General features: G+C 73.2%; 52 protein-coding genes and 3 tRNA genes (2 of these 55 cut by a window edge). 27 read left to right on the top strand and 28 right to left on the bottom strand.

Annotation, left to right across the window (positions count from 1 at the left end; genetic code table 11):
• Window positions 1–410 carry the 3' portion of an AraC family transcriptional regulator gene (locus EST54_RS03295; protein WP_129244784.1) on the top strand. Its footprint begins 337 nt before the window's first position, so only the last 410 of its 747 coding nucleotides appear in the window; its start codon lies off the left edge, out of view; it ends in the stop codon at window positions 408–410.
• A gap of 6 nt (window positions 411–416) precedes the next feature.
• Here the strand turns inward: EST54_RS03295 and EST54_RS03290 are convergent, their stop codons facing one another.
• The gene (locus EST54_RS03290; RefSeq protein WP_129244844.1) at window positions 417–1,541 is read right to left on the bottom strand and encodes a Gfo/Idh/MocA family oxidoreductase; all 1,125 of its coding nucleotides are present in this window, start codon (window positions 1,539–1,541) and stop codon (window positions 417–419) included.
• Between the two features lie 101 nt (window positions 1,542–1,642).
• Here EST54_RS03290 and EST54_RS03285 point away from each other — a divergent pair, with 101 nt between their 5' ends.
• Window positions 1,643–2,803 (top strand): ROK family transcriptional regulator, encoded by a 1,161-nt coding sequence (locus tag EST54_RS03285; protein WP_129244782.1) that lies wholly within the window; start codon window positions 1,643–1,645, stop codon window positions 2,801–2,803.
• Between the two features lie 7 nt (window positions 2,804–2,810).
• Here EST54_RS03285 and EST54_RS03280 read toward each other — a convergent pair whose 3' ends face one another.
• On the bottom strand, window positions 2,811–3,146 hold the full coding sequence (locus tag EST54_RS03280; RefSeq protein WP_129244780.1) for a hypothetical protein: 336 nt from the start codon (window positions 3,144–3,146) through the stop codon (window positions 2,811–2,813).
• Between the two features lie 223 nt (window positions 3,147–3,369).
• On the opposite strand from EST54_RS03280, the gene EST54_RS03275 reads away from it, so the two are divergent.
• From EST54_RS03275 to EST54_RS03220, 12 genes are all read left to right on the top strand, one after another.
• Window positions 3,370–3,633, top strand: coding sequence for a GntR family transcriptional regulator (locus EST54_RS03275; RefSeq protein WP_244942429.1), 264 nt, complete (start codon window positions 3,370–3,372; stop codon window positions 3,631–3,633).
• Between the two features lie 54 nt (window positions 3,634–3,687).
• Window positions 3,688–4,458 carry a GntR family transcriptional regulator gene (locus EST54_RS03270; RefSeq protein WP_129244778.1) on the top strand — a complete coding sequence of 257 codons (771 nt, stop codon included), beginning with the start codon at window positions 3,688–3,690 and terminating at the stop codon, window positions 4,456–4,458.
• 164 nt (window positions 4,459–4,622) lie between these two features.
• The gene (locus tag EST54_RS03265) at window positions 4,623–5,744 is read left to right on the top strand and encodes a TIGR03364 family FAD-dependent oxidoreductase (protein ID WP_129244776.1); all 1,122 of its coding nucleotides are present in this window, start codon (window positions 4,623–4,625) and stop codon (window positions 5,742–5,744) included.
• On the top strand, window positions 5,738–6,460 hold the full coding sequence (locus tag EST54_RS03260) for a phosphonatase-like hydrolase (RefSeq protein WP_129244774.1): 723 nt from the start codon (window positions 5,738–5,740) through the stop codon (window positions 6,458–6,460). The genes EST54_RS03265 and EST54_RS03260 overlap by 7 nt, the downstream gene beginning before the upstream one ends.
• A gap of 1 nt (window position 6,461) precedes the next feature.
• Window positions 6,462–7,622, top strand: a complete 1,161-nt coding sequence (locus EST54_RS03255; RefSeq protein ID WP_129244772.1) for an ABC transporter ATP-binding protein — start codon at window positions 6,462–6,464, stop codon at window positions 7,620–7,622.
• A 49-nt stretch (window positions 7,623–7,671) separates the two neighbouring features.
• The gene (locus tag EST54_RS03250; protein ID WP_129244840.1) at window positions 7,672–8,655 is read left to right on the top strand and encodes a 2-aminoethylphosphonate ABC transporter permease subunit; all 984 of its coding nucleotides are present in this window, start codon (window positions 7,672–7,674) and stop codon (window positions 8,653–8,655) included.
• Entirely contained in the window at window positions 8,642–9,439 is a 798-nt protein-coding gene (locus EST54_RS03245; protein ID WP_129244768.1) for an ABC transporter permease, read from the top strand. The genes EST54_RS03250 and EST54_RS03245 overlap by 14 nt, the downstream gene beginning before the upstream one ends.
• A gap of 70 nt (window positions 9,440–9,509) precedes the next feature.
• A complete protein-coding gene (locus EST54_RS03240) occupies window positions 9,510–10,589 on the top strand; it encodes a 2-aminoethylphosphonate ABC transporter substrate-binding protein (protein WP_129244766.1) in 1,080 nt (359 codons plus the stop codon).
• A gap of 254 nt (window positions 10,590–10,843) precedes the next feature.
• Window positions 10,844–11,623, top strand: a complete 780-nt coding sequence (locus EST54_RS03235; protein ID WP_129244764.1) for an HAD-IIA family hydrolase — start codon at window positions 10,844–10,846, stop codon at window positions 11,621–11,623.
• Window positions 11,624–11,764: 141 nt separating this feature from the next.
• Entirely contained in the window at window positions 11,765–12,151 is a 387-nt protein-coding gene (locus EST54_RS03230; RefSeq protein WP_129244762.1) for a hypothetical protein, read from the top strand.
• A complete protein-coding gene (locus EST54_RS03225) occupies window positions 12,141–13,055 on the top strand; it encodes a sortase domain-containing protein (RefSeq protein ID WP_239012372.1) in 915 nt (304 codons plus the stop codon). The genes EST54_RS03230 and EST54_RS03225 overlap by 11 nt, the downstream gene beginning before the upstream one ends.
• A 138-nt stretch (window positions 13,056–13,193) precedes the next feature.
• Entirely contained in the window at window positions 13,194–14,267 is a 1,074-nt protein-coding gene (locus EST54_RS03220; protein ID WP_129244760.1) for a glycoside hydrolase family 6 protein, read from the top strand.
• Between the two features lie 75 nt (window positions 14,268–14,342).
• On the opposite strand, the gene EST54_RS03215 is transcribed toward EST54_RS03220, so the two are convergent.
• From EST54_RS03215 to EST54_RS03205, 3 genes are all read right to left on the bottom strand, one after another.
• A complete protein-coding gene (locus tag EST54_RS03215; protein WP_129244758.1) occupies window positions 14,343–16,295 on the bottom strand; it encodes a radical copper oxidase GlxA in 1,953 nt (650 codons plus the stop codon).
• Complete coding sequence (locus EST54_RS03210; RefSeq protein ID WP_129244756.1) at window positions 16,292–18,274, bottom strand: glycosyltransferase family 2 protein; 1,983 nt, start codon at window positions 18,272–18,274, stop codon at window positions 16,292–16,294. The genes EST54_RS03215 and EST54_RS03210 overlap by 4 nt, the downstream gene beginning before the upstream one ends.
• 1,213 nt (window positions 18,275–19,487) lie before the next feature.
• Window positions 19,488–19,561, bottom strand: a tRNA-Lys gene (locus tag EST54_RS03205).
• Between the two features lie 462 nt (window positions 19,562–20,023).
• Here EST54_RS03205 and EST54_RS03200 point away from each other — a divergent pair.
• The 3 genes from EST54_RS03200 (at window position 20,024) to EST54_RS03190 (ending at window position 23,566) form a co-directional block, all read left to right on the top strand.
• The gene (locus tag EST54_RS03200) at window positions 20,024–20,443 is read left to right on the top strand and encodes an SsgA family sporulation/cell division regulator (protein WP_244942428.1); all 420 of its coding nucleotides are present in this window, start codon (window positions 20,024–20,026) and stop codon (window positions 20,441–20,443) included.
• Window positions 20,443–21,687: a hypothetical protein gene (locus EST54_RS03195; protein ID WP_129244754.1), complete on the top strand. Its 1,245-nt coding sequence runs from the start codon at window positions 20,443–20,445 to the stop codon at window positions 21,685–21,687. Before EST54_RS03200 ends, EST54_RS03195 begins: the two co-directional genes overlap by 1 nt.
• A 112-nt stretch (window positions 21,688–21,799) precedes the next feature.
• On the top strand, window positions 21,800–23,566 hold the full coding sequence (locus EST54_RS03190; protein WP_129244752.1) for an AMP-binding protein: 1,767 nt from the start codon (window positions 21,800–21,802) through the stop codon (window positions 23,564–23,566).
• Window positions 23,567–23,655: 89 nt separating this feature from the next.
• On the opposite strand, the gene EST54_RS03185 is transcribed toward EST54_RS03190, so the two are convergent.
• The 6 genes from EST54_RS03185 to ehuB all read right to left on the bottom strand — a co-directional run bounded on the left by EST54_RS03185 (window position 23,656) and on the right by ehuB (window position 28,045).
• Window positions 23,656–23,729 (bottom strand) — tRNA-Lys (locus tag EST54_RS03185).
• 104 nt (window positions 23,730–23,833) lie between these two features.
• Window positions 23,834–24,592, bottom strand: a complete 759-nt coding sequence (locus tag EST54_RS03180) for an IclR family transcriptional regulator (protein WP_129244750.1) — start codon at window positions 24,590–24,592, stop codon at window positions 23,834–23,836.
• A gap of 340 nt (window positions 24,593–24,932) precedes the next feature.
• Complete coding sequence (ehuA, locus tag EST54_RS03175) at window positions 24,933–25,766, bottom strand: ectoine/hydroxyectoine ABC transporter ATP-binding protein EhuA (RefSeq protein WP_372448099.1); 834 nt, start codon at window positions 25,764–25,766, stop codon at window positions 24,933–24,935.
• Window positions 25,756–26,373 carry an ectoine/hydroxyectoine ABC transporter permease subunit EhuD gene (gene ehuD / locus EST54_RS03170; RefSeq protein ID WP_239012438.1) on the bottom strand — a complete coding sequence of 206 codons (618 nt, stop codon included), beginning with the start codon at window positions 26,371–26,373 and terminating at the stop codon, window positions 25,756–25,758. Before ehuD ends, ehuA begins: the two co-directional genes overlap by 11 nt.
• A 32-nt stretch (window positions 26,374–26,405) precedes the next feature.
• Window positions 26,406–27,137 (bottom strand): ectoine/hydroxyectoine ABC transporter permease subunit EhuC, encoded by a 732-nt coding sequence (gene ehuC, locus EST54_RS03165; protein ID WP_129244746.1) that lies wholly within the window; start codon window positions 27,135–27,137, stop codon window positions 26,406–26,408.
• Window positions 27,134–28,045 (bottom strand): ectoine/hydroxyectoine ABC transporter substrate-binding protein EhuB, encoded by a 912-nt coding sequence (gene ehuB / locus EST54_RS03160; protein ID WP_239012371.1) that lies wholly within the window; start codon window positions 28,043–28,045, stop codon window positions 27,134–27,136. The genes ehuC and ehuB overlap by 4 nt, the downstream gene beginning before the upstream one ends.
• Before the next feature lie 135 nt (window positions 28,046–28,180).
• On the opposite strand from ehuB, the gene EST54_RS03155 reads away from it, so the two are divergent.
• Window positions 28,181–28,681 carry a DUF3830 family protein gene (locus tag EST54_RS03155; RefSeq protein ID WP_129244742.1) on the top strand — a complete coding sequence of 167 codons (501 nt, stop codon included), beginning with the start codon at window positions 28,181–28,183 and terminating at the stop codon, window positions 28,679–28,681.
• Here EST54_RS03155 and EST54_RS03150 read toward each other — a convergent pair.
• Both EST54_RS03150 and EST54_RS03145 read right to left on the bottom strand, forming a co-directional pair.
• Window positions 28,662–30,086, bottom strand: coding sequence for an amidase (locus EST54_RS03150; protein ID WP_129244740.1), 1,425 nt, complete (start codon window positions 30,084–30,086; stop codon window positions 28,662–28,664). The genes EST54_RS03155 and EST54_RS03150 overlap by 20 nt on opposite strands.
• 115 nt (window positions 30,087–30,201) lie before the next feature.
• On the bottom strand, window positions 30,202–31,167 hold the full coding sequence (locus EST54_RS03145; RefSeq protein WP_129244738.1) for a D-2-hydroxyacid dehydrogenase: 966 nt from the start codon (window positions 31,165–31,167) through the stop codon (window positions 30,202–30,204).
• A 208-nt stretch (window positions 31,168–31,375) separates the two neighbouring features.
• On the opposite strand from EST54_RS03145, the gene EST54_RS03140 reads away from it, so the two are divergent.
• The 3 genes from EST54_RS03140 to EST54_RS03130 all read left to right on the top strand — a co-directional run bounded on the left by EST54_RS03140 (window position 31,376) and on the right by EST54_RS03130 (window position 34,473).
• Complete coding sequence (locus EST54_RS03140; RefSeq protein ID WP_129244736.1) at window positions 31,376–32,281, top strand: maleate cis-trans isomerase family protein; 906 nt, start codon at window positions 31,376–31,378, stop codon at window positions 32,279–32,281.
• 137 nt (window positions 32,282–32,418) lie between these two features.
• Window positions 32,419–33,144, top strand: coding sequence for a maleate cis-trans isomerase family protein (locus EST54_RS03135; protein ID WP_129244734.1), 726 nt, complete (start codon window positions 32,419–32,421; stop codon window positions 33,142–33,144).
• Between the two features lie 156 nt (window positions 33,145–33,300).
• The gene (locus EST54_RS03130; protein ID WP_129244732.1) at window positions 33,301–34,473 is read left to right on the top strand and encodes an LLM class flavin-dependent oxidoreductase; all 1,173 of its coding nucleotides are present in this window, start codon (window positions 33,301–33,303) and stop codon (window positions 34,471–34,473) included.
• On the opposite strand, the gene EST54_RS03125 is transcribed toward EST54_RS03130, so the two are convergent.
• Window positions 34,470–36,284 carry a putative bifunctional diguanylate cyclase/phosphodiesterase gene (locus EST54_RS03125; RefSeq protein WP_129244730.1) on the bottom strand — a complete coding sequence of 605 codons (1,815 nt, stop codon included), beginning with the start codon at window positions 36,282–36,284 and terminating at the stop codon, window positions 34,470–34,472. The genes EST54_RS03130 and EST54_RS03125 overlap by 4 nt on opposite strands.
• Window positions 36,285–36,645: 361 nt before the next feature.
• On the opposite strand from EST54_RS03125, the gene EST54_RS03120 reads away from it, so the two are divergent.
• Entirely contained in the window at window positions 36,646–37,887 is a 1,242-nt protein-coding gene (locus EST54_RS03120) for a M6 family metalloprotease domain-containing protein (RefSeq protein ID WP_129244728.1), read from the top strand.
• Between the two features lie 71 nt (window positions 37,888–37,958).
• Here the strand turns inward: EST54_RS03120 and EST54_RS03115 are convergent.
• From EST54_RS03115 to EST54_RS03090, 6 genes are all read right to left on the bottom strand, one after another.
• Window positions 37,959–38,032: transfer RNA gene (locus tag EST54_RS03115), tRNA-Lys, on the bottom strand.
• 56 nt (window positions 38,033–38,088) lie between these two features.
• Window positions 38,089–38,709 carry a bifunctional DNA primase/polymerase gene (locus EST54_RS03110; RefSeq protein WP_129244726.1) on the bottom strand — a complete coding sequence of 207 codons (621 nt, stop codon included), beginning with the start codon at window positions 38,707–38,709 and terminating at the stop codon, window positions 38,089–38,091.
• Window positions 38,710–38,898: 189 nt separating this feature from the next.
• Entirely contained in the window at window positions 38,899–39,282 is a 384-nt protein-coding gene (locus EST54_RS03105) for a hypothetical protein (protein WP_174243922.1), read from the bottom strand.
• A gap of 124 nt (window positions 39,283–39,406) precedes the next feature.
• Window positions 39,407–40,792, bottom strand: coding sequence for an AAA family ATPase (locus tag EST54_RS03100; RefSeq protein ID WP_129244724.1), 1,386 nt, complete (start codon window positions 40,790–40,792; stop codon window positions 39,407–39,409).
• A gap of 40 nt (window positions 40,793–40,832) precedes the next feature.
• A complete protein-coding gene (locus EST54_RS03095) occupies window positions 40,833–42,383 on the bottom strand; it encodes a hypothetical protein (protein ID WP_129244722.1) in 1,551 nt (516 codons plus the stop codon).
• Window positions 42,374–43,633, bottom strand: a complete 1,260-nt coding sequence (locus EST54_RS03090) for a hypothetical protein (protein ID WP_372448098.1) — start codon at window positions 43,631–43,633, stop codon at window positions 42,374–42,376. The genes EST54_RS03095 and EST54_RS03090 overlap by 10 nt, the downstream gene beginning before the upstream one ends.
• Window positions 43,634–43,826: 193 nt before the next feature.
• On the opposite strand from EST54_RS03090, the gene EST54_RS03085 reads away from it, so the two are divergent.
• The gene (locus EST54_RS03085; protein WP_129244720.1) at window positions 43,827–44,420 is read left to right on the top strand and encodes a histidine phosphatase family protein; all 594 of its coding nucleotides are present in this window, start codon (window positions 43,827–43,829) and stop codon (window positions 44,418–44,420) included.
• 51 nt (window positions 44,421–44,471) lie between these two features.
• Here the strand turns inward: EST54_RS03085 and EST54_RS03080 are convergent, their stop codons facing one another.
• Entirely contained in the window at window positions 44,472–45,944 is a 1,473-nt protein-coding gene (locus EST54_RS03080; RefSeq protein ID WP_129244718.1) for a tetratricopeptide repeat protein, read from the bottom strand.
• 245 nt (window positions 45,945–46,189) lie between these two features.
• On the opposite strand from EST54_RS03080, the gene EST54_RS03075 reads away from it, so the two are divergent.
• Window positions 46,190–46,657, top strand: a complete 468-nt coding sequence (locus tag EST54_RS03075; RefSeq protein WP_174857381.1) for a hypothetical protein — start codon at window positions 46,190–46,192, stop codon at window positions 46,655–46,657.
• Window positions 46,658–46,758: 101 nt separating this feature from the next.
• Here EST54_RS03075 and EST54_RS03070 read toward each other — a convergent pair whose 3' ends face one another.
• The 6 genes from EST54_RS03070 to EST54_RS03050 all read right to left on the bottom strand — a co-directional run bounded on the left by EST54_RS03070 (window position 46,759) and on the right by EST54_RS03050 (window position 53,609).
• Window positions 46,759–48,012: an NAD(P)-binding domain-containing protein gene (locus EST54_RS03070; RefSeq protein WP_129244716.1), complete on the bottom strand. Its 1,254-nt coding sequence runs from the start codon at window positions 48,010–48,012 to the stop codon at window positions 46,759–46,761.
• Window positions 48,013–48,157: 145 nt separating this feature from the next.
• A complete protein-coding gene (locus EST54_RS03065) occupies window positions 48,158–49,339 on the bottom strand; it encodes an ATP-grasp domain-containing protein (RefSeq protein ID WP_129244714.1) in 1,182 nt (393 codons plus the stop codon).
• A 99-nt stretch (window positions 49,340–49,438) separates the two neighbouring features.
• Entirely contained in the window at window positions 49,439–50,713 is a 1,275-nt protein-coding gene (locus EST54_RS03060; protein ID WP_129244712.1) for a glycosyltransferase, read from the bottom strand.
• Entirely contained in the window at window positions 50,710–50,865 is a 156-nt protein-coding gene (locus EST54_RS33995; protein ID WP_154074007.1) for a hypothetical protein, read from the bottom strand. The genes EST54_RS03060 and EST54_RS33995 overlap by 4 nt, the downstream gene beginning before the upstream one ends.
• A complete protein-coding gene (locus EST54_RS03055; protein WP_129244710.1) occupies window positions 50,862–52,352 on the bottom strand; it encodes a sugar transferase in 1,491 nt (496 codons plus the stop codon). Before EST54_RS03055 ends, EST54_RS33995 begins: the two co-directional genes overlap by 4 nt.
• A 165-nt stretch (window positions 52,353–52,517) precedes the next feature.
• Window positions 52,518–53,609 (bottom strand): DUF3344 domain-containing protein, encoded by a 1,092-nt coding sequence (locus tag EST54_RS03050; protein WP_129244708.1) that lies wholly within the window; start codon window positions 53,607–53,609, stop codon window positions 52,518–52,520.
• A 245-nt stretch (window positions 53,610–53,854) separates the two neighbouring features.
• Here EST54_RS03050 and EST54_RS03045 point away from each other — a divergent pair, with 245 nt between their 5' ends.
• Window positions 53,855–54,169 carry a chaplin gene (locus EST54_RS03045; RefSeq protein ID WP_129244706.1) on the top strand — a complete coding sequence of 105 codons (315 nt, stop codon included), beginning with the start codon at window positions 53,855–53,857 and terminating at the stop codon, window positions 54,167–54,169.
• A 192-nt stretch (window positions 54,170–54,361) separates the two neighbouring features.
• Window positions 54,362–55,222, top strand: coding sequence for a spermidine synthase (locus EST54_RS03040; RefSeq protein ID WP_129244704.1), 861 nt, complete (start codon window positions 54,362–54,364; stop codon window positions 55,220–55,222).
• 51 nt (window positions 55,223–55,273) lie between these two features.
• Here the strand turns inward: EST54_RS03040 and EST54_RS03035 are convergent, their stop codons facing one another.
• On the bottom strand, window positions 55,274–55,834 hold the full coding sequence (locus tag EST54_RS03035; protein ID WP_129244702.1) for a hypothetical protein: 561 nt from the start codon (window positions 55,832–55,834) through the stop codon (window positions 55,274–55,276).
• Window positions 55,835–55,953: 119 nt separating this feature from the next.
• Between EST54_RS03035 and EST54_RS03030 the strand changes: the two genes are divergently transcribed.
• Window positions 55,954–56,525: the 5' portion of a response regulator transcription factor gene (locus tag EST54_RS03030; RefSeq protein WP_129244700.1), read on the top strand. 121 nt of this gene lie beyond the right edge of the window; the window shows 572 of its 693 coding nt (coding positions 1–572); its start codon is at window positions 55,954–55,956; its stop codon lies off the right edge, out of view.

Below are 56,525 nucleotides of genomic sequence, written 5' to 3'. Positions count from 1 at the left end.
CCGACGACGACAGCGCCGAGCGGCGACGTCTGCGCGCCGTCCTCCTCGACCAGCTACGGGCCTCCCCGCAGCAGCCCGTTCAGCTGCCGACCCCCGCCGACCCGCGGCTGCGCGCGGTTTGCGACCTCCTGTACCGCAACCCGGCCGACCCCCGCACCCTGGCCGCACTGGGGACCGAGGCGGGAGCCGGGGAACGCACCCTCAGCCGCCTCTTCCGCCGCGAACTGGGCATCACCTTCCCGCAGTGGCGCACTCAACTCCGCCTGTACCACGCCCTGCGGATGCTGGCCGACGGCGAGCAGGTCACCACCGTCGCCCACCACTGCGGCTGGGCTTCGACCAGCGCCTTCATCGACGTCTTCCGCAGGAATTTCGGCTACACGCCCGGCACCCACCACCGCCGTCCCTGACCCGGCTCATCCCTCCGCCCCGATCCGGACCGTACGGCCCTCGGCGGCGGAGAGCTTCGCGGCCTCCAGTACGCGCAGCGCGGCCGCGGCCTCCCGGGCCGTCACCGGCGGCTGCCCGCCCTCGCGCAGGGCCCGCTCGATCGCGGCGTAGTACGCGGGGTAGTCGCCCGGCAGCGTCGGTACCGGCTCGCCGCCGCCCATGCGCGGGGACGCCCCGGCGCCGAGCCGGCCCCAGCCGGACCTCGGCTCCACGCCCCACTCCACGCCCTCGTCGCCGGGGCGCCGGCCCTCGCGCAGCGCGGCCTCCTGCGGATCCAGGCCGTGCTTGGTGTAGCCGGCGCGGTTTCCCAACACCCGGAAGCGGGGGCCCAGGAGGGCGGCGGTGGCGCTCACCCACAGATGGGAGCGGACCCCGTTGGCGTGGGTGAGGGCGAGGAAGGTGTCGTCGTCGGCCTCCGCGCCCGGGCGGCGGACATCGGACTCGGCGTAGACCGAGACGACCGGGCCGAACAGGGTCAGCGCCTGGTCGGCGAGGTGGCTGCCGAGGTCGTAGAGCAGTCCGCCGATCTCCGCCGGGTCGCCGGACTCCCGCCAGCCGCCCTTGGGGGTGGGCCGCCAGCGCTCGAAGCGGGACTCGAAGCGCCAGACGTCGCCGAGCGCGCCGTCCTCGATGAGCTTGCGGACCGTGCGGAAGTCGTTGTCCCAGCGGCGGTTCTGGAAGACGGACAGCAGCAGTCCGCGGTCCTCGGCGAGCGCGGCGAGCTTCTCGGCCTCGGCGGCGGTGGCGGCCAGCGGCTTGTCGACGACCACCGGCAGACCGGCCTCCAACGCGGCGGCGGCGAGCGGCACATGGGTCTTGTTCGGCGTCGCGATCACGATCAGGTCGAGGTCCTCGGCGCGCGCGAGCACCTCCTCCGCCGTGTCGGCCGTACGCACCTGCGGATGTTCGGCGCGGGCCTGCGCCTGCCGCTCGGGGCTGGCGGTCGACACGAGGTCGAGCCGCAGGCCCTCGGTCGCCGCGATCAGCGGGGCATGGAAGACCGAGCCCGCCAGCCCGTAGCCGAGGAGCCCGACACGGAGCGGACGGTCATGGGCCGCGCCGCCCCCGCCCCTCGCACTCGTCGCGCCCATCTCTCCCATCCCACCCATCTCACCCATCTCACTCTTCGCGCTCATGGGGACCACTTAAGCAACGCTGTTGCCAAAGTGCAAGCGATGCGGACAATGGACGGGTGAGCAGCAACGATCTCTCCTTCGCCGGTTTCTCCGGCAGCCCGGGCGCCAATCTCCCCGCACTGCGCGGCCACAACACCGCCCTGGTGCTCGGGCTGTTGCGTGCGGCCGGCGAGGAGGGCGTCAGCCGGCTGGAGCTCGCCGCGCACACCGGCCTGACCCCGCAGGCCGTCAGCAAGATCACCGCCCGGCTGCGGGCCGAGGGCCTGGCCGCCGAGGCGGGCCGCCGCGCCTCCACGGGCGGCAAGCCCGCCACCGTCCTGCGGCTGGTCCCCGGCGCCCGGCACGCCGTCGGCCTGCACCTGGACCGCGACGAACTCACCGCCGTGCTCACCGATCTGGCGGGCGAGGCGGTCGCCGTACGCCGCGCGCCGCTGGACTTCGAGGCGGGCGCCGAGCAGGTACTCACCACCGCCGCCCGGGAGGTCACGGCGCTGCGCGCGGGGGCCGACGGGTCCCCGGTCCTGGGCGTCGGGGTGGCCTGCCCCGGCCCGCTGGACCACACCACCGGGGTGCTGCACCGGGTCACCGGCGCCCCCCACTGGGACGGCTTCCCCCTGCGCGACGCGCTCGCCGCCCGCCTCGGTCTGCCCGTCGTCCTCGACAAGGACACCAACGCGGCGGCCCTCGGCCTGGCCCAGGACCTGCCCCGGGCCGCCGGCTCCTTCGGCTACCTCCACCTGGGCACCGGGCTCGGCGCCGGACTCGTACTGGGCGGCAGCCTCTACCGCGGCCCCCGCACCGGCGCCGGCGAATTCGGCCACCAGACGGTGCAGTGGGACGGGCCGCGCTGCGGCTGCGGCCGGCGCGGCTGCATCGAGGCGCTGTGCCTGGCGGCGGTGGCCCGCGGCGACCTGCCGGCCGCGGCCCGCGCACTGGGCGTGGGCGCCGCCAACCTGGTCGAACTCCTCGACATCGACCGGGTGCTGCTCGGCGGCCGCACCGTACTGGACCACCCCGAGCCGTTCCTCGACGGCGTGACCGAGGCACTGACCGACCTGGCCCGCACCCGCGGCGGGACGGGGGCCGGGGGAGCGGTGCCGGTGGCACTCGCCCGGGGTGGCGCGCGGGCGGTCGCGGACGGCGCGGCCGAGTTGGTGCTGGCGCCGCTGTTCGGGGCGCGGGGGCCCGGCCCCGCGGGCGGGCCCGGCGCTTCCTGAGGCCGCGTCAGCAGAGGCCAGGCGGCTCGGGGTGCCCTTCCATTTCGTCCTCCATTTCGTCTTCCGGCACGGGAATCCGCCTGCCCCGGCTCTCGGCGACGCGTAACGCGTCCCGCAGCGCCTCGGCCAACCTGTGGACGCAGAACCGCAGTTCATCGCCCGATACCCGGTGCGCGCGGAGGAGTTCCTCGACGTGGTCGAGCAGTTCCGCCCCGGTGTCGAGCTGAAGCTCTTCCAGCCGGTCGGCGAGCCGCGAGACCGGGCCCCCGCCGGAGTCCGCCGATACGTAGCAGCGCCGGCCGTCCGGTCCTGACCAGGGGAGAAGTCGCAGGAGGTCGCTCATGAGGCGGCCTCCAGGGGGGAGGGGAGCGGTGCCCCTGACCGGGCGATGGCGTGGGCGATACGGTGAGGCATGTCGACGCTCCTTGGGCAGCGTTGGCCACGCCCCGGGGGTGTTGGCCCACCCGCCGGGGCTCTTCCTTCTCTGACTCTACTGCACCCTGGTACCCCTAGGTACCCCATGCTGCATCTCGCCTGGCACGCGACACCCTGCTTACTTTGGTCAGGTGATCGAATTTGCCCCCGACGAGCCCCGCTGGCGCCAGGTCGCCAGAATCATTCGCCAGCGCATCGACGACGGCACCTATCAGCCCGGGACCCGCGTCCCTTCGGTGGTCGAGCTGCTGGAGGAATTCGGCATCGCCACGTCCACCGGTCAGAAGGTCCATCGCGGGCTGCGCGCCGAGGGCCTGATCTACACCGAGCCCGGCCTCGGCTCCTTCGTCTCCAAGAAGCCGCCGACGCCACCCGGCGAGGACGCCGACGGTTAGTCCAACCCGCACCCGCACACCCGGCTCACTGGCCCGTAGTGCGAGGATCACCGCGTGGAGTTCCCGTACGGCCAGGATCCTGGCGCACCCATCCGGTCCGGCATCCCCGAGCACGGACGCATTCCCAAGTACTACGCGGCCAAGGTCGAAATCGCCGCACTGCTGGAGGAGTTGGGCGAGGGTGAGGTGTTGCCCGCCGAGCGTGAGCTGGCGGTGCGCTTCGCGGTGTCCCGCGAGACGCTGCGCCAGGCGCTGCGGGAGCTGATCCTGGAGGGGCGGCTGCAGCGGGCGGGGCGCGGCACGGTCGTCGCGGGCCCCAAGATGGCGCAGCCGCTGTCCCTGGCGAGCTACACCGAAGGCGTACGGGACCAGGGCCGCGAGCCCGGCCGGCGCCTCGTCTCCCTCGACCGCTTCCCCTGCCCGCCCGCGCTCGCCGCCGATCTGGGGCTGGCGGTCGGCGACGCCGTATGGCACATGGAGCGGGTGCTGCTCGCCGACGAGGAGCGGGTCGGGCTGGAGAGCACCTACGTCGCGGTCGCCCGGGTCCCGGACCTGGCCACCGACTTCAACCCGGACTCCTCCTTCTACGCCTACCTCCACCAGCGCCTCGGCATCGGCTTCGGCGACGCCGACGAGCGCCTGGAGACCGTCCTCGCCACCCCGCGCGAGGCCCTGCTGATCGGCACCCCGGGCGCCCTGCCCATGCTGCTGATCCACCGGCTGTCACGGGACGCCGAAGGCCACCCCCTGGAACGGGTCCGCTCGCTCTACCGGGGCGACCGCTTCTCCTTCACCACGCATCTGGGGACGCCGGCGGGGGGCTGACGCGGCCCGTCCGCCGCGGCGCCGTACAGCCGGCTCACTCGACCCCTCTCGACCCGTCAATGTCACGAGAAGATAACGGGTCTAGGCCAAACTTGCCGCCCCGTTCACCATCGCGTCGCCAACGGGCCACTGGCGGGCCACCCGCCGTCGCGACCGTCTGGGGCATGCGAGTCATAGTTGTCGGAGCCGGTGTGCTGGGGACCATGCATGCCTGGCAGGCGGTCGAGCGGGGTCATGACGTCCTGCACATCGAGCGGGAGGCCGAGGCCCGTGGTGCCTCGGTGCGTAACTTCGGGCAGATCTGGGTCAGCGGCCGCGCCGGGGGAGCGGAGCTGGCCACCGCGCTGCGGGCCCGCGAGTTGTGGGAGGAGATCGGTGCCCGGGTGCCCGGGCTCGGGTTCCGTGCCATCGGCTCGCTGACCGTCGTCAAGAACGCCGCCGAGCGGGCGGTCGCCGAGGCCGCCACCCGCCGCCCGGACGCCGCCGCCCGCGGGTACCGGCTGCTGGACGCCGAGCAGGCGCGGGAGATCAACCCCGCGCTGCGCGGCGGGTTCACCGGCGCGCTGTGGTGCGAGCGGGACGCCGCCGTCGAGCCGCGGATCGCCCAACGTGCCCTGAAGGAAGAGCTGTTGGGGTCCGGGCGGTACCGCTACCTCGGCGGCCGGGAGGTGCGTGAGGTGGTGGGGGAGCGTGCGGTGCGCGACGATCACGGCGAGATCCACCACGGCGACGCCGTGCTCCTGTGCACCGGCGCCTGGCTCGGCGGGCTGGTCCGGGAGCTGATCCCCGATCTGCCGGTGCGCCGCGTACGGCTGCAGATGATGCAGACCGACCCGCTCGGCGAGCCGCTGACCACCTCCGTCGCCGACGCCGACAGCTTCCGCTACTACCCGGCCTACCGCGGCGACGCCCTGGACGCGCTCCAGGCCGGCCAGGCCCAGACGCCGACCGCCGCCGCACACAAGATGCAGCTGCTGATGGTCCAGCGCGCCGACGGCGGACTGACCATCGGCGACACCCACGAGTACGAGGCGCCGTTCGCCTTCGACACCGTCGAGGAGCCCTACGAGCACCTGACCGGGGTCGTCGAGTCGATCCTCGGCCGCCCGCTGCCCCGTATCCGGCGCCGCTGGGCCGGGGTCTACGCACAGTGCACCGACACCGCCCGCGTTGTGCACCGCCAGCGGGCCCGCGACGGCGTCTGGCTGGTCACCGGGCCCGGCGGCCGCGGCATGACCTGCTCCCCGGCAATCGCCGAGACCACCGCGAACGAACTGGGATGGTGAGACCGTTGACGCACCCCGACCACACCCCGGCCCCCGACGACATCCAGCTGGTCGTCCTCGACATGGCCGGCACCACCGTTGCCGACGGCGGCCTGGTGGAGCAGGCCTTCGACGCCGCCGCCCGCAGCCTGGGCGTGGAGCCGGGCAGCGCCGAGCACGCCCGGCAACTCGCCTACGTACGGGCCACCATGGGCGAATCCAAGATCTCCGTCTTCCGTCATCTCTTCGGTGACGAGCCGGCCGCCCGGCGTGCCAACGCCGCCTTCGAGACGGCCTACGGGGAGCTGGTCGACGGCGGCCGGATCGCGCCGGTCGCCGGCGCCCGCGAGGCGATCGAGGCACTGCGGGCCGCCGGCCGCACCGTGGTGCTCTCCACCGGCTTCGCCCGGGTCACCCAGGACGCCCTGCTCGCCGCGCTCGGCTGGCAGGACCTGGCCGACCTCACCCTCTGCCCGGCCGACGCGGGCGGCCGCGGCCGCCCCTACCCCGACATGGTGCTCACCGCGCTGCTGCGCACCCGTGCCACCGACTCCGTCCGGCGGATCGCGGTGGCCGGCGACACCTCGTACGACATGCTCTCCGGGCGGCGGGCCGGCGCCGGGATCGTCGCCGGCGTGCTGACCGGGGCGCACGACCGCGCGCAGCTGGAGTCGGCCGGCGCCACCCACGTCCTCGGCTCCGTCGCCGAACTGCCCGCGCTGCTGGGAGTGGTGTGAGATGCCCGCCCCCGCCGCCACGGCACCCACCCGGAAGGAAGCCCCCGCGGCTCCGGGCCCCGCGTCGGGCATCCGCTTCGACGGCGTCCGTGTCACCTATGGCAGGCGCGGCGAGCACACCGTCCTGGACTCCCTCGACCTGACCGTCGCACCGGGCGAGGTGCTGGCGCTGCTCGGCCCGTCCGGCTCCGGCAAGACCACCGCACTGCGGACGGTCGCCGGATTCGTCCAGCCGGCCGCCGGGCGGGTGTTGATCGGCGACCGCGACGTGACCGGGCTGCCGCCGCACCGGCGCGGCATCGGCATGGTCGTCCAGCAGTACGCGCTCTTCCCGCACATGAAGGTCGCCGAGAACGTCGCCTTCGGCCTCCGGGCGCGCAGGACACCGCGCGCCGAGATCCCCGGCCGGGTCGCCGAGGCGCTGGAGATGACCGGGATGGCCGCGTACGCCGGCCGGCACCCCCGGGAGCTGTCCGGCGGCCAGCAGCAGCGGGTCGCCCTCGCGCGGGCACTCGCGATCCGCCCCGGCGTCCTGCTGCTGGACGAACCGCTGTCCGCGCTCGACGCCCAGCTGCGCTCCGGCATGCTCGCCGAACTCGCTCGGCTGCACCGCGAGTTGCCCGACGTCTCGATCCTCTACGTCACCCACGACCAGATCGAGGCCCTGACCCTGGCCGACCGGATCGCCGTCCTGGACCGGGCCCGGCTGCAGGACTGCGGGACACCGCAGGAGCTCTACCGGCGCCCGCGCACCGAGTTCACCGCCTCCTTCGTCGGCACCGCCAATCTGCTGCCGGTGACGGTGCGGGCGGACCGTGGCGGCGTCGACTTCGCCGGGCGGCAGCTGACGGTTCCGGTCGGCGACGGCCTGGCCGGGGGCGCCGCCGCCACCCTCTGCCTGCGCCCGCACCTCGTCGGCCTCGGCGAGCGCCCGCACGACGGCGGCCCCGGCAACACGCTGCGCGGCACGATCACCGAAGTGCAGTGGCGCGGCGCCACCCACCGGCTGTACGTCTCCGTCGACGGCCACCGCGTCCTGGCCGACGTACCCGAACGGCGCCGGACGCCCGCACCGGGCGAGGACATCGCCCTGCACTTCGCGCCCGAGGACGCGGTGCTCATCCCGGCGGGGCTCACGGAGGACGGTGCGCACCATGCCTAGGACGGAATCGGGCGCGGCCGGGACCGGGACGGGGGCGGCCGGGACGGAAATGGTGGCGGCGAGGACCGAATCGGCCGCGGCCAGGACCGGGACGGGGGCGGCGGTCACGGCGGCCCCGCCGGTCCGGGCCGCGGCGAGCCCCCGTACGCGTTTCGGCACCCGCTCCCGCCGCACCGGCGCCGCCGCCCTGTGGACCCTGCCCCCGATCGCCGCCCTCGGCCTGGTCTTCCTCTACCCCCTGGCCCTGGTGGTGTGGCAGTCCTTCACCCCGGAGGACGGCGGCCACTCCACCGCCCCGTACACCGCGGTCTTCGCCCAGGCCTCCTTCCGGGCGGCCCTGACGAACACCGTGCTCCTCGCGGCCGGCGCCACCGTCGGCGCACTCCTCCTCGGCCTCGCGCTCTCCCTCGTCATCGCCTTCGTCCCGTTCCCCGGCGGCAAGGTGCTCAGCCGCTTCATCGACCTCTTCCTCGCCTTTCCCTCCTTCCTGATCACCCTCGCGCTGCTGTTCCTCTACGGCACCGTCGGCATGGCCAACGGCCTCTGGACGGACGTGACCGGCGCCGCCCACGGACCGCTCGACTTCCTCCACACCCCCTGGGGCGTCCTGCTGGCCGAGGTCACCTACTTCACCCCGTTCGTGATGCGTCCACTGCTCGCCGCCTTCTCCCAGGTGGACACCGGACAGCTGGAGGCCGCCGCCTCGCTGGGCGCCCGGCCGTGGCGGATCGTACGGACGGTGATCCTGCCCGAGGCGCTGCCCTCGCTGGCGGCGGGCGGCGCACTCGTCCTGGTCCTCGGCCTCAACGAATTCGGCATCGTGCTCTTCACCGGCGCCAAGGACGTCGTCACCCTGCCGATGCTCGTCTACACCAAGGCACTTCTGGACGGCGACTACACCGGAGCCTGCGTCGTCGCCGTCGTCAACGTCGCGCTGTCCGTCGCGCTCTACGCCCTCTACCGGACGGCGATGTCCCGTACGGGCGGCAGCCCCGCCCGCCGCACCGGAGGTGCTGACCGTGCTGGTGCCTAGCAAGTCCGCCCGCCGGGCCGTCCACCTCCTCTTCTTCGCCCTCTTCGTCCCCGTCTTCGCGCTGCCCCTGCTGGTGATCGTCGCCGCCTCCTTCGCCACCGGCTGGAGCGGAGCCCTCCCCTCCGGCGCGACCCTGGCGCACTACCGGGACATCGCCCACGGCGACGCACTCGACGCGCTGCTCACCAGCGTGCTGACCGCACTCGCCGCGAGCCTCACCGCGCTCACCGCCGGCACCTGGGCCGCCCTGGCCGCCGAGAAGCGCACCCGCCGCACCCGCCGGATCATCGACGCCCTCTTCCTTCTCCCCGTCGCCGTCCCCTCCGTGGTCGTCGGCCTCTCCCTCCTCGTGGCCTTCTCCCGGCCGCCGCTCCTGCTCAACGGCACCCCGCAGATCGTGATCCTCGCCCACACCGTGCTGGTCACCGCCTTCGCCTACCAGTCCGTGACCGCCGCACTGACCCGCCTCGACCCGGCGTACGAACAGTGCGCGGCCGGCCTCGGCGCCCGCCCCGTCCACGTCCTGTGGCGGGTCAAGCTCCCCCTGCTCCTGCCGTCCCTCACCGCGGCCGCCGGCCTGTGCTTCGCGCTGTCCATGGGTGAGCTGAGCGCCACGATGATGATCTATCCCCCGGACTGGCTGCCGCTGCCGGTCCAGATCTTCGCCGCCACCGACCGCGGCTCCCTCTTCACCGGGGCCGCACTGGCCGTCGCCCTGATGGCCACCACCCTGCTGGTCCTCCTCGGCCTCTCCCGCCTCCGCACCAAGGCCTCCTACCGCTGACCCCGCCGTATCCCTTGCCCTCTCCTCCCCTCGCACGCACCCCCTTGCACTCACCAGGAGTTACCCCGCCATGTCCGTGCCCGGCATCCGCCCCTTCCGCAAGCCGCTCGCCGCCTGCTGCGCCGCCCTCGCCCTCGGCGCCCCGCTCACCGCCTGCGGCGGCGCCTCCACCGCCGACCCCGACGCCAAGGAGATCACCGTCTACAGCGCCGACGGCCTCAAGAGCGAGAAGGGCGACGGCTTCTACGACAAGGTCTTCCAGGACTTCCGGAAGAAGACCGGCATCAAGGTCAACTACGTCGAGTCCGGCTCCGGCGCGGCCGTCCAGCGCCTGGCCCGCGAGCGCGCCAACACCAAGGCGGACGTCGTCGTCACCCTCCCGCCGTTCATCCAGCAGGCCGACGGCAAGGGCCTGCTGGACACCTACCGCCCCAAGGGCGCCGATCAGGTCGCCGCCGCGGACAAGGACCCCGCCGGCAAGTGGACCTCGATCGTCAACAATTACTTCTGCTTCATCTACAACAAGAAGCAGCTGAAGCAGGCCCCCGCCACCTGGCAGGACCTGCTGGACGCGAAGTTCAGGAACAAGCTCCAGTACTCCACGCCCGGCGTCGCCGGCGACGGCACCGCCGTGCTCATCAAGGCCCTGCACGACTTCGGCGGCCAGGACCCGGCCATGGCCTTCCTCAAGAAGCTCCAGGCCAACAACGTCGGCCCGTCCTCCTCCACCGGCCAGCTCGCCCCCAAGACCGACAAGGGCGAACTCCTGGCCGCCAACGGCGATGTCCAGATGAACTACGCCAACCTGAAGTCGATGCCGAACCAGGGCATCTTCTTCCCCGCCGCCCGGCCCGGCGCCAAGCCCACCACCTTCGCCCTGCCGTACGCCGCCGGCCTGGTCAAGAACGCCCCGCACCGCGCCAACGCCCAGAAGTTCCTCGACTACCTGCTGTCCCCCGAGGTCCAGCGGCAGGTCTCCGCCGTCGGCGGCGGCTTCACCTCCCGCAAGGACATCAAGCCCACCGACGCCCACGCCACCCAGCTCGCCGCGATCATGAAGAACGTCGAGATCTTCCGGCCGGACTGGCAGGACATCGACAAGAACCTGACGTCGTACGTCGACGCGTGGCGGACGGCCACGGGGAGCTGACCCGCCGGCGAGCGATACGGCCCCCGGTGTGAACGGCCCCGAGATCAAGCGGGGGTCCACCCGGCAGATGCCTCTTCGGCAGCGGCTCCGGCCGCTGCCGAAGATCAGCCGTCTTCGCCGGGTCGGGGTCAACGCCGGCTGACTTAGGGTGGGGGCGTCGGCCGTACGTACGTCCGGGGAGCAGCCTCGCGGTCCACGGCGCGTGCGGGAGGCGGTCGGCGCCCCTGGTCCTCACGCACGTCAGGAGTCCGGCAGTGGCAGAGCGCAAGCCGATCGAGTCATGGCTCACCGATATGGATGGCGTCCTGATGCACGAGGGCATTCCGGTCCCCGGGGCGGACGCCTTCATCAAGCGGCTGCGCGAATCGGGCCGGCCCTTTCTCGTGCTGACCAACAACTCCATCTACACCCCGCGTGATCTCCACGCCCGGCTGAGCCGCATCGGGCTGGACGTGCCGTGGGAGTGCATCTGGACGTCCGCGCTGGCCACCGCCCAGTTCCTGGACGAGCAGCGGCCCGGCGGCACCGCGTACGTCATCGGCGAGGCGGGGCTGACCACCGCCCTGCACGACATCGGATACGTGCTGACCGACCATTCCCCTTCTTATGTCGTGCTCGGAGAAACGCGCACGTACAGCTTCGAGGCGCTGACCAAGGCGATCCGGCTGATCAACGAGGGCGCCCGGTTCATCGCGACCAACCCCGACGAGACCGGCCCCTCGCCGCAGGGCCCGCTGCCCGCCACCGGCTCGGTGGCCGCCCTGATCACCAAGGCCACGGGCGTCGAGCCGTACTTCGTCGGCAAGCCCAACCCGCTGATGATGCGGCACGCCCTCAACGTCATCGGCGCCCACTCCGAGACCTCCGCGATGATCGGCGACCGGATGGACACCGATGTGCTGGCCGGGCTGGAAGCGGGCATGGAAACCTTCCTGGTCCTGACGGGGCTGACCCGTCCCGAGGAGGTCGAGCGGCATCCGTTCCGCCCCTCCCGCGTGGTGGACTCGATCGCGGACCTCATCGACCTGGTCTGATCGCTGCCGCGGTAGCGGTGGCTGCCGGTGCCGCCGGCGCCGGCCCGGGGCCCCGGCCCCACCCGAACGGCGCAGCTACGGACCGCACCGGATGCGGGCGGGCTCGCTCGGGCGGACCTTCGGAGGTATCGGAGGTTCACCATGCGCTCACGGCAACTCGCTCTCTGTGCCGCGGTCGCGGCGTGCGCGGTGACGACGGCGCCCGCCTACGGCGTGGGCGCACGCGGCACCGGCGCCGGTACCGGCCGGCCCCTTGTCGCGGCGGCCCCGTACGCCACGTACGCCATGCACGCCCCGTACGTCTCGTCCGCCCCGGGCAGCGCGGCCGCCCGGCAGGTCACCGCCGCCCCGGCTTCCCCCGCCGACTCCCGGCCGGCCGCCGACGCCGGCCCGCGCCGCGAGCTGAGCAGCACCTCGGCCGTCGGCCTGGTGCTGGCCGGCGGCGCCGTCCTGGTCATCGCGGGACAGCTGCTCCGCCTCCGGCTGCGGTTGCGCCGAACGCGACGGGGCGACGTCGATGAGCACTGACGAGGAAGGGCGGACGGCCACGCTGCAGCCGCTGAAGCTGCCCGTCGCGAGCCCCGGCATCGGTACGGGAGCCGGCGTCGCGGCCCCTCCGGGAACCAGGTCCGGTGCCCGGCCCGAAAAGCCCGCGGCGGCACGTACGGCTGCCACTGCCACTGCCACTACCCATGCCACCACCACTCCATGGAATGCCTACTCCCACCGTCCGGGCCGGCTCGTCGCGGGTGTGGCCTGGGCGGTGTTGTTGCTGGGGCTGTGGTTGTGGGGGCGTGATCTGGCGGACGGGGTGGCCGCGCAGCTGGCCACGACGGGTGATGTGGCCGCGGTCGGCCGCCCGTTGGGGCGTCAGGGGCCCGCGCATGCGCATGCCCCGGTACCGGCCGCCGCGGCCGCGGACCCTGTAGGGCTCACCATCGAAGCGCTCGGTGTACGGGCGGCCGGCATCGCCGCACGCGATCTCGACGCGAACGGCCTCCTCGCCCCGCCCCCGCCCGCCTCTCCGGATGCCGTCGGCTGGTACGCCGGAGGGCCGCAACCGGGCGAGACGGGTGCGGCGCTGCTCGTGGGCCGGGCCGGTGCCGACCGCGGCTCCGGTGCCGGGCGGATCGTCTTCCGGCGTCTGACCGGGCTCAAGCCGGGCCAGCGGGTGGACGTCCGGCGGGCCGACGGCAGCACCGCGCGCTTCACCGTCGAGGACGTCCGGCTCTACGACCGCGACCGCTTGGCCCCGCACAAGGTCTACGCCCCGCACGACCCGGGCCGCTCCGAATTGCGGCTGATCGTCGATGACGGCCGCCACGGCGGTGCCTCGGCACGGCGCGAGGGGGGTCCCGCGAAGGTGGTCGTGGTCTCGGCGTACCTGACGTCGTTCCAGGCAGGGCATGCGGGGGAGAGCCGGCAACCATGACGGGCCCGCTTCGTCAAGTGCCTTAGCGAGGACGGTGCATGGCCCGTCCACAGGGCGCCCCGGGCGGGGGGCCGTGTGCCACGATGGGGGCGGCCGGTGATCTCCAGCCGGTCTGTTCCGTGCTCCGAGGGGGAGTGGATGGACGGCAATCTGCGGCGGACGGCCGGGGCCGGGCTGCCGACGGGCCGGTCCGGTGCCGGTTGGCGGCGTATCGCGCGGCCCGGTGCGGCAGCGGCGGGAGCGGTGGCTCTGCTGCTGCTCGCCGGCTGTTCCTCGTCCGACGGCGGCAAGGATGACGGTCTGCCGGCCGAGCCGGGCCAACGCCCCAAGTCCGTCACGCCGTTCTGGGTCAACCCGGACACCAAGGCAGCCCGTCAGATGTCCGCGTACCGCAAGGACGACAGAGCCGCGGACGCCCGCCTGGTCAACAAGATCGCGGCGCAGCCGGTTGCCGAATGGATAGGGGTCGACGACCCGCAGGGGGAGGCCAGCGGCTTCACCGAGGCGGCCGCCAAGGCCGGCCGTGAGGCGCTGCTGGTCCTCTACAACATCCCGCACCGCGACTGCGGCAGCTATTCCCAGGGCGGCGCCGCCGACGGCAATGCCTACCGGGCGTGGCTGGACGGTGTGCTCAAGGGCATCGGCGACCGTCCCACCACCGTCATCCTGGAGCCCGACGCGCTGCCGCACCTCGCGGACAAGTGCACCCCGCAGAAGTTCCAGGAGGAGCGGTACGCGCTGCTGACGGAGGCGGTCGGCAAGCTCAAGGCGCTGCCGCACACCAAGGTCTATCTGGACGCCGGCAACCCGCACTGGATCAAGGACCCGGGCCGGATGGTCGACCCCCTCAAGCGGGCCGGTATCGACCGGGCCGACGGCTTCGCGCTGAACATCTCCAACTACCAGACCACCGCGGAGAACACGAAGTACGGCAAGCGGCTGTCCGCCATGGTCGGCGGCAAGCGCTTCGTCATCGACACCAGCCGCAACGGCAACGGTCCGGCGCCCGGGGGCGACGACCCGGAGAACTGGTGCAACCCGCCGGGGCGTGCCCTGGGTACGCCACCGACGACCAAGACCGCCGATCCTTTGGTGGCCGATTACCTGTGGATCAAGCGCCCGGGCGAGTCGGACGGCACCTGCAAGGGCGGCCCGAAGGCAGGCGCCTGGTGGCCCGCGTACGCCTTGGGCCTGGCGCGCGGCGCGAAGTAGCGGACGGGCCGGCGGGCCTGGGCCGGGTGTGGTGCCCCGTCGCCGGCCTGGGACGGCGACGGGACACCACGACGCCTATCCCTGCGCCGCCGGCACCTTCACCCACACCGCCTTCGACGGCGTTCCCGCGCCGTCGACCGCGGTCAGCATGTACCACCCGGGCGGCACCAGGGACGGGTCCTTGGGCAGGGTGACCCGCACCCCGTTCCCGTCCTTGGTCGCCGTGAAGTCCACCGCGATCGAGCGCTGTTCGACGTTGGTGACATGGGTGAAGGACCCGGGGCGCATCAGCCGCATCTTCTTGACGGCGGAGGCGTGCGGGGCGCCGAAGGTGGCGCTGCCGCCGAGCGGGACCGTCGTGGGTCCGCGGTCCGTCAGCTCGGGACGGGAGTTCCGGTAGAGGTACGGCGGGGTGTAGAGGTCGATCTGCTGCTGGAAGACGCCCGGCTTGGTGTTGTCCTTGTCGGCGTAGAGCGAGTCGGAGCCGAAGGTCATCACCCGTCCGTCGGGCAGCAGCAGCGCACCCGAGTGGTAGTTGCGGCCCACCAGCGGGTCGGCCACCTGCCGGGCCGAGTTGGCCGCCGGGTCGTACAGCTCCGCCTTGAGGACGTTGGAGTCGCTGCGCCCGCGGTAGTCACCGGAGCCGTTGGTGGTCAGCACCGTGTCGTCCGGCATGATCACGCTGCTCGGGTAGCGGGCCTTCGCGTAGAGCGGCGGTCCGTCCTTGAAGCGAGGTGAGGGGGAGTGCAGATCCACGATCCGGGTCTTGTCGGTGGACCTCGGGTCCTCGCCGACACCGCCCCCGCCCAGCACCATGTACCGCTGCTGCTGGGCCGGCGGCAGCAGCACCGACATCGAGGTCTCCAGGATGTTCGGGTCGCTCATCCCGGGCACCACCTGGAACTTGTTGGACTTGAGGTCCCAGATGCCGGGCTTGCGGCCGATGTTGTCCGGGCCGTAGCCGGCGTTGGAGCCGGTGTAGAAGATCCGGCCCTTGTCGGTGAGGAAGAGCGCCGGGTAGGTCGGGAAGAAGCGCCGCTTGGGCAGATAGCGCCACTTCTTCGTCTTCGGGTCGTAGATCTCCTGCTTGCCGGGGACGACCTGCCCGATCTCGTCGAGGCCGGAGACCGAGAGCACCTTGCCGTCCTGCAGGGACGTCAGTGTGGGGTACCAGCGGGCCTCGTTCATCGGATTGACGGGTATGTAGCGCTCGGCCACCGGGTCGAACTCGAAGGAGTCCTTGATCCCCTGGAAGTCCTTCTTGTCGAAGGACAGCTTCTGCGCGATGCCGTAGAAGTTGCGGGCGTCCGCGCCGGTCAGGCCGTGGATGCGGTAGTTGTCCTGGGAGCCGGTGGAGTAGCCGCGGCCGTCCTTGAGGGCCTCGACGTAGACCCGGGCCTCGCTGTGCACGACTGTGACCTTGCCGGTCCTCGGGTCGGTCTTCTTCTTCGCCCGCGGTACCACGACCGGGTCCTTGGAGGCGAAGGTCTTGCCGTTCTGCTTGCCCGTGAAGAGCGTGCCGGCCGGGAACGTCTTGGGGCCGTCCGGGTTCTCGTTGTAGACGATCATGAGGCCGCCGGCCTTCTTCACATCGCCGTTCAGCTTCTCGTAGCGCTGGGTACCGCCGGCCACCAGGAGCTTGCCGTCCGGGAGTTGGGTGTGCCCGGCACAGAAGAGGTCCTTGGGCGTGGGGATGTTCTTGAAGGTGTTCTTCTCCGGGTCCCACAGGACCGTACGGAACGACTTCGCCCTGAAGTTCGCCGCGTTGTTGCCGGAGCCCGCGACCAGCAGCACCTTCCCCGTGTGCAGCAGGGCCGCGTGGATGGTGTTGATGCGGTACTTCTGCGGGACGTCGACGACGTCCCAGTGGCCGTTCGCCGCCTTGTACTCGGGCTTGTTGATCTCGTACTGGTGGTACTGCGCCGAGGCGAAGCTGTAGAGCGCCGGCCCGTTCATCGCGGCCAGCGCAAGCACCACTGCCGTCGCTATCGTCACTCGGCGGGTGCGACGGCTCGGACGGTACTTCATGTGTGACGTCCCCCAAGGGCGATCTGCATGGTCTGTTCGGCGGGGGCCGGGTCGGTGGTCCGGTCGCGATCGCGGTCGCCGGCCCGGCCGGTGCTCGCCGCGTCGGACACCTCGCGGGTCCGGCCGGTGGCCGCGGCCTCATCCGCGGCGGCTCCCGCGGAGGCTCCCGCCGCGGCCGCCGCCCCCTCCTTACGCTTTTCCTCGCGCACGCTCATCCGCCAGGCGACGATCGGTGCGGCGGTGATCAGCATGGCGAGCACGGCCCAGGTGACCATCGCCGGATGGCTGTGGCCCAGTACGAACGAGGCCGCCAGCGAGCCGCCGAAGACGAGCAGGAAGAACAGATGCACCCGGAAGGTGCCGAAGAGGGTGTCCGGACTGGACGAGTCGCCCTTCGGCGTCACCACGAACTTGCTCTTGCGGCGTAGCACGGCATCGAACAGCGAACGCGCATAGATCGGCGCCGACAGTGCGGACATCACCATGCCCGCGATGCCGCCGGAGCCCTCCGGCTCGTGCGGCGAGACGTTGTGCCGCCGGTTCCAGATGTACAGCCCGATCTGCAACGCCGAGGCATTGCCGTACAGCATCATCCACACCGCCGGGTCGATCTCCACGCCCGATGCGCCCAGCCCCAGGAACAGCGCACAGCTGAGGGCCGCCAGAATCCAGTTCAGGGCGGACATCGGGTAGAAGATGACCATCATCGAGTAGTTGAAGAGCCGGCCCGCAGGCAGGGTGAACGGCGCCTTCCAGAACTGCTTGAGGATCGTCTCGTACGTCCCGCGCGACCAGCGCAGCTGCTGGGTGAAGAAATCCGTCCAGGCCGTCGGCCCCTCGCCGACCGCGAGCACATCGGGCGTGTAGACCGAACGCCACTTCTTCCCGGTGGCCGGGTTCCGGTGCCGGTGCATCTCGAAACCGGTCGCCATGTCCTCGGTGATCGAGTCGTACAGCCCGCCGATCTGCTTGAGCGCGCTGATGCGTACGGCGTTGGACGTGCCGACGAACATCGGGGCGCCGTAGCGGTTGCCGGCCCGCTGGATCAGCGCATGGAAGAGGAACTGCTGGGACTCGGCGGCCTTGGTGACGAAGGTGTCGTAATTGCCGTACACCTGGGGGCCGATGACGAACCCCACGTCCGGGTCGCGGAAGAAGCCCAGCATCCGCTCCAGGTAGTTGGGCAGCGGGACGTGGTCGGTGTCGACGGAGGCGAAGTAGTCGTAGTCGTCGCCGTGCGCCTGCAGCCAGGCGTTGTAGTTGCCGTGCTTGGTCTTGGCGCGGTGCGGGCCCTTGGGGAGGTTCCACTCCGGGACGCCCTTACGGGTGAAGTGGTGGACGCCCAGCCGCCGGCAGACCTCCTTGACCTCGGGGTCGTCGCCCTCGTCCAGCAGCCAGATGTGCAGCAGCCCGCGATGGCGCAGCTTGACCGCCGCCTCCAGCGTCTTCGTCACCATGGCCAGGGGTTCCTTGCCGGGCACGAAGGACGTGAGGAAGGCGACGCGGGTGCCGCTCTCCGGTATGACGGGTATGGGGTCGCGGGCGACAAGGGTGGCGTGCGCGTTGGACAGCACGTTCATGCACCGGAAGAACTCGATCAGCCCGATCGAGACCAGCATGACGACGTCCAGCGTCGGAAGGAAGTCGTAGGCGGGGTAGTCGCGTTCGGTCCAGTGCTCCGGCAGCATCAGCCAGATCAGCAGCCCGAACGAGAGCAGCGGCGCGGCGCCGAGCAGCACGGCGGCCCGGATCCGGTGCGGTTCGCCGGCGAGCAGCGAGCGGTAGCGGACCGTGTAGGGCTGGTCCGGGTCGGGCCGGGTGAGCGGGCCGGCCAGCCTGCTGTAGTGCTCGTAGTCATAGCGCGGCAGCGGCTTGCGCGCGATCTGCCGCTGCCGGCGATGGCGTGGCATGCGCAGGCGTGTCGTGGCGGAGGGGTCGTACGGCTGCTGCGTCCCGGCGCCCTCAGGCGGCGATGTCATGAATCCATCCCCCCGCACGCAACTCCGGCTGCGTGCCCTTCTGCTGATGGCCCGGGTCCGCGGTTCCCCGCGGCCGACCCGGGCGCCCTGAAATGTCGGCGACCTGCACCGTCGGATGGTGGCGACCATCTCCGGTTGCGTGTGTAAACACTTCCGTGATCTTGCCAAGCGGAGAGTTCCCCGTGTTCACATCACGCCACCTGGCGTACCCCCGCTGTTCCCCCGTGGCGGAACCCGCCTGTTTTCCGCCGAGGGACCAGGCCAGGGTTACCTAACCGCCGTCATGGTGGCAAGAGTCACTCCAAATGTGCTCACAGAATGCGTAATTCGGGGTTTGGTGTGATGCATCGCACATCATTTGATCCGGAACTGCTGCTGATTTTCCCGCTGTCGACGGATATCAGGGCAATGGCCGAGCCCTGCCCCGCTCGTGGGTCGCGCACGTGTCGGCGAGCAAAGGGCCGTGTTCCGCACCGGTGAAGTCCACCGCCGATCGGTCGTCGGCCGCTGAAGAACAGGACCCCGCCGCGGGATTCCGGGTCGTCGCGGCGGGGTGGTGCGGATATCGCTCCGATGCGAAGGAACCGCCTGCTCAAGGGAGTTGGAGCGCCCCGCGTGCGGCAGGGGGCGGCAGCTGGCGGAATTCTCTGACAAAGCGGGCGGAGGACGGGTCCGTGCCGGGTCGGGCCCGTTTGGCGACTTCGTCGAAGTTACCTCCGCGTACGGCGATTTGGCCGAAGGTGTGAGCCATCCTCCGGGAATCCCCCAGTTCTCGGCCGGTCGACGGCGCGCTGGCGGAGAAGGTGCCGGGGGCGGCAGCGGAGAAGGCGGCGGAGAAGGTGTCGGAGCGTCCAATCCGTGGACAGTGCCGCCGGGATTTCGGGCGGTGGCCGTCGTGGCGCCGGCATCGCCCCGCCCCCCCATCACCGCGACGGCTGCTATCCGTCATGGCGGATCCGGGGCACCGCGAAATCCGCAGGGCGCCCGGGGGCAGCGGAATAAGAATGGCAATCCCGGCTTCCGAATCCCTGAGCGATCAGGCAATTACCGTTTGTGACCGCAAAAATTTCGGCCCGAGGCTCTCGTCTACGCCGTTCGACATCCGGCCCGGTGCGATAAGGGGCCTCGGCCGACGGAGGCACTCCTCCATCCGGCCGACCCGACCCAACCCATGACTGAGGCCCCCCGCATGGCGAGGGGCCTCAGTGTGACGTGCGCCGCCAGGGACTCGAACCCCGGACCCGCTGATTAAGAGTCAGCTGCTCTAACCAACTGAGCTAGCGGCGCGCGCTGACCTGAAGAACTTTACACGAACTCGGAGGGTGCTCCGTACCCCCGTCCGCGCTGCTGACGCACCCGGGAGCTGTGATCCACGCCACTCCCGTCGTGGCGTTCGTTCCGCCTCCCCTACCCCGCCGGCGGTCGCCGCGCCGCGGTCGAAAGTCCCGCGATCTTGGGACCTTCGACCGCTCGTCCGCCCGCATTGCTCTGTGAGGATCGAGAGTAGGGGACGGATGGGCCGGTAGATCATCAGTTGCCCCGTCAACATGCGATATCGACCGATGGTTGAGAGGCTGAGGCGACCGACAGGACGAAAGAACCGCACACGCCCGAAGGGGCGCCGGCCATGGCGTCCGTCACTCCTTTTCCACCTCCTGCAACCCCACCCTCCACAGCAACGTCTGCCAGGACGCGCGCCCCGGACACGGGTCCCCGGGACTCGCCCCTCCGTCGGAAAGGTTGATCGTCGTGGTGTCGACAGCCAAGCGCACCCTTGAGATGCAGCTCCTCCTCGGGCCGGACGAAGCGGTTCCGGTGGCCGGCCGGTTCAGCTATCGCAGTGACCGCCCGTACGAGGTCGAGGTCGCCTTCATCAGTCGCGGCCGGACGGTCGCCACCTGGCTGTTCGCCCGTGAGCTGCTGCTGGCCGGGCTGTGCGGCGAGGCGGGGGAGGGGGACGTACGGGTGTGGCCCTTCCGCCGGCCGGGCGAACCGCGGCGGGTGCACATCGAGCTGTCCACCGACGACAGCATCTGCGAGCTGTCGGTACGGGCGAGTGAGCTGACCCCCTGGCTGGAGCAGACCGCGGCGATCGTGCCGCCCGGTCATGAGGGCCGCTACCTCGACCTGGACACCCACCTGACCCGGCTGCTCGCGGGGAAGTGCTGATGGGGGAGACGACGATCACGACCACGACCGGGCCCCCGACCGGGGCCGAGCCCATGGGGGTGACTGTGAACGGGGCTGCTACTCCGGAGGCGGGAGCGGCCGAGCCCGCCGCCTCCCCCATACCCGCCGCGCGGCAGGCCGCGCCACCGGGCCGGGCGGAGGGCGGCGGTCCCGAGGCGACAGCCGGCGAACCCGCCGCGGCCGCTTCGCACGACCCCCGCACGCACGGCTTCCTGCCCGAGCGGCCCCCGGTCCGTTCCATGATCGGCACCTGGACCCGGCTGGACGCCATGGCGCGGGCGGCCGCGACCGCACCCGATCGGGAGGCGGCCGTCGCGCTCGTGGAACGGGCCCGCCGGGCCGGTGAGTTGGCCGCCCTGCGGCAGCGCGTCTCCCGCCTCTCGCTGCGGAACGCGGAAGCCGCCGCCATGCGGATCGCGGTGATCGCGGTGTCCTGCGGCTGGTGCGGACTCGATCCGCAGGCGCCGGCCGCACGCGAGGTCGCCGACGAGGCCTTTCTCGACCTGTGGGCGGCGATCGCGCACCGTATCGACCACGACCAGTTCGTCGCCCTGCCCACCCTCGCGCTCCACAACTGGGCCCCCGAGCGCAAACCGCGCCGCCACATCCCCATCGACCAACTGGCCCGCACCGAAACCCTGGTGCCGATCGTCCGCTGGGCCCCCGAGGGGCAGCCGCTCAGCCGTCTCGACCGGCTGATGCTGGCCGCGACCCGGCTGGAGGCCCACGGGATCTGGCTCTTCCGGCTCGCCGAGACCCTCGCGGGCCGCTCGCCCGACGACTCCTCCACCCCGACGGCGCTGCGCCGGCTGGTACGCGTCCAGCACGCACTGCGCGCCCAGCTCCTCGCCGAGGCGGCGGAGCTGGCGGCGGCCCCGGCCACACCGCAGCAGCGCGCGGTGCTCGGTGCGCTCGCCGAACAGGGCGCCCTGGAACCGCCGGTCCTCCAGGCGGCCGACGCGGTGCTGGGCATCGGCGGCCGCCGGCTGGGCGAGGGCCGGCGCCAGCTCCTGCGGCGACATCTCCCGGCGCAGCAGCGCGCCTGGCTCAGTGCGATGGACCGCCACTGCGCACCCGTACGGACCCTCGCCCACCGCGGCGGCCCGGACGCCGCCGTCTACCGCGAGGCCCAGGAGTCGCTGATCGCCCTCCGCCGTACGTATGCGGCCCTGGTGCAGGCGGCCGCCCGCCCCGGCACGGCCCCGCTCACGGTGGCCGCCTGACCCCCGCCCCGGCCCCCGTCCCGCCGCGCCCGGCCGCCGCGGACCCCGGCGGCGGCCGCAGGGGCGTACGCACCCTGCAAATCTGACGTCGCGTCAGCTACCCTCTGGCGCCATGTCAGCCAACGGCCCCGGCCCCAGCGGCAGTTCCGGCGCCGCCCCCCTCGCGGAGCTCGTCCGTGCGCAGTGGGGCGATCACCGGGTGGGGGCGATGTACGGGGAGCTGCGGCTCAGCCATCATCAGCTGGCCGGCGGCGCCGCGGCGCGGGCCGCGTTGCTGCGGGAGCTGCTGCCCCGTGGTGTGCCGCCGCACCTGGGGGTGCTGCTCGACAACGTCCCGGAGTATCCGCTGTGGCTGAGTGCGGCGGCGCTCGCCGCGGCAGCCGTCGCCGGGCTCAACCCCACCCGCCGCGGCCCGGAGCTCGCCCGCGACCTCGCCCACACCGACTGCGCGCTGCTGATCACCGAGCGCGCCCGGCTGCCGCTGCTGGCCGGCCTGGACCTCCCGCTCCCGCCCGAGCGGATCCTCGTCGTGGACGACCCGGCCTACCGGCAGCTGCTCGCGCCGTACGAGGGCACGACGCCCGACGAGATCACCTCCGGCCCGGGCGGCACCCCGGCACCCGCCACCCGGATGCTGCTCACCTTCACCTCCGGCTCCACCGGCGCCCCCAAGGCCGCCGTCTGCTCCCAGGGCCGGCTGGCCGCCGCCGGGCGGTCGCTGGCCGGCCATCTCGGGCTGCGCCGGGACGACGTCCACTACCTCTGCATGCCGATGTTCCACGGCAACGCGGTGATCGCCGGCTGGGCCCCGGCGCTCGCCGGCGGCGCGGCCGTGGCGCTGTGCCGCCGCTTCTCGGCCTCCGCCTTCCTCCCCGACGTCCGCCGCTACGGGGCCACCTACTTCACCTATGTCGGCCGGGCCGTGCAGTATCTGCTCGCCACCCCGCCCGCCCCCGACGACCGGGACCATCCGCTGCGCCGCGGGTTCGGCACCGAGGCGGGCGCCGTCGACGCCGCCCGCTTCGCCGCACGGTTCGGCGTCCGCCTGACGGAGGGGTACGGCTCCTCCGAGGGCGGCGCCGCGCTCCAGCGCACCCCGGACACCCCGCCCGGCGCCGTCGGCCGGCCCGCGCCCGGCGACGATCTCGCCGTCGTCGACCCGGAGACCGGAGCCGAGCTGCCGCGCGCCCGGCTCGATCCGGCCGGCCGGCTGCTGAACGGCGCGGAGGCGATAGGCGAGCTGGTCAACCGCGGCCGCAGCTCCTTCGAGGGCTACTGGCGCAACCCCGAGGCGACCGCCGCCCGTACCCGCGGCCGGGGCGACGGCCGGACCGGCGCCGGCTGGTACTGGACCGGCGACCTCTTCTTCCGGGACGCCGCGGGCTTCTTCCACTTCGCCGGGCGGACGGACGACCGGCTGCGGGTGGACAGCGAGAACCTGGCCGCCGCGATGATCGAGAACATCCTCGCCCGTTACGCCCCGGCCGCCGGCGCCGCCGTCTACGCGGTGCCCGATCCCGTCGCCGGCGACCAGGTCATGGCGGCCCTCGCGGTGCCGGACGGCGCCGCGTTCGACCCGGACGATTTCACGGCCTTTCTCGCCGCCCAGCCCGACCTCGGCACGAAGATGGCGCCCCGTTTCGTCCGGACGATGGCCGCGCTGCCGGTGACCGCCACGAACAAGGTGCACCGCGTCGCCCTGCGGCGGGAGGGATTCCGGTGCCCGGACCCGGTCTGGTGGTCACCGCTCACCCCGACGGGCCCGGCCGCCCGGGCCCTCCCCGCCGGCAGCGCCTATCGCCCGTTCACCGCCGGGGACCGGGCCGCGCTCCTGGCGCTCTACCGCGAGCACGACCGGGCGCACCTTCTGGACCGCTGAACCGGTGGCCGCCGACGGGCTCCCCATCCGCCCGCCCCCACACAGCAGAGTGGGCGTTCCCGGAGAACCGGAAACGCCCACTCGATACGTGCGCCGCCAGGGACTCGAACCCCGGACCCGCTGATTAAGAGTCAGCTGCTCTAACCAACTGAGCTAGCGGCGCGCGCTGACGAAAGAAATACTACCTGGTCGAGAGGGGTGCTCCGGACCACGGCCGGGAGGACCGAGCGACGGTCCCCGCCGCCGACCGTCCGGCCGCGACCCGGCTCAGATCGCCAGCGACAGCAGGACCGGAGCGGCCTTGCGGTTGAGCGCGTCGGCGGCCTGGCGCAGCCGGTGGGCGTGCTCCAGCGGCATGGACAGGGCCAGGCAGCCGACCGTCGCACCGGCGGTGATCGGTACGGCCGCACAGACCGTGCCGACGGCGTACTCCTGGAGGTCGAGCACGGGGACCGTGGGCGGCTGGCTGTCGAGCTTGTGGAACAGGACCTTCTCGTTGGTGATCGTCCGGGAGGTGAGCCGGGCGGTCTTGTGGCGGGAGAGGTGGTCCTTGCGGCCGTCGTGGTCGAGCTGGGCGAGCAGGCATTTGCCGACGGCGCTGGCGTGCGCGGTGCGGTGGAATTCGGCCCACTCGTTGACCTTGGGAGCCAGCGGCCCGTCGGCGTAGTGGAGGATCTTCACCTCGCCGTCGATGTACCGGCTGATGTACACCGCCGCGCCGACCGAGTCGCGCAGCTGGTCGAGGGTGACCTGAAGCTTGTTGCGCAGGGCCTGGTTGCGTTTGTTGCCCGAGCCCAGGAGCAGCAGTGCGTCGCCGATGACATTCGCGCCGTCGGAGAGCTGCTCGACATAGCCCTCGCGCCGGAGCATCGACAGCATGTGGGCGAGGTGGCCGGGGGACAGGCCGGTGTCGCGGGCGATCTGCGCGTCGGTCACACCGCCGGCGTGCCTGGAGATCGCTTCGAGTACGCGCAGGGCGTACTGCACCGAATGGAACGGCGCGGTCGGCTCGGGCTTCAGCGCCACGGTGTCCCCCTAGCAGGTTGGTACCGCTTGCGTCGTGGCCTCCGCCGGTGGTCACGGCCGGCGGACAGGGCCCGGCCGCTCCCGGACAACGGGGGCTGCCCTCACGATAGCGGCCAACGACCGTTGGCGGAGGGGGTCTTGACCGAAATGAAGCGCGTCCCGGTTTTCCGGACCGGGGCGCGCGACGTTGGCATATGCCAAGGTCACAAGGCCGGGCGTCCGGGAGCCGCCGGGCCCCGAGGGGTATCCGGCCATCCGCACCGGGGCGGGAACGACAGCGGGTGGTGTGCCCCGACGACACACCACCCGCCCCCCTGGCCAACTGCCTACGGCGTGCCGTTCACAGCACGGCGCTCAGGAACTCCCGGGTGCGCTCGTGCTCCGGCTCGGTGAAGATCTTCTCCGGGGAGCCGGACTCGATGACCCGTCCGGCGTCGAACATCAGGACGTCGTCGGAGATGTCCCGGGCGAAGTTCATCTCGTGGGTCACGCACAGCATCGTGATGTCCGTGGTGTGGGCGATGTCCCGCAGCACGTCCAGCACCCCGGCCACCAGCTCCGGGTCGAGCGCCGACGTCACCTCGTCCAGCAGCAGCACCTGCGGGCGCATCGCCAGCGCCCGGGCGATGGCGACCCGCTGCTGCTGGCCGCCGGAGAGCTGGGTGGGGTACTTGTCGAGATGCTCGGTCAGGCCCACCAGGTCGAGGAGCTCGCGGGCCCGCTCCTCGGCGGCGTCCTTGTCCATCCCGAGGACGTGCACCGGCGCCTCGGTGATGTTCCGCAGCACCTTCATGTTCGGGAAGAGGTTGAACTGCTGGAAGACCATGCCGATCTTCTTGCGGACCTCGCGGGTGTGCTTCTCCCCGGCCGGTACGAGCTTGCCGCCCTTCTCCTCGTGCGTCAGGTACTGGCCGCCGACCTTGATCGTGCCCTCGTCCGGCTTCAGCAGCGTCATCAGCAGCCGCAGGATCGTGGTCTTGCCGGAGCCGGAGGGGCCGATGAGGGTGACGTGCTTGCCCGACGAGACGGTGAAGTCCAGCGAGTCCAGGACGGTGTGGGTGCCGAACCGCTTGGTGACCTTGTCGAAGCGGATCAGCTCGGCGCCTCCTCCGGACTCCGCGGGGCTCGTCGTTTCTCCGGTGTGGTCCTTCGGGTGATTGCTGTCAGCGGACAAGGCGACGCTCCAGGGCTCGCAGGAGGAGGGAGGTGGGGTAGGAGATGACCACGAAGAGGATGCCGACGACGGTGATCGGCTCCAGGTAGTCGAAGGTGGTGGCGCTGATGCTGTTCGCCTGGAAGAGCATGTCGGCGACGGTGATGCCGGCCAGCAGCGGCGTGTCCTTGAACATCGCGATGACGTAGTTGCCCAGCGCGGGCACCACCCGGCGGAACGCCTGCGGCAGGATCACCGCGATCCAGGTGCGCCGGGCCGGCAGGCTCAGCGCCGTCGCGGCCTCCCACTGGCCGGGCGGGACCCCCTCGATACCGGCGCGGTAGACCTCCGAGGTGTACGTCGAGTAGTGCAGGCCCAGGCCGATGACGCCGGTGGTCAGCGGCGCGAAGGTCAGTCCCCAGCCCGGCAGGACGAAGAACAGGAAGAACAGCTGCACCAGCAGCGGGGTGTTGCGGATGAACTCGACGAAGACGCTCACCGGCCAGGTCACCCAGCGGCTCGGCGCGCGCAGCGCCAGCGCCCAGACCAGGCCGAGCGCGAACGACACCAGCGAGCCGTAGATCGTCGCCTGGACGGTGATCCACAGCCCCTTGAGGATGTCGGGCATGATCTCGCCGACATAGCTCCACGACCAGTTGTTCACGGCTTTCCTCCGGTGGCCAGCGCCTCGGGACCCTGCTTTTCGACGGGCAGCTTGCGGGAGAACCAGCCCTCGCCCTTGGGCACCGCCCGGCCGATCGAGGCCTTGGCGCGGCGCTCCAGGACCCGCATGATCCGGGTCAGCACGAACGCGACCGCGAAGTAGAGGACGAGGATGATGCCGTAGATCTGGGCGCTCTGACCGGTCGACAGCCGGGCCAGCTTGGCCTGGAAGGTGAGTTCGCCGATGGACAGCAGCGAGGCCAGCGCGGTGCCCTTGAGCAGCTCGATCAGCAGGTTGTTGAACGGCGGCATCATCTCGGGGACGGCCTGCGGAAGGATCACCTTCTGCAGCCGCTGCCAGGGCGTGAAGCTCAGCGCGATGGCCGCCTCGCGCTGGGCGGGGGCCACCGCCTGGACGGCGCCGCGGACGATCTCGGAGCCGTACGCGCCGTACGACAGGCCCAGCGCCAGGGTGCCCGCCCAGATGCCGACCAACTGCCAGCCCAGCAGCGGCAGCGCGAAGAACAGCCAGAACATCAGCACCAGTGCCGAGGTGCCGCGGAAGAATTCCACATAGACACCGGACAGGAAGCGGACGATCCAGAACCGTGAGGTGCGGGCGAGGCCGACGCTGAAGGCGACGACCGCGGCCAGGGCGGCGCTGTAGACCATCAACTGGATGGTGATCCACAGCCCCTCGAAGAAGAGTCCCCACAAAGCGCCGGTCATTTCTTACAGAGCTCCTTCGCCGTGAGGTCGGTCTGGAACTCCTTGGTGAAGCCGTACGGCCGGGCGATACGCAGGAGTTCGCCGCTCTTCTTCATCTTCTGGAGCTCGCGGTTGAAGGCGTCGCGCAGCTTGGTCTCGCCGATGCGGAAGCCGTAGCCGCCGCCGTCGCGCTGGGGCTTGCCGTCGACCTCCGGCGTGAACGGCGCGGTCATCTCCACCTTGGGGTGGGCGCCGGTCTTCAACGCCTCGATCATGGTCAGCGCGGTGCCGGCGAAGACGTCGATCCGGCCGGCCTCCAGGGCCTCCATGCCGGCGATCTGGTCGCCGTAGGTCTGGATCGTGCTCTTCTTGACGCCGTTGCCGACCGCGTAGTCGATCTCCGCATAGCCGATACCGGAACCCATCCGGTAATTCCCCTTGGCGATGTCCGCATAGGAGTGGATATTTTTCGGGTTGCCCTTGAGTACGAGGAAGGCGTCCTTGCTCTCGTAATCCGGGTCGGAGAAGAGGACGGCCGCACAGCGCGCCTTGTTGATGAACATGCCCGCGACGATCACGTCGTACTGGAAAGAATGCAGACCGGGCACCAGAGCGCCGAATTCGACGGGTACCGGCTCGAAGTTCTTGATGCCCAGCCGCCGGAAGATGGTCTTGGCGACCGCGGGGGCCTCACCGGTCAGTTCGCCTTTGCTGTTGATGGAGGCATAGGGCGGTTCGCTGGCGATTCCCATGCGGACGGTGCCCTTTTTCCGCAGATCCTCCAGCTGGTGTCCGCCGCCGGTCGCCCCGGAGACGTCGACCCGTGAGCAGCCCGTGCCCGCTCCCATCGCGCCCGCCGCGCCGAGCGCCGCCACCCCCGCGAGCAGCGATCGGCGTCGGATTCCGCCGGTCAATTTTCTATTGATCATTCTGTTCTCCTGTGGTGGAGCCATGGGCGCGCGGCTACCCGGACACCCGGCATATATGCCGATCGTTTCCGGCCCTTGATGCAAGCGCCGCGGAGTTGTTCCGTACGCCGGTATTGCCCACCTACGATCGGGGGCATGACCGATCGCTTCATCGAAGTCTCCCTGGACAAGCGCGGCGTGAGCTGCACGGCCAAGTTGCTCGACGACCGCGCGCCGATCACCTGCAATGCCGTGTGGGACGCACTCCCGCTCGGCGGCGACGTCTACCACGCCAAATACGCCCGCAACGAGATCTACGCCCTGCTCGCGCCGTTCGCTCGTGAGGAGCCGCCGCTGGAGAATCCGACGATCACTCCGATCCCCGGCGATCTGTGTTACTTCACCTTCACGGACACACAACTGGGGACGAAGTCCTACGGTTACGAGAGCCAGGCCGCACACCAGGGCCGCGCCACCGTCGTCGATCTCGCACTGTTCTACGAGCGCAACAATCTGCTGATCAACGGTGACGCGGGCTGGGTGCCGGGCATCGTGTGGGGCAGCGTCGTCGACGGCCTGGACCGGATGGCCGACGCCTGCCAGGACCTGTGGCGGGCCGGGGCGCTGGGGGAGACCCTCACCTTCCGGCGGGCATAGGAGGTGCGGGGATCCGTGCGGTCCCCGCCTCGTAGAGGGCATGCGCGGCGCGCAGCACCAGCGCGTCCGCATGCCGCGCCCCGACCAGCTGGACGCCGATCGGCAGCCCGTCGCCGTCCACGCCGCACGGCAGCGTCGCGGCCGGCTGCTGGGTGAGGTTGAAGGGGTAGGTGAACGGTGTCCAGCCGGTCCAGCGGGTGTGGCCCGACCCGGACGGCACCTCGGCGCCCGCCTCGAAGGCGGTGATCGGTTCCGTCGGGGTCACCAGCAGGTCGTAGGCGCTGTGGAAGCGGCCCATCGCCTGGCCGAGCGCCATCCGCGTATCGACCGCGGCCAGATAGTCCAGCGCGCTGTAGCGGGCGCCCTGCTCACAGATCTCCTGGAGCCCCGGGTCGAGCAGTGCCCGGTCCGCGTCGTCCAGATGCTGCACCACCCGGGCCGCGCCGCTGAACCACAGGGTGTGGAAGGCCTCCACGGGGTCCGCGATGCCCGGGTCGATCTCCTCGACGGAGGCGCCGAGCCCGGCGAGGGTGTCGACGGCCCGGCGGACCGCCGCGGCGACCTCCGGAGCGACCGGCACGTCCCAGCCGAGCGACGGGCTGTAGGCCACCCGCAGTCCGGACACCGGGCCGGCCAGCTCCGCACGGAACGAGCCGGCCGCCGGACCGAGCTGGGACCAGTCCCGCCAGTCCGCCCCGCAGATCACGTCCATCGCCAGCGCCGCGTCCGCCGCGTCCCGGGTCATCGGCCCGACGTGCGCCAGCGTCCCGAACGGGCTCGCCGGATACAGCGGCACCCGCCCGTAGGTCGCCTTGAGCGCGAAGATCCCGCAGAACGACGCCGGGATGCGCACCGAGCCGCCGCCGTCCGTGCCCAGGCTCAGCGGCCCCGCGCCCGAAGCCACCGCCGCCGCACTGCCGCCGCTGGAGCCGCCCGCGGTGCGCTCGGGATCGTAGGGATTGCCCGTCACCCCGTGCCGCGGACTGTCGGTGACGCCCTTCCAGCCGAACTCGGGGGTGGTGGTCTTGCCGACGAACACCGCACCGGACTCCCGCAGCCGGGCGACCGACGGGGCGTCCTCGTCCCAGGGGCCCTCGGCCCGCACCGTGCGCGAACCGCGCAGCGTCGGGGCGCCCCGGGTGAGGATCAGATCCTTGACGGTGACCGGTACCCCGTCCAGCGGACCGGCCGGGGCCCCGGCCCGCCAGCGCTCCTCCGCTGCCCCGGCGCCCGCCAGCGCCTCGTCCGCGTCGATCCGGGTGAAGCAGTTCGTCGCGGCCTGGGCGGCCTCGGCGCGCGCCAGCACCGCCCGGGCCGCCTCGACGGGGGAGAATTCGCCGGCCGCGTACCCGGCCGTGAGCCGGGTGACGGTGAAGTCGGCGAGGTCGGTCGGTTCGGTGGTCATGCGTCCTCCGAGCGTCGTCCGCCCCGGCGGGGCGGTGGGGGAGCGGGACGGCCCAGGGCCTGTCCGATGGGTCAGGGTCGGACAGGCCCTGGCCGGGCCCGGCAGCCGGGCGCCGTCACTGCACCGGTACGTACCCGAGCCGTTTGTCGACGACGTTGTCCAGCGGCTCGCCCGCCGACCACCGGTCGAAGTTGTCCTGGAACTGCTCGGCGAGGGCGTCCCGCCAGCCCAGGGTGTCGCCGCTCATGTGGGGCGAGACGATCAGATGCGGTACGTCCCACAGCGGGCTGTCCGTGGTGAGCGGCTCCTGCTCGAAGACGTCCAGCGCCGCCGCCGCGATCCGCCATGCGCGCAGCGCCGCGACCAGATCGGCCTCGACGACCAGCGGCCCGCGCCCGACGTTGATGAACCGGGCCCGCTGCGGCATCCGCTCGAAGGCCGCCTTGTCGAACAGCCCGCGGGTGGCGTCGGTCAGCGGCGCCGCACAGATCACCCAGTCCGCATGGGGCAGCAGCCCGTCCAGCGCCTCACTCGGGTGCACCCGGCCGAAGCGCGGATCGTCCCGGCGCTCCCGGCGGCCGACCAGATCGACCTTGATGCCCAGTGCCAGCAGGGTGCTGCCGATGGCCCGGCCGATCGGCCCGGAGCCCACTACGACGGCCCGGCTCCCGGCCAGCCGCAGCGTCTCGCGGTGCCGCCAGCGCCGCTGCCGCTGGAGCTCCCAACTTCCGTAGAAGTCCTTCGCCATCGCGATCACCAGTCCGGCGACGTACTCGGCGATCGGCTGCTCGAAAACGCCGCGGGCATTGGTCACCACGGTGTCGTCGGCGATCAGCGCCGGGCACAGCAGCTGATCCACTCCCGCGCTCGCGGTGTGCACCCACCCCGGTTTGGGGCCCTCCTCCGGCCAGGCTCTGCGGATCGCATCGGAGGTGAAATCCCAGGCCAACAACACGTCGGCGGAGGGGAGTCGGTCGGCGAGCGACTCCTCGTCGGTGAAGATCACCCGGGCCCGGCCGGCGAGCCGGTCCAGCTTCGGCGGCGGGTCGGATCCGAGGACGAGGACGGTGCTTTCGGACATAGCCAGAAACCGTTCTGAAACGTGAGTCCCCTTCAATGGAAAGGGGGCGCCGACAGATGCCTGAGATGCGAGGATTGACCACGCTAAGAAGTCGTATCTACCGTGTCAACAACGGCACTGTCCCGACGTCCCGGCTTGATCCGGCTGCACCTCCTCCTCGGCCACTGGCCTGGCCATTCCAGCCCTTCGCTTTGTTCTAGGGGCCTTCATGGACGTCTCTTTTCTGGGTGGCCCACAGCCGCAGCTCGGCGTGGGTGTTGTCGCTCCCTTCGACTTCGCGCTCGACCGAGAGCTGTGGCGATGGGTGCCCGACGACGTGTCCCTCCACCTCACCCGAACACCCTTCGTGCCGGTCGAGGTCAGCCTCGACCTGGCCCGGCTGGTCAGCGAGCACGAAACCCTGGACGCCGCGGTCCAGGCGCTGTGCGCGGTGTCACCGCAGGTCATCTCCTATGCCTGCACCTCCGGCAGCTTCGTCGGGGGTGTGGCGGGCGAGCGGGCCATGTGCGCCGCCATGGTCCAGGCGGGGGAGGTGCCCTCCCTCACCACCTCGGGCGCGCTGATCGAAGCGGTGCGCGAGATCGGCGCACAGCGCATCGCCGTGGTCACGCCGTATACGAAATCGGTCACCGACTCCCTGGAGGACTTCCTCGGCGAGGCGGGCATCACGGTCACCGGCCGGGCCTATCTCGGGCTGACCCGGCACATCTGGAAGGTGCCCTACCGCGACGTCGTCGACATGGCCCGCGCGGCCGTGGTCGGTGACACCGAGGCCCTCTTCATCAGCTGTACGAACCTGCCGACGTACGACGTCATCCCGCAGCTGGAGGCCGAGCTGCGGATGCCGGTGCTGTCGGCCAACCAGGTCACGATGTGGGCCGCGCTGCGCGCCATCGGCGTCGCGGCGGTGGGCCCGTATCAGGCGCTGCTCGATCCGGTGGCACGGCGCGGGCCGGCCGCGATGAGCGGATCGGAGCCGGTGGACACCGGACCGCGGGCGACCCCCGAGGCCGCCTTCGCCGGGCCTCCCGTGCCACCGGAGGGGGAGGTGGCCGACGGCCTCGAACCGCCGCCCTACCCACCCGAGGACACCGGAGGTCTGCCCCCGGTCTGAGGGCCCGCCCCCGGTCCCGGACGCTGCCGGCGTGACCCCGCTCGCCGGCAGCGCTCCGTCCGTACCGCACCGCTCCACCCGTGAACGCATCCACGAACGCCCCTGCATCCGCAGCCGTACGCGCAAGGGAGACCTGCATGGCATCGGTCGGCTTCCTCTATCCCGGATACTCCGCGGAGGACGACTACCCCCGGATCGAAACGCTCCTGGGCGGCACGGTCCGCCTGCCGCTGGTCCATACCGACATCGGCGAGGACGCCCACCGCGTCGACGCGCTGCTGGAGATGGGCTCCGCCGCGCGGCTGGCGGCCGGCGTCGACGAGCTCAAGGAGCGCGGCGCAGAGGCCGTCGTCTGGTCCTGTACCAGCGCCAGCTTCGTCTTCGGCTGGGAAGGCGCCCACGAACAGGTCCGGGAGCTGTCCGCCACCGCCGGCCTGCCCGCGTCCAGTACGTCCTTCGCCTTCGCCCATGCCGTCCAGGCGCTCGGGGCACGGCGGGTCGCGATCGCGGCCACCTACCCCGACGATGTCGCCGAGCACTTCCACGCGTTCTTGAAGTCCGCCGGGACGGAGGTCGTCTCGACCCGCGCCAGCGGCATCATCACCGCCGCCGAGGTCGGCACCTGGGGCCGCGCGGAGGTGCTGGCGCTGGCCCGCGCCGGCGACCATCCCGATGCCGAGGTGGTGCTGCTGCCCGACACCGCGCTGCACACCGCCGACCATCTGCCGGCCCTCGAAGCGGAGCTGCGCAAGCCGGTGCTCACCGCGAACCAGGTGACGGTCTGGGAGGGGCTGCGGCTGCTCGACCGCACGCTCTCCTGCCCGGTGCTCGGCACCCTCTTCTCCCGGACCTCGCACGTCTGACCCCTGGCGGGGGCCGGACGCTGCGGCCCGGCCCCCGCCCGGGAGGCGGTCCTTCGCCCGGCAAGCGGTCCTCCGCACGGGATCTGACCCGGGAATAAGTGGAGATACTCTCCGGTTGTCCTCCCGGCAGACCAGCGACGCGAGGAGGACCGCACCGTGAGCGGTGAAGCGGACGAGATCCGGGGCAGCAGCGAGACGATCGACGACGGCGGCGACGGGATACGGGGCGCCGCCCTGGGCAGCGCCCCGGTCCCGCTGTCGGTGCTCGACCTGGTGACGGTCGGCGCCGGCCACACCGCGTCCGGTGCGGTGCGCACCGCCGTCGAGCTGGCCCGTACGGCCGAACGCCGCGGCTTCCACCGCTACTGGGTCGCCGAGCACCACTCCATGCCCGGCGTCGCGTCCTCCTCGCCCGCGGTGCTGCTCGCCCATCTCGCCGCCCACACCGCACGCATCCGGCTCGGGTCGGGCGGCGTCATGCTGCCCAACCACGCCCCGCTGGTCATCGCCGAGCAGTTCGGCACCCTGGAGGCGATGGCTCCCGGCCGCATCGACCTGGGTCTGGGCCGGGCACCGGGCACGGACGGCGCCACTGCCGCCGCGCTCCGCAGGGGCCGCCACCACGAGGGTGCACTGGGGTCTCCCCTGCTGGAGCGAAGCCGAGAGCCTGGGGACGAATTCCCCCAGCAGCTGGCCGAGTTGACCCGCTTCCTCGACGACTCCTTCCCCGACGGCCATCCGTACGCCGGGATCCACGCGGTCCCCGGCCCGGTCCAGGCCACCTCACCCGGCGGGGTCCGGTCCGCCCACCGGCCGCCCGTGTGGCTGCTCGGCTCGTCCGGTTTCAGCGCCCGGCTGGCCGGCTCGCTCGGCCTGCCGTTCGCCTTCGCGCACCACTTCTCCGCCGCCCACACCCTCCCCGCGCTGGACCTCTACCGCGCCTCCTTCCGCCCCTCCGAGACGCTCGCGGAGCCGTACGCCCTGATCGGGGTCGCGGCGCTGGCCGCCGAGGAGGAGCGCGAGGCCCGCCGCCAGGTCATGACCGGCGCGCTGTCCATGGTCCGGCTGCGCACCGGCCGCCCCGGACTGGTCCCCACCCCGGAGGAGGCCGAGGCGTACCCCTTCCAGGAGGCGGAACGCCACTTCGTCGACAGCTGGCTCGGCAACGTCGTCCACGGCACCCCGGACGCGGTCCGCCAGGGCCTGGACGACCTCGCCAAGCGCACCGGCGCCGACGAGCTGATGATCACCGCCAACGCCCACGGCAGCGCGGCCCGGCTGCGCTCGTACGAGCTGATCGCGGACGTGTACGGGTTGCCGCGGGGCTAGGCCCCCGTATGGCGACCCGCGTCGAGGAGGGCCTCGACGCGGTCGGGGGCCACGGGACGGGAGTAGAGCCAGCCCTGGCCGGTGTCGCAGCCGATCCGGCGGAGCCGCTCGGCCTGCTCGGCGCTCTCCACGCACTCGGCGGTGACCGTGAGGCCGAGCCGGTGCGCCAGCGCCACCAGCGCCTCGACGATCATCTCGTCCGCGGGGTTGGGGTGCTCCTGCGAGCGGAAGCCGCGGACGAAGGAGCCGTCCAGCTTCAGTACCGACACCGGCAGGCGGCTGAGGTAGGCGAGGTTGGAGTAGCCGGTGCCGAAGTCGTCGATGGCGATCCGTACGCCCATGTCGCTCAGCGCCTGCAGGGCCTGCAGCGGCCGGCCGGCCGAGCCCATCACCGCCGACTCGGTCAGCTCCAGCTGCAGCAGATGCGGCGGCAGCCCCGTCTCGGCGAGGATCCCGGCGACATCGGCGACCAGGTCGGAGTCCCAGACCTGACGTACGGCCACATTGACGCTGACGAACAGCGGCTGGCCCGGGTGCGCCAGCTGCCAGGCGCGCGCCTGGTGACAGGCCCGCTCCAGGACCCAGCGGCCCAGCTCGACGATCGCGCCGTTCTCCTCCGCCAGCGCGATGAACCGATTCGGCGACAGCGTCCCGAACTGCGGGTGCCGCCAGCGCACCAGCGCCTCCACGCCCTGCGCCCGGCCGTCCCCCAGTCCGACCAACGGCTGGTACTCCAGGGTGAATTCGCCGCGGTCGACGGCCGGCCGCAGGGTGCTGGAGAGCGCCTGCCGGGTCATCCGGTGGGCGTTGCGCTCCGGGTCGAAGAGCGTCCAGCGGGCCTTGCCGTCCTCCTTCGCCCAGTACAGCGTGGTGTCCGCGGCCTGCATCAGACCGGTGGCGGTGGTGCCGCCGGCGGCCCGCTCCACCACGCCGATGCTCGCCGAGACCGACAGCCGCTGCCCGGCCAGGTCGAACGGGCGCTGCAGCGCGTCCAGGACGCACTGCGCGAGCTCGGCCAGCTGTTCGGTGCCGGTGGAGTCTTCCACCAAAAGAGCGAACTCGTCACCGCCGAGTCGCGCGACCAGGTGCCCGGCGCGGCCCGGCCCGCGGTCCGCGGCGCTCTCCGCACAGCGCGTCAGCCGCTGCGCCACCGCGCTCAGCAGCCGGTCGCCGACGCGGTGCCCGAGGGTGTCGTTGACGGCCTTGAAGCCGTCCAGGTCGAGGTAGCACAGCCCGATCCGGCCGGTGCCGGACGGCTCGAAGGAGGCGGATTCCAGCGCGGTGGAGAGCCGCTCGAAGAACAGCGCCCGGTTGGGCAGCCGGGTCACCGGATCGTGCATCTGCAGATGCCGCAGCCGGGCCAGCAGATCGTGCCGGTCGCTGATGTCCGCGACCGACAGCAGCATCCGCTCCTCGCCGCTGAGCGGCTCCGGGGTGAGCGGCTGGACGGTCACCTCCACCCAGACGGAGTGCCCCTCGGTGTGTTTGAGCCGGCGGGTGCAGCGCAGCCGTTCGCTGCGCCCGCACAGCACCTCGCGGTAGGCGGTCCACACCCGGGGGTCGGCGCCGAGGTCGGCGAGGTCGGCCGCGCTGGTGGCGACCAGCTCGTCCGGGTCGGTGCCGAGCAGCTCGCCGAAGGCGGGGTTGGCGGCGAGCACCAGGCCGTCGCGGTTGAGGACGGCCATCGCCAGCCGGCCCGCGTAGAAGGCCGCGCGGTAGTCGCCGAGCGAGGCCGCTCCGTCGTCGCGGCGGCCGGCGGGGGCAGGCCGGGTCTCGGCAGGTTCTTTGGTCGTGCCATTACGCTCCGTCACTGAGGGGAGCGTCGCCCCGGGCGTGCGGCCCGGGCTGTCGGGGTGTCCGCTCACTGCTCGCTCCCGCATGGCGCTTGTCTCGTGATGGAGGGGGGATCTCGCGCTGGAAAGTGTGGCGATCATAGAGGCTGGTGCAACGGCCGATCCAGCGACGCAACCGGGATCCTCCGCCCGCATGACGGAACTTCAGCCATTTCTGTCCGCCTGTGTTCACGCCGAATGCCCCGTTGGTCGTTTGTGACTTTCCGTTACGAGTCAATGAAGACGCGCCGGTCACCCGTCCGGGTCTCCAAAACGGGCCGAATAGCATTAAATCGCCCCAGGGTAGATGAGGTCTCCGAATCCGTCCCTGGAGGTATGTGTGCCGTGCGCCCGGACACCCGACGGGGGAGACCGCCGCCGTCTGCGGCGCTTCGCGGCCGTCGCCACGTCCCTGAGCGCGCTCATCGCCACCTCCATCGTGGCCGGCCCCGCCACCGCCTCCGAGGCCGTGCTCCCGTGCGCCCTGGGACGCACCGACGCGCACCACTCCGAGGGGGTCGACGGCTGGAACGGCTCCTATCCGCGCCCGGACCGCCGGCTCGACGCCGTCATGATCTACCTGTCCTTCCCGGACGCCCGGCCCGAGAGCACCCCGCAGGAGCTGTCCCACGACTACTTCCCGGCCACCTCGGGCTTCTTCGCCCGCGCCTCGTACGGCCGGTTCCGGCTGCGGCCGCACATCCACCGCTCCTGGGTGCGGATGCCGCGCCCCTCCGCCTCGTACGGGATACAGCGTGACTGGGACGCCGACCGGCGCTCGGCCTATCTGCGCGACGCGGTCGCCGCCGCCGATCCGTCCGTGGACTTCAGCCGCTACGACGTGGTCTATTTCGTCGCCGACCCGGACGCCCCCGGCGTCGACTCGGACGCCACCAAGGTCGTCAACCTCGACCAGCCGATGCACGCCGACGACCGCGACCTCCGCCGGTTCGTCACCGTCTTCGAGCAGAGCCCGCCGGACCGCAACGTCCTCGCCCACGAGACCGGGCACGTCTTCGATCTGCCGGACCTCTACCACCGGCCCGAGGGCGGCAAGGGCGACTGGGACACCTACGTCGGCGACTGGGACCTCATGGGCAGCCAGTTCGGCCTGGCGCCCGACCCCTTCGCCTGGCACAAGTGGCGGCTCGGCTGGATCACCGACCGGCAGGTCGACTGCATCGACCTGGCCGGCCCGGCCATGCACTCGCTGCGGACGCTGTCCGCCCCCGGGGACTCCGGCGGCCGGCGCCGGCCGCGGCTCCTGGTGCTGCGTACGGGGCACGACAGCGCCCTCGTCATCGAGGCACGCGGCGCCACGGGCAACGACCGCTCGCTGTGCACCGAGGGCGTCTTGGTCTACCGCGTGCACAGCGACACCGCCTCCGGCTCGGGGCCGGTGCAGGTCCTCGACGGCCACCCCGGCACCTCGGCCTGCTGGGGCACCTCGGTCTATCCGCCGCTCGCGGACGCGCCGCTGGGCGTCGGGGAGAGCATGGACGACGCCAAAGACGGCATCCGCATCCAGGTCGCGGGCCGGACCACCGACGGGGACTGGGCGGTCAAGATCGGGCACGGCTGACGCCGGCCCGGCACGCCGCGGGAGCGCATACGACGAAGGCCCCCACCACGGTGGAGGCCTTCGGCTGTCTGTGCGCCGCCAGGGACTCGAACCCCGGACCCGCTGATTAAGAGTCAGCTGCTCTAACCAACTGAGCTAGCGGCGCCTGCTGACGGGGAAAACATTAGCATCCTGGCCGGGGAGGGCAAAAATCGGTTTGTCTCAGCCCGGCGTGAGCGCCGAAACGCGGTGCTGAGCTGCGGTGTCCCGCTCCGGCCCGGCCATCGAGCGGGCGGCGCGGACGCACGCCCACAGCAGGACGTCCGGACCCGGCAGCCAGGGGTTGCGGACATCCGGTGCCACCAGCCAGCGGGAGGCGGCCGGACCGGACGGGTCCTCGGCGGCCGCGGCGGCGACCTCGGCCGCGCCGTGGCGGGGGTGCAGCGGGGGGACGGTCACCGCGTCGCCGCTGCCGTGGCACAGCAGCGGGGGGACGGCGGCGGCCCACTCCTCCCAGACGAGCAGCGCGGGCAGCCGCTGGGCCGCGCCCGGGGTGGCGAACAGCAGGATCCGGCCGCGGTGCGCGGCCACCGGCCCCGAACCGGGGCCGGTGGACCATAAGTGGTCCACCATCCGCCGCCCGAAGAGCGCGGGGGCATTGATGACGTCGAAGGCGGTGCCGCACGGCAGCACGCTCGGGGCCGCCGGCTGGGCGGCCCACGCCGTCTGTACCGCGTCCGGGTCGGGGCCGGCGGAGGCGAGCCAGTCCGCGCCGGCGAGCGTGACATAAGCCGAGGTGGGAAAGGCCAGGGTGCGCGGGGTGTCAGGCAGCCAGTCGCTCATGGGGACAGGTCTACCCAGCCGGCGCGCCAGGTCTTCGCTGATTGCGGGAAATCAGGGCGGGGCGGGGTGGGAGCCGGTATCTTTCGCTCCCCGCATATGCCTCCGGCCCATGATCATGGACCATGAGCCGGAGGGGACGCCTGGGGCGGGCAGCACCCCCGGAGCCGGCCGGGGGCAGGGCGGGGGCGGTCAGTCCATGTCTCCGGGCAGCGAGCTGCCGCTGCGCATCAGGCTGCGCCCGAACTCGATCATTTTCTGGGCGTAGTCCTCGGTCCACTCCGCCTGCTCGGCGAGCACGGCCAGCGGCATCCGGTCGAACCGGCTGGGGTCGGCCAGCTGGGCCGCGGCCAGCGCCTGGAACTCCGTGGCGCGGTCGGCCGCGGCGCGGAAGGCGAGGGTCAGCTCCGTGGCGCGGCTGAGCAGCTCGCGCGGGTCCTCCATCGACTCCAGATCGAAGAAGTGCTCGGGATCGGCGGCGGCCTCGGGCGGCTCGAAGAGCAGCTGCGCGGGCTTCATGCGCCGTGGACCGGGTGCCGCACCACGCGGGTCGGGAGCCGGCTGCGGCTCGGACATGTACCTACCTCCAGATCGAGTGCCGCATTCCATTGTCCCGCCCCGCGCAAGTACGCCCCGCCCAGGACCGTCCGCCGGCACGTACCGGCCGGCCGCGGCGGCGGGAAACCGGGGCCCGTCCGGCCTACGGACGCCACCCCACCCGGTGTTCCGCCAGATGGGCGAGGACGGCGTGGTTGGCCTCCCAGCCGTCCGGGAACTTGACCGTGACGCCGAGGCTGACCGGTTCGGTCGAGGGGTGTTCGTCCAGCAGGTCGGCGACGCCCGCCCGGCAGACCACGATGCAGGCGTGGCGGTGGCGGGAGGCGAGCACGCACAGCCGGCCGGTCTCCAGGTGGAAGGCGGTGGCGTCGGGACGGCCGGAGAGCGGGTGCAGCACGACCGTGACGTCGAACTCGCGGCCCTGGAGGCGGTTCGCGGTGTCGACCGCGACGCCGGTCACCCCCAGCCCGGCGAGCGCGGCGCGGACGGCCGCCGCCTGGTCCCGGTGGGCCGTACCGACCGCGATCCGGCCGGCCGTCAGGGGCGCCGGGGCGGGCGCCTCCCCGGCCGCGGCAGGGGAGGCCTCGCTGGTGGTGGCGCCGCCGCGGTCGAGGAGCCGGCGTACGACGTGGGCCACCGCGCGCACCGCTTCCGGGTCCGTACGCGGGGTGTGGCGGGCGGGGAGTTCCAGCAGGCCCCAGCCGGACTCGGCGGCCTCGTCCAGCACGCGGTCCACGCCCGAGCCGTCGCCCGGCACCCCGAACGCCAGCCGGCGGTCGCCGGGGCCGGTGCCGCTGCGGAACGGGGTGTACGGATAGAACGCGCGGGAGACCAGCGGCGCGGCCGAGGCGGGCAGTCGCCAGGAGACCGGCAGCCGGTGCTGCGGCAGACCGGGGTTGTGGGCCAGGAGCGTGGACACCGCGCTCGACGACGGGTCGTACGCCAGCCCCGCCCACTGCTCCGCGCCGACCACGCTGAAGGGATCCAGCTGGCCCGGGTCGCCGACGAACAGCGCCCGTTCGAAGAGCCCGGCGACGCTCAGCAGCGCGTCGGAGCGCATCTGATAGGCCTCGTCCACGATGGCGTGCCGCCAGGGCTCGTCGACCTTGGTGTACGCCCATTTCGCGGCCGTGGAGACCACGATGTCCATCCCGGCCAACTCGGCGATCTTCGCGGACGTACGGACCGCGGGAAGCTCGGCCAGCGCCGGGTCGAAGGCCCCGGGCTCGCTGCTGTGCAGTCGGCCGACCGGCAGCCGCGGGTCCTTCTCGGCGAGCCGCAGCACGAGGTCGTCGACCTGGGAGTTGGTCTGCGCCACCACCATCAGCGGGCGTCCGGCGGCGGCGAGTTCGCGGGCCGCCCGCACCACGAGGGTGGACTTGCCGGCGCCGGGCGGGGAGTCCACGACCACCCCGCGCAGGGTGCCGTGCAGCGTGTCGTGCAGGATCCGGTCGGTCGCCGCGGCGGCCTCGGCGGCGGGGTCGAAGGGCCGGCCGGGGTCGGGACGGTGAGCCTGAGTGGCCGTCATACGGCGGTGTTCTCCAGGGCTGTCGAGGGCCGGGGACGGGTCACAGGAAGTCCTCCGTGGTCACGGGGTCGGGGGCGTCGGGCGGCGCCCCGGCGGCACCGGGCGGCGGGCCGCCGTGGGTCCAGGGGGTGTCCTCGGGGTCCGGCAGCTCGGGCCCGCCGCGCGGGGAGTGCTCGAACAGCGTCCAGCACACCGTGTCGCCCGGCTCCGGCACCGAACCGGGCTCCGGGGTCTTCCCGCGCCCCATCCCGCCCGTCAGCCGCACCACCGGCGCCGCCTCGTCGTCGCCCTCGAACGCGACGAACTCGGCGGTCTGCGTGCGGCCGTCCGCCAGCGGGCGGTGGAGCCTGACGCCCTCCGCCAGCTGCGGGCGGTCGTCCGTGCGCAAGGTGACCAGCGGGCGCGGCATCGGGCGCTTGCCCTCGGACATCGCCATCTCGACGGCGGTGACCGTGCCCTGGAACGCTTCGCCGGCCAGCCGGCGCCCCGCCATCACCAGCGGGTCGTCCAGGGCCTCCTGGGCGTCGAGCCGGGCTTGCGCGCTCTCCCGGGCCGACAACTTCTGTGCGGCGGTGACCGCGTCGTCCTGCCGGGGCTGCGGAGGCTCGCCGGCGCGTACCCGGTCCCGGTGTGCGGTGTACGACCAGCGGTCGCGCTTCCAGCGCTCGGCGACCCGCGTGCCCTCCGGCAGCGCCCGCAGCAGGTCGACGCCGTGCCACACGGCGTCCCAGGTCGGCCGCAACTGGCCCTCGATCAGGGCGCGGAGCGCCTCTTCGGCGCCCGGCAGGCCGGCGTCGTAGCGGGCCATCGCGGGCGCGAGCAGCCGGTTGTCGAACGCCGGGTCGGTGGCCGGGCCGGCCGGCGGGCAGAGCAGCTGCCCGTCCGCGTCCCGCGCGCACTCCGCGCGCTCGGCGGCCGCCCGCCCCGACATCCCCGGCGGCGGGTCGATCCACGACAGCAGCGCGCCCAGATGCTGGTCCTCCAGCGCGCTCTGGCCGGTGGCCCAGTGGCGGGTGAGCAGGTCCGTCATGGACAGCAGCAGACCGGAGCCCGGGACCCGCGCCCGCTCGCCGACATGCGTCAGCCAGCGGCCCAGCAGCGGGACGTGCGGCGGCGCGGGATACGGCGCCTCCGGCTCCTGCTCGGCCGTGCGCCGGAAGCGCATCGAGCGGCCCAGCAGCCGTACGAACTCGATTCCGGCGCCGCTGGGCACGAGCAACTGCGGTGCGTCCGCGCACAGTTCGACCTGCACCGGGACCTTCTTGCCGGTCTCCGGGTCGGTCTCCTTGCGCTCCTCCCACTCGACGGCGTCCGCGAAGCCGTCCGTGTACGGCAGCACCGCCTCGGCCAGCTCGGCGAGGAACGCGAACCGCAGCTCACGGTCGCGCGGCTGGGGCACGGCCAGCAGCGCCGGCTTCTCGCGGTCCGTGCCGACCAGGGCGCCCAGCGGGGCACCGGCCTCGCCCGCGGTCGTCAACGGGACCAGCACCAGCGGCCGCCGGGACAGATGACGGTGGCGGACCGTGCACCGCGGTTGGGCGCGGCCCGCGGCGACCGCCTCCATCCGGGCCAGCGTGTCGATCAGTGACATCCCGGCTCCTCCGCTCGCGGCCCCGGCACCACGGTCCGGGACAGTGCCTCGGCGCGCAGCGCGGCGGCCCGGCGCAGCGCGACGACGGCCGGGTCGTCCGGGCCGCCGGGCGCCACGGGCGGCTCCGGGGCACCGGGACCGGCCGCCGCCAGCACCTCCGCCACCGTGCGCAGCCCGCCCAACTCGCCCCGTACGCCGCGCCCCAGCGTCTCCACCGCGCCCTCCTCGCGGGACCGCTTGCGGCAGTGGAAGGCCAGTTCGCAGGCGGCCAGGCACTCGGGGGCGTAGGCCGCGCCGACCGCCTCGACGGCCTCGGCCAGCTCTTCGGGCGGACGGGTGGCGGTCTTCCCGTCGTCCCCGAGGCGGAGGTCGAAGGTGGTCCCCTCGGGGAGCGCGCCGGCGATGTCCTCGACGCGGGTGAGGCGGGCCAGCTGCCGCCGGGTCGTGGCCAGCTGCTTGCGGACGTCGACGGCCGCGGCGGTGGGGAGGTTGGAGAAGTCCTTCGGGCACACCAGCAGCACCCGGTCGCGGACCGTCACCTCGCGGCCCGTGTACGCACCGACATGGCCGGCGACCGGCTCCAGGGCCAGGACGTACACCGCGGCCTGCCGGGCGGCGGCGCCCACCTTGGCGGCGTCCGCGGCACCGTCGATCATGGGGAAGGACTTGATCTCGACGACCGTCCAGCTGCCGTCCGGATGCACCACCACCGCATCGGGCTCCACATAGGCGGGCGAGCCGGCCACCTCGACCGCCAGCATCGGGTGCCGGAGCAGCGCCCAGCCGCCGGCCGCGGTCGCCTCGCGCAGCGCCAGCGCCGTACGCGCCGTACGGCCCTCGGGTCCGGCCGCGGACAGATCCGGGGTGGCGACCTCGTCGGGCGCGGGCGGCGGGGTGCCGGGCGGCAGCCGCTCGTGCAGCAGCCGCAGCAGTTCCGTGCCGCCGTCGGAGGTCACCCGGGCCTCGAAGGCATGGCCGCGGACGATCGCGAACTGGGACTGGCCGTACGCCGCGGGCGAGCCCAGCGCCTGGGCCAGCGCGGCCTTGTCGATGCCCGCGCCGTCCAGCAGCGCCCGGCGCCGGCAGCCGGGGTTGGCGGCCAGCGCGGCGAGCGCGCGGGCATCGAGGGAGCGGGGGCGGACACCGGGGCCGCGCAGTTCGGTGAGCCTCCGGCGCAGGCTCGGTGTCGCCGCCGGCCGCCCCGCCACAGGGGCGGCCGACGCGGGTCGGCCGTCGCGTGAAACGTTCACCCGCGGAAGTCTCGCATCCGGCACCGACAAGCGGGGCGTCCGCCCGCCCGTGCGCGGCGGGATGGCCCTCCCCGCCGGGCCCGGCCTCCCCCGCCGCGGACAAAACGACCCGGTGCGCGATGATGGAAGGCCCGCGGTCAGCGCCGCCCGCACCGAGCAACGATCAGCCGAGAAGCCGGCGAGAGGTACGACCATGGCACCGCGCATATTCCTGGCCAGGCACGGACAGACCGAGTGGTCCCTGTCCGGCAGGCACACCGGCCGCACCGACGTCCCGCTGTTGGACGAGGGCCGGCGCGGCGCCAAGCTGCTGGGCGAGCGGCTGCACCGCGCCCCCTGGGACGGCCTGCCGGGCGTCGAGGTCCGCACCAGCCCCCTGGTGCGCGCGAAGGAGACCTGCGAGCTGGCCGGTTTCGGCGACCGGGCACAGCCGTGGGACGCCCTGATGGAGATCGACTACGGCGCGTACGAGGGCCTGACGCCGGACGAGATCAAGGCGGCCCGGCCGGACTGGCTGATCTGGCGCGACGGGGTGCCGGAGGGCGAGACGCTCGCCGCAGTCACCGCCCGGGCGGACGAGGTCATCGACTGGGCGCGGTCGGCCGACCGCGATGTGCTGGTCTTCGCGCACGGCCACATCCTGCGCGCCCTGGGCGCCCGCTGGCTGGGCCTGGACATCTCCTTCGGCGCCCGGATCCGGCTGGAGCCGACGTCCCTGTCGGTGCTCGGCTGGGCCTACGGGGAGCCCGCGATCGAGCGCTGGAACGACACCGGCCACCTCGGCTGACCGGCCACCTCGGCTGACGGCTCCCGGGCCCCGGCCCGGCGGCCGCGGCCGTCATCCGGGCGCCGCGTCCGGCGTCCCGCCACCGGACGCACCGGACGCACCGGACGCTGCCGCCGCGTCCGATGCCGCGTGCCGCGCCAGGAAGTCGTCGACCGCACCCCGGTCGCGGTGCGCCCGCAGCGTGTGGACGGTGCGGTCGAGCATCGTGCGGATACGGGCCGAGCGGACCTGCGTCAGCAGCGTCAGCACCCGGACCCCGGCCACGGCGGCCTCCTCGTACTCCCCGCTGTCCGCGAGGTCGCCCGCGAGCTCCGCGGTGAACAGGGCGATATTGCGGGTGAAGTGCGGGTTCTGCAGCGCCACCGCCCGGCGCGCGTGCTCCACCGCGCGCTCCGCGTCACCCAGCGCCGACCAGCACTGCGCCTCCAGGCCCGCCAGTTCGGCCTCGCCGTAGAACGTCATCCACTCCGGGTCGCCGTCCCGCGGCCCGCCCGCGAACAGCCGCTCCGCCCTGGCCAGCGCCTGCTCGCAGCCGGAGCGGTCCGCGAGCCCGGCCCAGCCGCCCGCCTCCCGCAGCGCCAGCAGCGACAGCAGCCGCGGTGAGGCCAGATGCTTGGCGGCCTGCTGCGCGGCCTGCGCGGCACGCACCGCCTCGCGCGGCCGGCCGGCGTCGCGGGCCAGAAAGGCCGTGTTGCAGAAGGCGTGCGCCTCCAGGCCGGCGTCGCCGCAGACCCGGGCGGTGGCCAGCGCCTCCGCGTAGTGCGAGCGGGCGTCGTCGAAGCGGCCCGAGTCGTGCGCCAACCAGCCGACGGAGATGGCGAGTTCGCCCGCGCCGGCGTGCAGCCGGTCGGACACCGAGCGGCGCTGCACATCCGCGTCCAGCAGCTCGTAGGCGGCGCGCAGCGGCTGGGCGGCGCGGCGGTAGATGCCCTCCGCGCCGTGCCGGTCGTCCAGCAGCCGGATGTGCCGGACCGCCTCCTCGACGGCGGCGGCCTCGGCGGCACCGGCCCGTCCGACCGGCGGTGTACGGGGCCCCGGCACAGGGGCGGACGCGGCGGCGGCAGCGGCCTCGATGGGATGCAGGGCGGTAATGCCCAGGGCTGCTGCCGGGCCGCCGGTGATGAACGCGCGACGCAGCACGTCGCTCTCCTCGCAGATCTGGATACGGGTATCGCGGTGGTCGGGAACGGGTGCCAGGGGCGCGGCGCCGACCGCTGCGGCACGCGCCCCCCGTCCGCGTACCGCCTCGCGCGGCGCGAACCCCATGTCGGGCAGCGTCAGCCCGGGGAACATGTGCCGGAAGACCCGCTCGTAGGCGTAGTTCGGACACCGGATTTCCCCGGACTCGACGCGCCCCACATAGCGGGCGTCACACGAGACCTGTTCGCCGATCTCACGGGCGGACCGTCGGACCGCCGCCGCGAACTCGCCTGGCGACAGCCGGCCGCGCAGCTGTCGGAAAGCGAGGTTCGGGCGGGCGGGTACGGTGCGGGACGACGCTGATCTTGCTTCTGGCGACGCCATGGCGGACCCTCTCCGTGCCCTCTCCGTGCCATCCTGCGGCGTTGCCGCCTCCTGGCGGTGCGGCGGGACGACCGTACCGGCTGTGATGGCTTCGATACGCACAGTTTGGCCGCAAATCGGATATCTCACGCGCGATCTGCCATGAACTGCCATCCTTTGCAGCGTTACGCCGCCGTAGCTGTTGACACGTCCGGACGTTGAACCCGGTGTAAAGGGCGCACCGCGTGCAGGAGGAGGGGTTCTCCGTGTGGGAGACCGGCGTGAGCAGGGGCGGCAAGGGGTCCGCGAGCCAGGCCGGCGGCCGGCGGGGGCAGGTCGTCACGGGCGGGGCACCGCCGGCACCGGAGCGGCAGTGTGACCTCGTCACGGTGCCGGCCCGGCAGGGGCTGGAAGCCGTGGACATCCTCCGGCTGCGGGACGGCGTCGGCCCGGTGCTGCACGACGGCGCCTGCGACACCCTCGGTTTTCTGGTCCCGGCGGGCACCGCCGCGGGCTGGGACGTGCCGGGCAGCGCCTGTACCCAGACCTCCGGACGGGGTATCAATCTGGCCGCGCTGTGCGGGGAGGGGACCCCGGTGGAGCCGCCGGCCACCGGTACCGGCTGGCTGGTGCCCCCGGAGGGCGCGGGTGCCGACGCCACCGACCCCGTCGTGCTGCGCGCGGCACTCGGCGAGGCCGCCCGCACGATCGAGGCCGTCGACCGCTGCCAGTAAGACCGCTGCCGGTAAGAAGGACAACGGAAGGAAGGGGCCGCCCGGCCGGTGCCGGGCGGCCCGCAGTGTGTCCGGGGCAGGCGGGAATGTGACGACAGGCCCTAGCGGGCGGCCGGTTCGCTGTCCCTGGCCGGGCGGGGGATCGTGGTGGCGCCGCGCCGTTCGCCGAGCCGGCGCTGGACGCCGCGCACCAGCCGCGTCGCGGTGAAGGCCGCGCCGTGCACGAAGCGCATCGACGGGCCGAACGACGGCGCGGTGAGCAGCCCCGCGAAGAACAGCCCGGGCCAGGACGATTCGAAGCCGGAGTTCAGCTCGGGCGCCCGGCTGCCGCCCACCGTCCAGAGCGTGGTGCGTACGTGGGGCGCGAGCAGCCGCAGCCGCCCGAGGTCGGGGGTGAACCCGGTGGCCGCCACCACGTGGTGGGTGTCCAGCGTCTCGGTGCCGCCCTCCGTATGGGTGAGGTGGAGCCGCACCCCGTCGCCCCGGGCGGCCGCGGCCCGGACCCGGTGGTTGAGCAGCACCGGGACCACCGGCTCGAAGCGCTCCCGCAGCCACCAGGCGCCGGCCGGGCCCACCGCGTGCTCGGCGATCCGCAGCCGGGTCGCCGAGGGCAGCCGGCGCACCGCCCAGGGCAGTTGGGACCACACCCGGTTCGGCCAGCCGGTGCCCAGCGCGGAGTGCGGCTCGCGCAGCGCCCGCAGCCGGCCGCGGGCCAGCGGCGGCGGCGGGGCGTGCCAGCGCAGCCGGTCGGCGCGGGCCACGATGCGGGGCCGGGCGCCGTGTTCGGCCAGCAGGGCCGCGGTCTCCAGCGCGCTCTGCCCGGAGCCGATGACGGTGACGTCCCGGTCGGTGAAGCCGCGCAGATCGCGGTGGTCGCTGCTGTGGGAGGCGAGGTCCGGGGGCAGTTCGAGCAGCGGCCAGGGGCGGTTGACGAACGGCAGCACGCCGACGGCGAGGGCCACGGTCCGGGTCGCGATCTGCTCGCCGGTGTCCGTCTCGACGTGGAAGCCGTCTCCGTCGGGGCGTACGGCGGTGACGGTGACCTCGTCGACCTGGGGTACCGCCTGTTCGCCGAACCACCTGCCGTACGCGGTGAAGGTGTCGAGGGGCAGCGGGACGCCGTGCTCGGCGGTCAGGTCCTGGGCGGCGCAGTAGTCGGCGAGGGTGTGGGCGCCCGCCGGGGCGGAGAGATCGGAAGCCCAGGGTTCGGAGGTGAGGAACATGCCGTCGGGCATGTGGTCGCGCCAGAAGGCCATCGGCCGGCCCAGGACCCGCAGCCGCAGTCCGGCCGCCGCCGCGTGTGCGGCGATCGAGAGTCCGTAGGGGCCGGCGCCCACCACCACGAGGTCGTACATGGAAGGTCCCTGCTCTTTCTCTGGGTGCGGTGTGGAGGGCCCCGAGCCGGCGGGGCCCCGGGGCCGGAGGCGGCCCCCGGGGGCGGCGCCCCTCCGGACCGGAGAGCGCCCCGCCCCGGCGACAAGTCGTCAGGTGCCGTGCCGCTCAAGGCCGGGGCGGCGCCCCGGGCGTGCATGCGGGGGGCACGCCGCGCGGCATGCCGTGCGGCGCCGCGGAGGAGCGGGCGGGCAGCGGCGGGGCGCCGTCCGGCGGGGCGGTGCGCCTGCGGTACGTGCCCGGGCGGAACCGCCGCCCGGGGGCGCCGGGGCCGCGCGGCACCGTACGGCCGGTCAGGTCCAGGTGCAGCGCCCGGACCGGATCGAGTCCCGAGGACGGGTCGGTGACGAGCCGGAAGTGGGCGCCGGGCCGCCCGCCGGCGCCGAGGAGGTGGTAGCGGCCGTGGGCGTCCCGGCGGAAGTCCAGGTCGAGCAGGCCGCGGTAGCCCAGGTGCCCGGCCAGCCGCAGCGCGGCCCGTTCCACCTGGGGGTTGGGCAGCCGGCGGCCGGCCGCGGCCGGCCCCGCCCACGGCCGGCCGTGGCCCGCGCGGCCCGGCCCGCCGATCAGGCACCCGCCGTCGCCGGTGAAGCAGCCGTGGAAGAACCAGTCGGTGCCCCGTCCGCCGGGCAGCAGGCGCTGCAACAGCAGGGCGCTGCCGGCGCTTTCGGTCCGCTCGTACAGCCGCCGGGCGTCGTCGGGGGTGTGCACCAGGGTGGTGCCGGGCAGCCCGGCCGACGGGGGCAGCAGCCACGGCCGGCTCCACTTGGCGACCAGCGGCAGCCCGAGCTCGGCTGCCGCGTCGGCGGCCTGCCGCGCACTGGCGGGCACGACGGTTGCCGGGTGCGGCAGGCCGAGCTCCCGGCACAGCAGGGCGAGTTGGGCCCGGTCGGCGAGTCGCTCGGGCAGGCCGGGGGGCTGGGCGGGGAGCAGATAGCGGCCCAGCAGCCGGCCGGCGAGCCGGGCCGCGGCGAGGGCGCCCCGGTCGTCCACGGGGAGCAGCACGGCGGGCCGGCCGATGCCCTCGGAGAGGTCGCGCAGCAGGTCCAGCAGCCGGGCCTGCGCGCTCGGCGCGGCCAGCTCTGCGGGCCGGGCGTACATCCGGTGCAGATACCGCGACCGGGCCACGGGGCCGCGCGCCGACGCGGCCACCGCGTGCACCTCGATTCCCGCCCGGCCCAGTGAGCCGACCACGCCGAGGGTGTCGCGGGGGAAGGGGCCGGGGTCGAGCCGGAGCAGCAGGACGGGCACCTCGGTGTCGAACGAGGACATCGCGCGGAGCCCCTCAGCCACGACCGCGGACCGTGCGGGCGGGCGGGACCACGGCGCCCCCGGCCCCCGCCCGCCCTTCCTCCGGGGGTGCTTGCTGCACGGTCTCGGCCATGGCGCTGCCTACCTGTTCGAGAGCGGGGACGGGGCGGGGGAGCGGGCCGGGTCCGGCAGGGACACGCTCGCCGCCGGGAGCGCGGCCGCCCGCCCCTGCGGCGGCGGCACCGGCACCGGGGACACCCGCGCCGGGCCGCGCCGACGTACCGGTGCGCCGGCCAGGACCTGCTCGTAGACCGACATCAGCGCCGCGGCGCTGCGGGTGATGTCATAGCGCCGCACCACCGGCGGGACCGGCAGCCGGTCCGGTCCCCGGCGGCGCAACTCCCGTAGTGCGGTGGCCAGTTCGTGGACGACCGGGCTGAAGTGGCGGGCGCCGGGCGCCTGGTCGGCGGGCAGTTCGTCGACCGCCGGGCAGCTGCCGTGGAGTACGGGCAGGCCGGACGCGAGGGCCTCCACCACGGCCAGCCCGAACGCCTCCGACGGGGAGGGGGAGACGAAGACGTCGACCGCGGAGAGCAGCCCCGGGATATCGGGTCCGGCGGATTCCGGGCCCTCGGCCTCGGTGTCGACCGCGCCGCCTCGCGTGCCCAGCAGATGGATCCGGTCGCCCGAGCCGAACTGCTCCGCCATCCGCCGCAGCATCTCCCGCTCCGGCCCCTCGCCCGCCAGCAGCAGATGCACGCCCGGCAGCTGGGTCACCGCCCGGACCAGGACGTCGAACCGCTTGCCGGGCACCAGCCGGCCGGCCCCGCCGACCACGAAGGCGTCCAGCGGCAGCCCCAGCCGGGTGCGGACCAGGGCGCGGGCGGCCGGATCGAAGGCGAAGCGGTGCGCCTCGATCCCGTTGGGCACCACATGGATCCGCTGCTCCGGTACTCCCCAGCGGCGCAGCCGGGCGGCGACGGTGTCCGAAACGGCGACCGTCGCCGCCCCCAGCCGCTCGGTGGCCCGGTAGAGCGTCCGCACGCCACGGGTCAGCCGGCGGCCCTCGATGACCGCGTCGCCCAGGGAGTGCTCGGTGGCGACCACGGCCCGGACGCCGGCCATCCGGGCGGCGATCCGGCCGTAGACGCAGGCCCGGTAGAGGTGGGTGTGCACCAGGTCGTAGCCGCCGTCGCGGATCAGCCGGGCGAGGCGGGGGAGTGCGGACAGATCCCGCTCGCCGGTCATGCCGAGGTGGGTGACGCGGGTGCCGTCGGCCTCGATGCCCTCGGCGATCGGCCCCGGGCCGGTCAGGGTGACGACCTCGCAGTACGCGGGCAGCCGGCGCAGCAGCAGCCGCAACTGCTGTTCGGCGCCGCCCACTTCGAGGCCTGTGATCACATGCAGAACCTTCACCGGATGCCTCCAGGGATAGCGGCCGGGGTGGTGATCTGGTCGGCGGCCGCCGGGCCGGCCGGGCCGCCCGCGGGCAGCGCACGGCGGCGCGGCGGCCGCGGCGCGCGCGGGGCGTGCGGCCGCCGGAGGGGGTGCGCGGCGCGGGTGCTCATCGGCCCTCCCGCCGCGGCAGCCGGGCCACGGCCCGCAGCATGATCCGGACGTCCTGCCCCCACGACCAGCTGTCGATATAGAGGTTGTCGAAGCGGGCCCGGTCCTCCACGGGGGAGCCGCCGTGCAGCCCGTGCACCTGCGCCAGCCCCGTGAGGCCCGGCGCCATCCGGTGCCGGGCGCCGTACTCCGGGCAGCTCCGGGTACACCGCTCGACGGTGCGGGGGCCTTCCGGGCACGGCCCGACCAGGCTCAGGTCGCCGCGCAGGACGTTCCACCACCGCGGCAGCCCCGCCACCCCGGTACGCCGCAGCAGCCGGCCGACCCGGCTCGTCCGGAGGCCGTCCGCCGCGTCCCCGGGCGGCGTCGCCGCGTCCCCGTCGTACGGGCGCCGGGTGCGGAACGTCAGCAGCAGGAAGCCGCGGCCGCCCCGGCCGACGCGTTCCTGCCGGCAGAGCACCCCCGGGCCGTCGGCGAGCCGGACCGCCAGCGCACCGCCCAGCAGCACCGGGGCCGCCACCACCAGGGCCACCACCGCCAAAACGAGGTCCAGCGCCCGCTTGCCCGCGCCGCCGTGCCGCGGCGGCGCGGTCTCCAGCCGCCGCCAGGCGAAGCCCCCCAGATGGCCGGACGCCGGCGGCGGCGGGCGGCCCTCCAGGGCGGCCGCGGCACCGGCCAGCCAGATCGCCGCGCCCTGGTCGACGAAGCGGCGCAGCAGCGCGGCGGTGTACGGATCGCCGTACGGCGGCACGGTGAACACCGCGTCCCGCACCGTGTGCCGGATGACGGCCCGGGTGATGTCCTGCGGGGTGGTGAGCCGCGGCGGTCCGGCGGGTTCCGGGGGCGCCTCGGGCCCGGCCGGCGCCCCCGTCACGACCACGCCCACCGGGCGCATCCCGTACCCGGGGCGGGCGTGCAGCACGCCGGCGAGCTGCCGGGCGGCCGGTTCGGCGCCGACGATCAGCGTGGCCCGCGGGCGGCGGCGGGCGGCGGCCCGCCGCGCCCGGTGGACCAGGGCCCGGGCGCCGCAGACCAGCGCGGTGTGCAGCGCCACCGCACCGACCAGCAGGGCCGGCGGCAGCGCCTGCGCGGGACGTACGGCGGCGAGCACCGCGGCCACCGCGCACCAGCAGACGGCGGCCCGGCCGAGCAGCACCGGCAGCGCGCCGAGGAGGCTCGGGGCGGGATGCGGACGGTAGAGGCCGGCCCGGGAGTGGAGCAGCAGCAGGCCCAGGACCATGGGGCCGAGCGCCATCGGCGCGGTGCCGGTGCCGAGGACGGCCGGCGCGGTGCAGACGGTGGCCAGGCAGTCGGCGGCCAGCAGCGGGGCGACGGCCCGCTGTCGTACGCCGCGGCCGGGCCGGGGCGGGGGCAGGGTCTCCCGGGCCGGCCCGCGCGGCGGGTGGACCGCGGCGGTGGCCGGAACGGCGGCCGCCGCCGGGGGCCGGACCCGGGCGGAGTGGGGCGCGTCCGCGCTGTCCGTCGTCATCGCCTGATCGGCTCCCTGGTCCTGGTGCCCGGCACACCGGGCCGCGCCCCGCCGTCGCCCGACGTCATGGGCCGCGCTCGGTACTGCGGGTCTTGCGGCAGCACGCACTGCTCCCCTGATTAGCGAGCCGACAGAACTCTCTGCGGGAAATTCCGGGCGCGCCGTTCAGTGCCTGGTATCGGCCTGGACGAAGAGCGCGCCGAGCAGATATCCCGGGTTGCGGGTGGTGAAACGGAATGTGAGCCGATCGGCGCCGGACCGCAGTGCGGGGGTGATGTCGAATACATCGGAATCAAATCCGAGGGTGTTCCGGTAAGCGGGCCGCCGCGCAGCCGGCCGGCCGAAGTCGGTGATGGTCGAGTTCATCACATCGTTCGCCGGGTTGGCGGAATCGTGCACCTTCAGCGGGTGGTGGCGGCCGGCCCGGACGGTGAGTGCGTCATTTCCGCGGTCCCGGTATCCGTCATATGCGACGACGCCGGCGCGGCCCTGTGAGTTCACCGGGATGTGCAGTCCGTTGAGCCGGACCGTAAACGCACGACGGTCCGCCGCCAGCTGTTGGAAGCCGTCCCACAGCGCGATTCTGCGCAGCGGTTCCTTTGCGTTCTCGTATACGGCCACCAGCGTCCAGCCGCCCCACCCGCCGGCCGCGGACGGGCTCTTCGCGCCCTTGGTCCGCGCCACCGTGTAGGCGCCGGGACCGCTCCTGCGCACCAGCCCGGTGACGTCCGCGGACGCCTGGAAGCCGTCGGCCGCGGCCCGGCCGCGGTGGCCGGCGACGGTGTCGGCGCGCACCGTCCGGTACCGGCCGCCGGGCCCGGCGACCAGCATCCGTCCGTTGTTCCCGGCGGCCTTGCGGGTGCCGGCCCGCAGGGTGCCGCCCCAGTACAGCCGGGCGTAGCTGACCCGGGAGCCGGCCGGGAGGCGCAGGGTCGCGCGGCTGGAGCTGTCGGTGCGGGCGTCGGAGTCGACGTCGGGGTACGCCGTCCCGTGGTGCCCCATTCGGCGGGCCCCGTCCTGCCGGGCCGCCGCGCACGGTCCGCCCGTGCGGCCGGCCGCCGCTCTGCAGACGGCCGAGGAGTTCGCCGCGCGGGCGATACCGCCGTGCTGGGTGACGTGATAGCGCTCGGTGAAGGGAATTCCCGCGGATTTCCTGGGGGCCGGCGCGGCGGCCGCCGAGGACAGTGCGGCCGACAATGCCAAGGAAGCCAGTGCGCATACGACGCCGCGCCCGGTGCGGTCCATCGACTTCCGCATGTCTTCCTCTCCGACTTCAATCAGTCAAACAGGAGAGCACTCTGACAGAAATCATGTTGGAAACCGCGGCAGGCACGCCGGATCCGGGCCAGGGTTCCCGAACAGCGGAATGCCGGACTTCCGCGGGGCCGCTTGGTTACTGCCATAAGGGCTAACGATTTCCCGGACGGGGGAACGCCCGCATCCCTGACTCATTTCGCTCGTTGTGACCGGTTGCCCCATTCACGAACTGAAAGGAGAATGGGATGAAGCGGTTTGTTACGACCGCAGCGATTGCCACCGTCAGCTGCGCCGTTGTGCTCAGCGGCGCCGGCATCGCATCTGCAAGCACGGACGGTCACCACGGAAACCACGGCCGCCACGACCACGGTCGTTTCGGTCGCGATGGCCGGGGCTTCGGCGGCGCCACCGCTGCGGGCTTTGCCGCGGGTTCCCCGGGCATCCTCAGCGGTAACAACATCCAGGTGCCGATCAACATCCCGATCAACGTGTGCGGCAACAGCGTCAACGCGCCCGGCTTGCTGAACCCGGCCTTCGGGAACGTCTGCATCAACCGCTGATCGGCCGGCCGGTCCGGAGCACCATCGGGCCGGCTCGGTTCGTGAGGTCAAGTTGGCGGACCACCTCCGGCTCCGGTCGTGGGTGGTTCGCCACTCTGCCCCCGCACCACCGGAGGCGGCCGCGTCGCGAGAGACGGGCCCCTGCGCTGACCTGCGGATTCGGGCGTCACCTCACGGGCCATACTGGAGGGCATGGCGAAGAGCAGACGCGGGCGCGGCGGCCCGGAGACCGTCACGGAGACGGTGGACGGCGGACTCGCCGAGCTACGGCCCGACCGGGACCGGCCGCGCGGCTGGACGCTGCTGATCGACGGGGCCCCGCAGTCCCATGTGGACCTCGACGACCCGTCCTTCCTCGACTTCTCCTATCAGCGGCGCCTCGGGCATCTGGCGGACCTCGCCGGCCCGCCCGGCGCACCGCTGCGCGTCGTCCACCTCGGCGGCGGCGCACTGACGCTGGCCCGTTATGTCGCGGCGACCCGCCCCCGGTCCACCCAGCAGGTCGTGGAGATCGACGCACCGCTGGTCCAGCTCATACGCCGGCAGCTGCCGTGGGACAGCGGCTGGCGGATCCGGGTGCGCGGCGGCGACGCCCGCGCCGGCCTGGCGAAGATCCCCGAAGGCTGGGCGGACCTGATCATCGCCGACGTCTTCGGCGGTGCGCGCACGCCCGCGCATCTGACCAGCACGGAGTTCGTGACGGAGGTCCGCAGGGCGCTGCGCCCCGGCGGGTTCTACGCCGCGAACCTCGCCGACGGGCCGCCGCTGCGGTTCCTGCGCGGCCAGATCGCCACCGTCCGTACGGTCTTCCCCGAGCTGTGCCTGACCGCCGACCCGGCCGTCCTGCGCGGCCGGCGCTTCGGCAACGCCGTCCTGCTGGCCGCCGACGGGGAGCTGCCCGTCGCCGAACTGACCCGGCGGGCGGCGACCGATCCGCAGTCCGGACGGGTCGAACACGGCCGGGCACTGCTGGACTTCACCGGCGGCGCGGCACCGGTCACCGACGCCACCGCGCTCGCATCACCCGCCCCGCCGGCCGGCGCCTTCGACTGAGCCGGGGGCCGGGGGCCGCGGGCCCAGAGCGGCGGGCGCTGCCGCCCGCCGCTACGCCCCGCCGGTGTTGATCTGCACGGTCGGCGGATGGCCGTTCCAGGTGCAGAACACCGACGTATGGGCGCTGCCGGAGAAGTCGACCCGGATCCACCCGTCCTGCTTCCACACCTGCATCTGCCAGCCCGCGTCGGGCGTCGCCGACACCAACTCGGCCGAGCGGCCGCCCAGATCGAAGACCACCCGGCCGCCCGCCGTGGAGTAGCTCTTGATCCGGCCGCCGGAGGCCTGCGGGTAGCTGTCCTGCGGGGACGGGTCCGGGTGCGGCCGGGCGCCGCCCGTGGCGGACGGGGCCGCCGGACCGGAGGGCGTGCCGTCGGCGGGCGCCGGGCCGCGGTCCGGCGAACGGGACGGCTTGGGGCGGTGCGTGGAGGAGGCCCGCGGGGAGGCGTCGCCGTCCGGCGCGGCCCCGGACACCCGGGCGGACAGCGGCAGCGCGCGCGGCGGGTCGTACGCGGTGCCGGACAGCACGGTGTGCACCCCGAACCACGACAGCGTCACCGCGGCGCCGGTCGCCAGCGTCCAGGCCACCGCGTGAACCAGTCCTCGTTGCATCCGGCTCATACTGCACCACCGGACCGCGCGGACGCAGCCCGCTGCCGCACGGCCCACCGCTCTGTCACGGTGTCAACACCCGGCGGGGAACCGGCCCCGAATGGCGTACGGTGCCGCCCATGGCACGTGTGCTCGTGGTCGAGGACGACCAGTTCGTACGCTCGGCGCTGATCCGGCATCTGACCGAGGCCGCCCATGCGGTGCGCAGCGTCGGCACCGCTCTGGAGGCGCTGCGCGAGGTGGCACAGGTCGGCTTCGACGTGGTCGTCCTCGACCTCGGCCTGCCCGATCTGGACGGCGGCGAGGCGCTGAAGATGCTGCGCGGGATCACCGATGTGCCCGTGATCATCGCCACAGCCCGGGACGACGAGGCCGAGATCGTCCGGCTGCTCAACGACGGCGCCGACGACTATCTCACCAAGCCGTTCTCCGTCGAGCACCTCTCGGCGCGGATGGCGGCCGTCCTGCGCCGCTCCCGGGTCACCGCCTCCGGCGCGGAACCGCCCTCACGGGTGATCCGGGTCGGCGGCCTGTCCATCGACCCGCTGCGCCGGCAGGCCGAACTCGACGGCACCGCACTCGACTTGACCCGCCGGGAATTCGATCTGCTGGCTTTCCTCGCCGAGCGGCCCGGTGTCGTCGTCGCCCGCAAGGAACTCCTCGCCGAGGTCTGGCAGCAGTCCTACGGCGA

The sequence above is a fragment of the Streptomyces sioyaensis genome, from assembly GCF_004122735.1.
GTDB lineage: Bacteria > Actinomycetota > Actinomycetes > Streptomycetales > Streptomycetaceae > Streptomyces > Streptomyces sioyaensis.
Note: the sequence above shows the minus strand (reverse complement) of the source record. Positions and strands in the feature narration are given on the sequence as shown.

Coding starts and splice junctions, on each gene's coding strand:
- EST54_RS03290 (WP_129244844.1), bottom strand. CDS start 1,541: ATGGGCGCGACGAGTGCGAGGGGCGGGGGCGGCGCGGCCCATGACCGT.
- EST54_RS03280 (WP_129244780.1), bottom strand. CDS start 3,146: ATGAGCGACCTCCTGCGACTTCTCCCCTGGTCAGGACCGGACGGCCGG.
- EST54_RS03265 (WP_129244776.1), top strand. CDS start 4,623: ATGCGAGTCATAGTTGTCGGAGCCGGTGTGCTGGGGACCATGCATGCC.
- EST54_RS03260 (WP_129244774.1), top strand. CDS start 5,738: ATGGTGAGACCGTTGACGCACCCCGACCACACCCCGGCCCCCGACGAC.
- EST54_RS03255 (WP_129244772.1), top strand. CDS start 6,462: ATGCCCGCCCCCGCCGCCACGGCACCCACCCGGAAGGAAGCCCCCGCG.
- EST54_RS03250 (WP_129244840.1), top strand. CDS start 7,672: ATGGTGGCGGCGAGGACCGAATCGGCCGCGGCCAGGACCGGGACGGGG.
- EST54_RS03240 (WP_129244766.1), top strand. CDS start 9,510: ATGTCCGTGCCCGGCATCCGCCCCTTCCGCAAGCCGCTCGCCGCCTGC.
- EST54_RS03230 (WP_129244762.1), top strand. CDS start 11,765: ATGCGCTCACGGCAACTCGCTCTCTGTGCCGCGGTCGCGGCGTGCGCG.
- EST54_RS03225 (WP_239012372.1), top strand. CDS start 12,141: ATGAGCACTGACGAGGAAGGGCGGACGGCCACGCTGCAGCCGCTGAAG.
- EST54_RS03220 (WP_129244760.1), top strand. CDS start 13,194: ATGGACGGCAATCTGCGGCGGACGGCCGGGGCCGGGCTGCCGACGGGC.
- EST54_RS03215 (WP_129244758.1), bottom strand. CDS start 16,295: ATGAAGTACCGTCCGAGCCGTCGCACCCGCCGAGTGACGATAGCGACG.
- EST54_RS03210 (WP_129244756.1), bottom strand. CDS start 18,274: ATGACATCGCCGCCTGAGGGCGCCGGGACGCAGCAGCCGTACGACCCC.
- EST54_RS03195 (WP_129244754.1), top strand. CDS start 20,443: ATGGGGGAGACGACGATCACGACCACGACCGGGCCCCCGACCGGGGCC.
- EST54_RS03190 (WP_129244752.1), top strand. CDS start 21,800: ATGTCAGCCAACGGCCCCGGCCCCAGCGGCAGTTCCGGCGCCGCCCCC.
- ehuD (WP_239012438.1), bottom strand. CDS start 26,373: ATGCCCGACATCCTCAAGGGGCTGTGGATCACCGTCCAGGCGACGATC.
- ehuC (WP_129244746.1), bottom strand. CDS start 27,137: ATGACCGGCGCTTTGTGGGGACTCTTCTTCGAGGGGCTGTGGATCACC.
- ehuB (WP_239012371.1), bottom strand. CDS start 28,045: ATGATCAATAGAAAATTGACCGGCGGAATCCGACGCCGATCGCTGCTC.
- EST54_RS03155 (WP_129244742.1), top strand. CDS start 28,181: ATGACCGATCGCTTCATCGAAGTCTCCCTGGACAAGCGCGGCGTGAGC.
- EST54_RS03150 (WP_129244740.1), bottom strand. CDS start 30,086: ATGACCACCGAACCGACCGACCTCGCCGACTTCACCGTCACCCGGCTC.
- EST54_RS03145 (WP_129244738.1), bottom strand. CDS start 31,167: ATGTCCGAAAGCACCGTCCTCGTCCTCGGATCCGACCCGCCGCCGAAG.
- EST54_RS03140 (WP_129244736.1), top strand. CDS start 31,376: ATGGACGTCTCTTTTCTGGGTGGCCCACAGCCGCAGCTCGGCGTGGGT.
- EST54_RS03135 (WP_129244734.1), top strand. CDS start 32,419: ATGGCATCGGTCGGCTTCCTCTATCCCGGATACTCCGCGGAGGACGAC.
- EST54_RS03110 (WP_129244726.1), bottom strand. CDS start 38,709: ATGAGCGACTGGCTGCCTGACACCCCGCGCACCCTGGCCTTTCCCACC.
- EST54_RS03105 (WP_174243922.1), bottom strand. CDS start 39,282: ATGTCCGAGCCGCAGCCGGCTCCCGACCCGCGTGGTGCGGCACCCGGT.
- EST54_RS03100 (WP_129244724.1), bottom strand. CDS start 40,792: ATGACGGCCACTCAGGCTCACCGTCCCGACCCCGGCCGGCCCTTCGAC.
- EST54_RS03095 (WP_129244722.1), bottom strand. CDS start 42,383: ATGTCACTGATCGACACGCTGGCCCGGATGGAGGCGGTCGCCGCGGGC.
- EST54_RS03085 (WP_129244720.1), top strand. CDS start 43,827: ATGGCACCGCGCATATTCCTGGCCAGGCACGGACAGACCGAGTGGTCC.
- EST54_RS03080 (WP_129244718.1), bottom strand. CDS start 45,944: ATGGCGTCGCCAGAAGCAAGATCAGCGTCGTCCCGCACCGTACCCGCC.
- EST54_RS03070 (WP_129244716.1), bottom strand. CDS start 48,012: ATGTACGACCTCGTGGTGGTGGGCGCCGGCCCCTACGGACTCTCGATC.
- EST54_RS33995 (WP_154074007.1), bottom strand. CDS start 50,865: ATGAGCACCCGCGCCGCGCACCCCCTCCGGCGGCCGCACGCCCCGCGC.
- EST54_RS03055 (WP_129244710.1), bottom strand. CDS start 52,352: ATGACGACGGACAGCGCGGACGCGCCCCACTCCGCCCGGGTCCGGCCC.
- EST54_RS03050 (WP_129244708.1), bottom strand. CDS start 53,609: ATGCGGAAGTCGATGGACCGCACCGGGCGCGGCGTCGTATGCGCACTG.
- EST54_RS03045 (WP_129244706.1), top strand. CDS start 53,855: ATGAAGCGGTTTGTTACGACCGCAGCGATTGCCACCGTCAGCTGCGCC.
- EST54_RS03040 (WP_129244704.1), top strand. CDS start 54,362: ATGGCGAAGAGCAGACGCGGGCGCGGCGGCCCGGAGACCGTCACGGAG.
- EST54_RS03035 (WP_129244702.1), bottom strand. CDS start 55,834: ATGCAACGAGGACTGGTTCACGCGGTGGCCTGGACGCTGGCGACCGGC.